The organism is Plantactinospora solaniradicis (genome assembly GCF_042658085.1).
Lineage (GTDB): Bacteria > Actinomycetota > Actinomycetes > Mycobacteriales > Micromonosporaceae > Plantactinospora > Plantactinospora solaniradicis.
This window is the reverse complement of record NZ_JBHSPR010000017.1, coordinates 107,855-162,889: the sequence shown is the minus strand read 5'-3', so window position 1 is coordinate 162,889 and position 55,035 is coordinate 107,855. Positions and strand designations below refer to the sequence as shown.

Here is a 55,035-nt window from a genome sequence, read left to right as displayed (position 1 = left end):
CCCGAGCGCAGCCATTCCCGGGAGACGGTGTCCAGGGCGGCCGAAGCGGCGTTGGTGAGCAGGTCGGCGGTGAAGCTGTCGAGCGTGGCGCCGGCCCGGTCCCGGAGGGCGGCGCTGACCCGGGAACGCCACTGTTCCCGTTTCTCGTGTCGGCGGGCCCGCAACGACGGAGTCGACTCGACCAGGCGGTGTGCCGCCAGTTCGCGCTCGGAGCCGTGGATCCGTTCCTCCCAGCGGCGTAGCACCTGGTGCAGGCACTCCCACGGGTCCTCCCCGGCGGGCCGGGCGCGGATCTCCTCGACGACCTGCTCGCCCAGCACGTCGACCCCGCCGAACACCACGTCCTCCTTCGCCGGAAAGTAGCGGAAGAAGCTGCGTTTGGTGAGGCCACCGGCCCTGGCGATCTCGTCGACCGTCGTCTGGTCGAATCCGCGCTCCGCGAACATCGCCAAGGCCAGACCGGAGAGTTCGGCGCGTACCGCTCGGCGGGTCCGCTCCCGCAGCCCGTCCCTGGCGCTGTCCTTGTCCGTGGCGCTGTCCTTGTCCGTGGCGCTGTCCCCGTCCGTGGCGCTGTCGTCGTTCACGCACCCGAGTTTACCTTTCGACACCTGATGTCAAAGATGACACCTAGTGTCATAGACTTGCCGGGACGGTCTCGGCGACCCCCGGCGAGACCTCGTAGCCGAGGAGGTTGTCGTGACGACGCTGCACGGCAGGACGGTGCTGGTGACGGGTGGGACGGGCGGAATCGGCAAGGAGACCGCCCGCCGGCTGGCACGGCTGGCCGCCCGCGTGGTGCTGGTAGGCCGGGACCTCGGTCGAGCCCGGTCGGCCGTCGAGGAAATCCGGCGGGACACCGGCAACGGTGACATCGCCGCGCTCACCGCCGACCTCACCCGGCAACGGGACGTCCGTCGGCTGGCCGGCGAGCTGACCGACCGGTACGGTGCCCTGCACGTACTGGTCAACAACGCCGGAGTCGTCGCGAACCGACGCGAACTCACCGAGGACGGTGTCGAGACCGCGTTCGCGGCCAACGTCCTCGCGCCCTTCGCGCTCACCCACCTGCTGCTGCCGGTGCTCCGGGCGTCCGCACCGGCGCGGGTGGTCAACGTCACCGGCGGAATCCCACGGGGGCGGATCGACCTGGACAACCTCCAGGGTGAGAAGTCCTACGTCGGACTGTCCTCCTACAACCAGACCAAGCTGGCGCTGATGGCGATGAGCTACGCCTTCGCCGAGCGGCTGGCCGGGACCGGGGTGACCGTCAACGTGGCCTACCCGGGCCACGCTTGCACCTCGATGAACAAGGGCCTGGCCAGTACGACGTACCCGGTGCTGGCCCGCCCGGTCGTGCCGCTGCTGAAGCTGCTCATGCCGGTGCTCTACGGCGGTCGGGCCGTGGTGGACGCGTCGAGGTCGAGTGCCCATCTCGCGTCGAGCCCCGAGCTGGCCGGGATGCACGGCACGTACGTCGACAGCCGGGGTCGGCCCACCCGGTGGCCGGCGTCGGTGCGGGACGAGCGGAACCGCGTGGCCATCTGGGAGATGTGCCGGCGCTTGAGTCCGGTGGACGACGCGCGGTGGCCGGGTCGAGAGTGGGGATCGACAGGGTAGCAACCGAACCGGCTGTAGTTGCTGGTCAAGTCGGCTATCGGACCGATATTCCTGACTCGTCACTCAGATTGGGGATGATGTTCGACATTGACGTGAATCATCATCTCAGGGGGCGAATATGGGAAGAATGGCCCGAATACGTGCGCTACTGGCCGCTGTGCTGGGCGTGATCGGGGCATTGGCCCTCGCGCCACCGGCCCTCGCCCGACCGACCTCGGACGGGGTCGCGACCTCTGCCGTCATCCCCGACACCTGCCCACAAGGCGGAAACGAGTGCGTTGACGGCACCATCGCGCAACTGCGGGAGCGGTTCGCGTCGCTGGGGCGGTCCTGCGACCACCACAGCACGTTCGCGCTGGCGTACCTGCGGACCACCCAGGGCTTCAAGTGGGGGCGTGACCAGGAAGGATTCTTCGCGGACAACCGCTGGGTGAACCGCGAGGGGGCGCTGTTCGCCGAGTACTACTACCGAGCGTACGACGACTGGGCCGCTGGTCGCCGTTCCTCCGTGCCGCTCGCCTGGCTGGCCGCCCTGGACGCGGCCCGGTCCCGTCGACTGACCGGCGCCGGTGACCTGATGCTGGGGATGAACGCGCACATCAACCGGGACCTGCCGTACGTCCTCGAACGGGTCGGGCTGACCGCACCCGACGGCAGCAGCCGGAAGCCCGACCACGACAAGGTGAACAAGATCCTGGCCGAGGTGATGGACCCGCTGCTGGCCGAGCTGTTGACCCGGTTCGACCCGTACGGCTTCGACACCGGGATCCCGAACAGCACCGTGCTCGACGTGATCATCGGCTGGCGCGAGCAGGCGTGGCGCAACGCCGTACGGCTGGCCAACGCCCGGAACCCGTTCACCCGGGCCCTGGTGGAGTTCGACATCGAGTCCGGCGCCGCCACGGTCGCGGCTGGACTGGCCACACTGACCGGCTACGTCCCGCCGTTCACCGGCCCAGGCCCCCGGAGCACGCACTGCGCCGCCCAGCACGCCACCCCGCCCCCGCTGCCCTACCCGTTCGGCCTGCCCCCCGCGTACTAGACACAGTGGTTAGGAAGGGGCCCTTCTTATGCAGAAAGCGATAACAAGGGGCCCTTCCTTACACCCGGGGCTCAGGCGGACTTGCGGGCGGCCTTCTTCGCGGCGGTCTTCTTGGCCTCGGTGGTCTTCTTGGCGGCGGTCGTTTTCTTCGCGGTGCCGGTCTTTTTGGCCTCGGTGGCCTTCTTCGTGCCGGTGGACTTCTCCGCCGTCTTCTTGGCGGCCTTCTTCGCGGCGGGCGCAGCCTTCTTCGAGGCCGCGGCCTTCTGGGCGGACTTCGCGGACGAGATCGGAGTGGGCTTTCCGGCGCCGGCTCCGGCCGGCTCCTCGCCACGGGCGGCGCGGGCCCGGTCCACCGAGGCCCGCAGCGCGGCCATCAGGTCGACCGCCGCGGCCGGCGCCTCCTCGACCTCCTCCGGCTGCACCACCTCCCGGCCCTCGACCTTGGCGTCGATGACCTCCTGGAGCGCGGCCCGGTAGTCGTCGGTGAAGACGTCCGGCTCGAACTCCCCGGCCATCGAGTCGATCAGGGAACTCGCCATGGCCAGCTCCGGTGGCCGTACCGAGATGTCCTCGTCCAGGAACCCGAAGTCGGGCCGGCGGATCTCGTCGGGCCAGAGCATCGTGTTGAGCAGCAGCACCCCCTCGCGTACCCGCAGGGTGGCGAGCTGTTCCCGCTGGCGCAGCGCCACCTTCACGATGGCCACCCGCTCCGAGTCGGTCAGCGCGTCCCGCAGCAGCACGTACGGCTTCGCCGCCGCGCCGTCCGGCTCCAGGAAGTACGCCTTGTTGTAGAGGATCGGATCGACCTGCTCGGCCGGTACGAACTCCAGCACGTCGATCGCGTGCGAGGTGCTCAGCGGCAGCTCGGCGAAGTCCTCGTCGGTGAGGATGACCATCTCGCCACCGCCGATGTCGTAACCCTTGGCGATGTCGTCGTAGCTGACCTCCTCGCCGTCGATCGAACAGGTGCGCTTGTACTTGATCCGGCCACCGTCGGTGCGGTGCACCTGATGGAAGCGGATGTCCTTCTCCTCGGTGGCCGAGTAGACCCGTACCCCGATGGAGACCAGCCCGAACGAGACGGCGCCCCGCCAGATAGCCCGCATGATCCGTACCTTCCCCCATCCGGGCGGAAATTCACCCAGCCGAGTGAATGAGCCCCCCTGAGCAGCCGGTACCTCCGCCGTCGCCGGTGTGGACGACCGGTCTGATCCAGGATCGCATCGGATCGAACCGGACGCGAGGGTTTCGGGGCGGACCTAGAGTGGGGACCGTGCCCGGCACGCCGGTCAAGCCGATGCTCGCGACCACCGGGGAGCTGCCCACAGGCCCCGGCTGGGTGTATGAGTTCAAATGGGACGGGGTACGGGCGGTCGGTGACGCCACCGCCGACTCCCTGCGGCTGTACGCGCGCTCCGGAGTGGAGATCACCGCCGCCTATCCCGAACTCGCCGCGCTCGGCCGGCAGCTCGCGGAGCGGGCCGACGACGCGGTGCTGGACGGGGAGGTGGTGGTGTTGACCGAGCAGGGGCAGCCGTCGTTCACCGCCCTCGCCGAACGGATGCACGTCCGGGAGCCGGGCCGGGCCGCGCGGTTGGCGGCCAGCCTGCCGGTGACGTACATGATCTTCGACCTGTTGCGGCGGAACGGCGAGGACCTGACCGGGTGGCCCTACCGACGTCGCCGGGAGGCGCTGGAGGCCCTCGGCCTCGGCGGGCCGCGTTGGGCGGTGCCGCCGGTCTTCCCGGACGGCCTCGCCACCTACCAGGCGGCCGGCGAGCACGGCCTGGAGGGTGTGGTCGCCAAGCGCGTCGACTCCGTCTACCGGCCGGGGCTGAGGTCGCCGGACTGGTTGAAGGTGAAGCTGGAGGTGACCGACGACTTCGTGGTCGGCGGCTGGCGCCCCGGCGTACGCCGGATCGGCGGGCTGCTGGTCGGGGTTCCGGCGCCGGACGGCGCGGGGCTGGTGTACCGGGGTCGGGTGGGCGGTGGGATCGGCGCGGCGATCGAGCGCGAACTGCTCGCCGTCCTCGAGCCGCTGCGCAGCGCCGGATCACCGTTCGTCGGCACGGTGCCCAGGGAGGATGCCCGGGGCGCGATCTGGGTAAGACCCGAAATCGTGGTGGAGGTGAAGTACGGCCAGCGCACGCCGGACGGCCGGCTGCGGTTCCCCCGGATTCGCCGGCTGCGTACCGACAAGAGTGCGGCGGACGTCGATGCCGGCTGACCAGGGAGCGCGCCTGTCGGCCGACCGGGGAGCGAGCCTGTCGGCTGACCGGGGAGCGAGCCTGTCGGCTGACCAGGAGGGCGAGCATGCCGGCTGAGCGGCGGGTGCGGGTCGAGGTCGAGGGCCGCGGACTGGAGCTGTCCAACCTGGACAAGGTGCTCTACCCGGCGTCGGGGTTCACCAAGGGCGAGGTGATCGACTACTACACCCGGGTGTCGACCGCGCTGCTGCCGCACCTGCGGAACCGGCCGTTGACCCGGATCCGCTACCCGAACGGCGTCGACGCGTCGTTCTTCTTCGAGAAGAACGCACCGGCCAGCACCCCGGACTGGGTACGGCTGGAACGGTTGCCGTCACCGGGCTCGTCGAAGGACCGGGAGGTGCTGGACTACGTCGTCTGCGACGACCTGCCGACGCTGGTCTGGCTGGCCAACCTGGCCGCCCTGGAACTGCACGTCCCGCAGTGGCGGGTCGGGGCCGACCCGGACCTGATGGTGATGGACCTGGACCCGGGCGCACCGGCCGGACTGGCCGAGTGCTGCGGCGTCGCACTGCTGATCCGGGACCGGCTCGACGCCGACGGCATCGCCAGCTACCCGAAGACGTCGGGCCGCAAGGGCATGCAGTTGAGCTGCCCGATCTCGGGCCGGCAGTCCGCCGAGGTGGTCTCCGGGTACGCCCGGCGGGTGGCCGAGGAACTGGCCCGGGAGGTACCGAAGTCGATCACCGCGCAGATGGCCAAGCGACTCCGGCCGGGCAAGGTGTTCATCGACTGGAGCCAGAACAACGCGGCGAAGACGACGGTGGCGCCGTACTCGTTGCGGGCCCAACCCGTCCCGTCCGCGTCGACGCCGCTGACCTGGGCCGAGGTCGAGGCCGCGGCCGAGGGCGAGCCGGGTGCCGTCCGCCAGTTCCCCGCCGCCGAGGTGCTGTCCCGGATCGAGGAGTACGGCGACCTGATGGTCGAACTGCTCGACGGTGGCCCGAAACTTCCGCTCCGCTGACCTTCCAGCGCCGACATCGCGGATAGATTCCTGGAACCCGCCGGACGGGTCGCTCCGTGTCTATCTCGACGGAGGGAGCCGGATTCATGGGGTTACACCTGTTCCGCTCGGCTGACGACCGGGACAAGGAGTTCGCCGACTACTACGCGGCACGCGGCGCCCGGATGCGGACGACGGCGTTCCTGCTGTGCGGCGACTGGTATCTGGCCGAGGACCTGACCCAGATCGCCTTCACCAAGCTCTACCGCGCCTGGCGGGGCATCACCCGGCACGAGGTGCTCGACCAGTACGTCCGCCGGATCCTGCTCCGGGTGTTCCTGGACGAGAAGCGGCGACCCTGGCGCCGGGAGCACAGCTCGGGACACGAGGGCACCCATCTGGACCGGCCGGTGGCCGCGCCGGACATCGAGAGCCGGCTGGTGCTGCGAGCGGCGTTGGCCTCCCTGCCGCCCCGCCAGCGCGCGGTCCTGGTGCTGCGGTTCTGGGAGGACCTGTCGATCGAACAGGCGGCGGAGGTGCTCGGCGTACCGGTCGGCACCGTGAAGAGCCAGACCGCGCGCGGTCTGGAACGACTGCGCGCGGTCGTCGGCCGGGACATCACCGGGGAGAGCACGGACAACACCGGCGGAGGCCGGGGCGTCAGCGGCGGAGCCCGGGGCGTCAGCGGCGGAGGCCGGTCGAGGAGCGGGAACCAGTCACTGGGAGAGGTGCGATGAACGACGTCCGGCAGGTCTTCGACGAGCTGCTGACCGGGCCGGTGCCCCCGATGGCGTCGTCCGAGGTGATGCTCGCGGTCGCCCGACGGACCGAGCAGCGGCGTCGTCGGGTCGGTCTGACCATCGGGGCCGGCGGATTGGCCGTACTGACGGTCGCGGTCGCGGTCGCGGTCGGGATCTCCTCGGTCGGCCGGTCGACGCCCGGCCCGGATGCGGTGGCCGACGGGCCGGCGACGTCAGCCAGCGGCGCCGCTACGCCGACGCGGTCGGTTCCGTCCGGTGGCAGGGTCCGGAACAGCGCCGACATCCTCGACGGGATCGCCGCCGCGCTACCGGCCGACCACACCATCCGGCGGGCCCCGGCGGGCGACGACGTCAGCGCCCGCGACATACCGGACCTCGAGGTGCTACGTCCGGGACAGGGGCTGCGGGGCGTCCGGCTCCTCGACGCCGTAGCGGTGGTGTACGCCGGGGACCGGGCGGGTGAGATCGCGGTGACCCTGCGGGACGCCCGGGCGGCGGCGGATCCTCCGCGCCGTACGGAGAAGCCCGGCAACGCGGAACTGTGTACGGCGCGGACGCCACCGCCGGGGCCCTGGCCGCCCCGCGCCCCGGAAGGCGGAGACTGCCGGACGGTGCTGGTGGGTGACGTCGCGGTACGGGTCAGGACGGCACGGTTTCCGGATCCCACCGCCCTCGACGGGGACGTCCCGGCGGCCGGTGGCGGCGGATCCGGGCCCGGGAGGACCGCGACGGACCCGCCCGATGTCACCTGCACCTCGGCGACCCGGTTCGCCGAGGGTGTGGAGGTCACGGTGCGGTGGTGCCCCGCCGTCGCGTCGTTCGCGCTGGCGGAGTCCCGGGCCCCGCTCACCGGGTCGGTCTTCACCGACCAGCGACTCGCCGAACTCGCCGCCGGCCCGACCTTCCTGCCGGCCCAGGAGACCGGCCGATGAACCTCGCCGCCGCCCTGGTGGCCTCCCTGCTGGTCATCCCGTTCCCGGTCGCCGGAACCCGGTCGTCGGCCGGGTCCGGGCCAATGGCCGCCGTGACGGTACGCCCGGCACCGCCGACGCCGGCCGGGGCGTCCCGCCGGATCATTCCGGGCACCCCTGACCAGCCGTCGCTGCGGTACGTCGTCGACGGCGCGTCGAAGCCGAGCGGGCACCGCTCCGCCGCGTACCCGGTGCGGGTCACGCTGCTCGACCGGCGGGGCGTTCCGGCCGCGCCGCCGGAGGACGAGGGCGACGGCTACAACCGGGCGTTCTTCCTCGACCTCGACACCGGTGCGCTGGCCGGAACGGCCACCGACGGGCAGACCATCACCCTGCCGACCGGCAGCTTCCTGCTCGTCTCGGCGGTACGCACGCCGGAACCGCTGTCGGTCGGCAGCCGTACGGTCCTGGTCCATCCGGAACTCGTCGTGACCGACAGGGCCTCGGTCACCCTGGACGCCAGGACGGCGCGGCGGGTCTCGGTGACCGTGGACCGGCCGACGGCCGAGCGGATGGGCGGTTCGCTCGGGGTCGTGGTGCGGGACTTTCCGGATCCCCGGGAGAGGATCGACTTCGCGCTGCCGCTGGACCGGTACGGCGAGGTCTACGCGACCTCGGTGCCGGACGTCTCGAATCCCCGGCTCACGTACTACCACCGGGAGATGCTGGAGGAGCCGGAACTCCGGCTGGACGTGACCGCCCCGGAACGCTTCTCCGTGCGGGTCCAGCCGTACGCCGACGGTAGCCGGCAGGTGCCCCGCCTGCTCGGCAGCCATCCACTGTCCACCGTGTACGGCGGTGCCGGTACCCCCGCCGAACTGGCCACGCTGCCGGTACGGGGTCGGCTGGTGCTGCTCCGGCTGACCGGGGACGAGGCCCGGAACGCGGACCTGGTCGCCGAGCGGATCCGGAACGTCGCCTCGGCCGGGGGCCGGGCGGTGCTTCTCGGCGGAACCGTTCCGGACGTGTCCGAGGCGTCGATTCCCGTCGCGTACACCGTCGACCCCGCCCTCGACCGGCTGGTCGCGCTCGCCGGGACGGCGCAGGCGCGGGTGAGCTGGACCGAACTGGCCGCCAGTCCGTACCGCTACGATGCCGCGTTCACCAACCGGGGGCAGGTGCCGGCCCGGACGGGTCACCGGCTGCGCGACGGCGATCTCGCGGCGGTCCGGACCACCTACCACGCGCAGGGCGGGGACGGCATCGGTGCGGAGTTGAAACTCGCGCTCCTCGACGGACTGGAACTGGAGAGCGTGTCGGTGGTGCCCTGGCCGTTCACCCGGACCGACTACGTCACGCCGGGGCGCTGGCGATCCGTGCAGTGGAACTACGAGTGGGGCCTTGACGAACTGTACCGGGAAACGACCAGCTACACCGCCGGGCAGACCGCCGTGGTCGACTGGAACAGGGCGGTGCTCGGCCCGTTGCCCCCGCGCGACCCGTTCGACGGTGCCGGCTGGGCGTACCGGGAGCAGGACCTGATCCGGGTACGCGTGCCACTCTTCGCCGACTCGACCGGCAACATCCGTCCGGCGGTGACCGCCGAGCCACCGGAACCACTGCTCCGGGGAATCACCGAGCTGTACCGCGACGACGTCCTGGTGGACCGCTGGGACGCCGTCGGGTACGGGGACTTCGCCGTACCGGCCGAACCGGGGCGGTACACCCTGCGGGCGGCGGCGGAACGGATCTCGCCGCTCTTCACCACCTCCACCTCGGTCGCCGCGACCTGGTCGTTCTCCTCCGGGCGCGCGGCGGAGCGGACGGCGCTGCCGCTGCTCGGGGTGCGGGCCCGGGCGGAGGTGGACGACCGCAACCGGGGACCGGCCGGTCGGGCGGTACGGCTGCGGCTGGATCTGAGCAGGGCCGGTACCGAGGGTCCGGTCGGGACCCGGGTGCTGACGGCGCAGATCTCCACCGACGAGGGCCGCACCTGGCGGGTGGCTCCGGTCCGCCCGGACGGGACCGGTTGGGTGGCCAGCTACGTCAACCCGACTACCGGGGACGTCTCACTCCGGCTGAGCGCCACCGACGTCGACGGCAACACGGTGAGCACGACGATCCTCCGGGCGTACCCGGTCGGATAGCCCGCGCGGCGTCGTCGGACGGCGGCGCCGCGCGGTGCTCAGCCGGGGTGCTGGGGGAGCCGGTCGACAGTGGCCCGGACCTGGGCGGCGAACTCGGGGTGTGCGTCGCGGACCAGCACCGCGCCGCCGTCGTCCGAGGTCCGGGCCTTGGTGATCCGGGGCAGGCTGGCCAGGACGAACGGTGCCGGCGAGGCGATGGCGAGCACGATCCCGCCGATCATCGGGATGCCGAGTACGGCCGACTGCCCGGCCACGATCCGGGCCACGATCGCGCCGGCCAGGAGCGCGAGGCCGCCCCAGAAGCAGACGGAGGCGACCAGCAGCCACCAGCGGCGGGTACGGACGCACCTGGCGCACAGCGGCCAGCCGGCGATCCGGGTCACCCGGACCTTGCCCGCGTGCTCGCCGACCCGTCCGGCGGTGGCCAGGACGTTGCCGCCCAGCGCCGGGTTGCTTTCGGTCAGTTTCGGTCGGGACTGCAACGCGAAGTCGACCCGTCTGGCGGAGGGCAGCCCGTGCCGGGCGCAGCGATCCACCTGGGGCATGACGGCGTCCAGCGCGCTGACCGGAAGGGCGAAAGACGTGTCCATTTAGCAATCCTGTCGGCATGCGTAAATGTGTATGGTATCCGGGCAGTGGCGCCCGGGCGGCCGGCTCCGGGGGCGACGGAAGACCTGGGGGTAGGACAATTGTCCTTCAAGGCAGACCATACCGGCATCCGCGAGTTCGGCACCGCGGTCGGTGACCTGACCGACGACGCCGACGCGGCCGCGAGATACGTGCAGCAGCACCTCGGCATCGGCTACGCCGAGGGCCGGATGTTCGTCACCGTCGTCGAGGGCGTCAGCAACGCCCGAGAGCAGTTGCAACAGCTCTACAGTCGACTGAACACCCTGACCTCCGCCTCCGCGCAGGAGGTCAACAAGGCTGCGAAGTACTACCAGACCACGGACGCGGCCGCCGCCGAGCGGCTCGACCGTACCTACTGATCCGCTCCGGGCCACCGGTTGGATGACGGCTGCGCGACCATGACGTCCCGGAGCCGCCGGCCACAGGTCGGACAAGGAAGGGCAGAACAAGCATGGGTTCCCCCTCGGCCGAGTTGACCGCGCCGACCAGCAGCGATCCGATCCCGGACCTCGTCGAGAACATCGTCGGCTTCCCGCAGTACATCAGCCCGTCGTACTGGCTGGGCTGGGCCGCCGAGCAGGTCTGCGGCACCAACCCCTGGCAGTGGGTCGCCGACCAGTACGCCGGGGACTGGGGGGCGGTGCAGAAGGCCGGAGCGGCGGTGAAGAACCTCGCCGAGTTCAACACCGCGTACGCCGGGACGATCAACTCCGCCGTCACCACCGTCAAGTACGACTGGCAGGGCAACGCCGCGGACAGCGCCGCCGAGTACTTCAACGGGCTGGTGAAGGTCCTCCAGGACCAGGTCTCCTCGCTCAACTCGCTCGGCGGACAGTTCAACACGATGGCCGTCGGCATGTACGAGTCGGCCAACGCCATCAAGGGCCTGCTGGAGACCCTGACCGACCTGCTGATCGCGATCGGCATCGAAGCGGCGGCCGCCGCGGCTTCCAGTTGGACGGTCATCGGCCCGATCCTCGCCGGTGCCGCCGCCGCGGTCACCGTCACCAAGGCGATCGGCGTCTGGGGACAGGCGATCGAGGTGCACAACCACGTCTGGACGGCGGTGCAGGGCTTCACCGGCGTCGTCGCCGGTCTGCTCGGCGGCCTACAGGGCCTGGACGCGCATCCGCTTCCGGCCGGCGCCTACGACCACGCGGGGGTCTGAGATGACCCGGCCGAACGACGAGGAGCCGATGCTCGACGTGGCCCGGGGCGACCCGGCCCTGTCCCAGCATCTGCGCAACTCGCTCAAGCTGCTCAGCGAGCGCAGCGACGACCCGGAGTTCCGGCGACTCGCCGACGACATCCTCGCCGGTCGGCGTGGGCTGCGCGACGCGGCCACCTCGCCGGTCTTCAACCGCGCGATCAACCCGCAGGTGGAGCGCTTCGCGCAGCGCTGGGAGGAACTCTCCGACGAGGAGAAGGCGGAGTTGGCACAGCGCGGCGAGGCGGACTTCGCCGCGTCCCGGGAGCGGATCGAGCGGGAGCGCCGCGAGCGCGAGCGGTGGCGCCGGGACCACCCGGACGAGTTGTAGCCGGGTGTCCCCGGACCAGGCGCGGAACCGGGCCCGTCGGAAGGGCTCAGTCCACGCTGGGCAGCGACGGGCCGAGCACGTCGTCCGCGTCCACGATGGTGTACGCGTAGCCCTGTTCGGCGAGGAAGCGCTGCCGGTGTGCGGCGTACTCGGTGTCGATGGTGTCCCGGGAGACCACGGTGTAGAAGTGCGCCTGCCGCCGGTCGGCCTTCGGCCGCAGCACCCGGCCGAGGCGCTGTGCCTCCTCCTGGCGGGAGCCGAACGTGCCGGAGACCTGGATCGCCACCGCCGCCTCGGGCAGGTCGATGGAGAAGTTGCCCACCTTGGAGATGACCAGGGTCGAGACCTCGCCGGCCCGGAACGCGTCGAAGAGCCGCTCGCGCTCCTTGTTGGTGGTCGAGCCCTGCACGATCGGCGCGTCGAGCACCTCGCCCAACTCGTGCAACTGGTCGATGTAGCCACCGATCACCAGCACCTGGTCGTTGGCGTGCCGCTCCACCAGCGCCTTGACCACCGGCAACTTCGTCCGGGCCGTCGCCGCCACCCGGTAGCGCTCCTCCGGCTCCGCGACCGCGTACGTCATGCGCTCGGCCTCGGTCAGCGTCACCCGTACCTCGGTGCAGTCGGCGGGAGCGATCCAGCCCTGCGCCTCGATGTCCTTCCACGGCGCGTCGTAGCGCTTCGGGCCGATCAGCGAGAAGACGTCGCCTTCCCGGCCGTCCTCCCGGACCAGGGTGGCGGTCAGCCCGAGCCGCCGCCGGGCCTGGAGGTCGGCGGTGAACCGGAAGATCGGCGCCGGCAGCAGGTGCACCTCGTCGTAGATCACCAGCCCCCAGTCCCGGGCCCCGAACAGGTCCAGGTGGGTGAAGGCGCCGCCCCGGCGCGCGGTGAGCACCTGGTACGTGGCGATGGTGACCGCCCGGATCTCCTTGCGCTCGCCGGAGTACTCCCCGATCTCCTCCTCGGTCAGCGAGGTGCGGGCGATCAGTTCCCGCTTCCACTGCCGGCCGGCGACGGTGTTGGTGACCAGGATCAGGGTGGTCGCCTTCGCCTCCGCCATCGCGGCCGCCCCGACCAGCGTCTTGCCGGCCCCGCAGGGCAGCACCACGACGCCCGACCCGCCGGCCCAGAAGCTCTGCACCGCTTCCCGCTGGTACGACCGCAGGTCCCAGGCCGGCTTGCCGTCGGAGCCGGTGGTGGCCAGTTCGATCGGGTGCGCCTCGCCGTTGACGTAACCGGCCAGGTCCTCGGCGGGCCAGCCCAGCTTCAACAGCGTCTGCTTGAGTCGGCCACGCTCGGACGGATGGACGATTATGGTGTCGTCGTCCAGTTTCGTCCCCAGCATCCCGGCGAGCTTCTTGCTCTTGGCCACCTCGATCAGGACCATCCGGTCCAGTGCCCGCAGCACCAGGCCGTGGGTGGGGTGGGCGACCAGTTGGAGCCGGCCGTACCGGTCCATGGTCTCGGCGACGTCGACCAGCAGCGCGTGCGGCACCGGATAGCGGGAGAAGCGCAGCAGCGCGTCGACCACACCCTCGGCGTCGTGGCCGGCCGCCCGGGCGTTCCACAGGCCCAGCGGGGTCAGCCGGTAGGTGTGCACGTGCTCGGGGGAGCGCTCCAGCTCGGCGAACGGCGCGATCGCCATCCGACAGGCCAGCGCGTCGGGATGATCGACTTCCAGCAGCAGGGTCTTGTCCGACTGCACGATAAGTGGTCCGCCGCTCACGCCCACGCCCTCCCGTCCCGGGTCGGGCGTCCCACGCACCGACACTTCAGTCTTGCACGTTGGATAACGAAGCGAAAAAATCTTTCAGCCGGTGCAACCGAACCGGTATTCCCGTGCGTCTAGCAGTCGACGGCTCCTGGGGAGGACCAGATGGTACCTGCGCGTTTCGGCACCCGTCTTGTTGCTCTGGTGGCAGTCACCCTGTTCGGCGCCGGTGCGTGCGCGTTTGATCCGCAGACAGACCAGTCGGGAGCCGGGGGGCTCGCGCCGGTCGGGGCGGAGAACGCAACGGGGGCGAGCGCGCCGCCCGCGCCGGATCAGGGGAAAACACCCGCACCTGCCACCACGAAGCCACGACCACCGGCCACCACCGCGCCGACCAGGAAGCCGGCCCGGACCAACTCGCCGAAACCGCCGAGCGGCTGTCCGCAGGGCGACCGGCAGCGTGACGTCGAGAGGTACCTGGCCCGGCTGGGCGGGTTCGGCACGGTCACCGTCGACGGCCGGCAGTCGGCCGCCGACTGCGCGGCCATCAAGCGGTTCCAGCGCCGGTACGACATCCGTCCGGCGGAGGGCCGCGCCGGACCGACCACCGCCGACGTCGCCCGGCGGCTGGCCAGCACCGACACCGACAAGTGCAAGGCCGGCAGCGGAACGACCTTCTGCGTCAACCTGACGTTGCAGACCGTCTGGGCGATGCGCGGCGGAAAGGTGGTGATGGCGCCCACCGTCACCCGGACCGGCATGTCGGGCTTCGCCACGCCGGCCGGCACATACAAGGTGAACTTCCGCAACACCAAGGAGTGGTCCAACCCGTACGAGGTGTGGCTGCCGTACTGGCAACGCTTCATCGGCGGCATCGGGTTCCACCAGACCACCACCTACCTGCACAACAAGTCGATCGGCTCGCACGGGTGCGTCAACCTGCTCCCGGTCGACGCCCGGCGGATGTGGGCACTGGGCAAGGTGGGCACCCGGGTGCACCTCATCGGCCGACGCCCCGGCACCTGACCCCGCTCCGCGATGACCCGGGGGTGGCACCCCAGGGGCGACTCGGGGGCACGGAGCCTGTCATATCGGCCGATCGGATGCGAGTCTGGACTTCCGGGCAGCCGCACGGTGGGAGGTTCGCAGATGACGGTCGACGGCGAGGTGAGGTCCGAGACAGGCCCTCCGCCCGTATCTCCACCCCCGACCCCGCCACCGCCACCGTCTACCCCGGCCCCGGTCTCCCGAACCACCGTGCTCGCATACGCGACGGTCGCGGTGCTGATCGCCAGCTGGGTGCTCTTCGGCTGGCTGGTCCAGCAGCAGGGCTTCGTGACCTCGCTCGGTGAAGGACTCGGCGCCGCCTTCACGCTGCTGCTCATCGTCTCCATCGTTGGTACCGTGCGGCAGCATCGCCGGGAGTGAAAGGAAGGGCCCCTTCTTATCGTTTTCTGTAGAAGAAGGGCCCCTTCTTAACACCTCACTCGTCGAGCACCGCCGCGGTGATCCGGTGCAGGGCGAAGGTGTGCAGCATCTCGGTGCGCTCGTCCTCGGCCCGTAGATAGCCGGCGCCGATCGACACCGGGCGGACCAGCCGGGACGCGGTCGCGCCGTGCGCGTCGACGTACCCGACCCAGACCAGGGCCTTGTCCCGGACCGCCTGTTGGAGTACGGCCAGCGCCTGGGTGTGCGCGTGCCCCGCCGGCATCGCCGGACCGGCCACACCGGACCGGCCGCCGTCCCGGACCGTGCTCGGCGCCCGACGGGCGACCCGGGCCGCGGCGTCGCCCCGGCGGATCTGCTCCACGATGCCGAGCAGGCGGGGTGTGCTCAGCCTCGGCGTGGCGAGCGGGTCGGTCACCCGGTTGGCGACCGAGCCCCGGGCCGGTGCCCGCCGGACCTTGGGCCTGGCGAGCACGGTCGCTCCGGTGGCGTCCTCGGAGACCGGGGCGTACCCGGCGTCGCGCAGGGCGCCGAGCAGCCGCCCCGCCAGATGCGGGGTGGTCAGTACGGTCGGCGCCAGCCGGCGCAGCGACATCGGGGCGAGCCGGCGGTCGGCGAGCACCTCGGACAGGAGTGCCTCGTCGTCGCTGCGCAGGTACGCCCCGGCGGAACCGGCCCGGAGCCCGCCGTGTTTGCGGGCCACGTCGTCGACCAGGTAGGTCAACCCCTGGGGCACCGGCGTACGGGACCGGCGCTTGAAGAGCGTGTGCAGGTCCTCGGCGGCGTACCCGGCGTCCAGGGCCCGGCGCACGCTCGCCCCGGTGACCCGGTGCACGCTGGCCCCGCCGGCCGACTCGTGCTCGGCCACCACCGCCAGTTCGGCGGCCAGCGTCGGCTCGGGTGGCCCGGGTACCACCACGGTCAGGTCGGCCTGGAGCAGGAAGTGGTCGACCGGGGCCGGCAGCAGCGCGTCCAGCGCCCGGACCGCGGCGGTACCCCCGCCGGCCGCCCCGTCCGCGTCGGGCCGGACGCCGAGCGGATCGTCGCCGCTCTCGCCGAGCCGGGTGTCTCCGGCGGTCCACTGCGCCAGCAGCAGCCGGCCGTACGAGGTGAGCGCGCCGAGTCCGGTGACGCCGAGCAGCGCCGCCTCGGTCAGCACCTCGCGCTGGCCGTTCTCCCGGCCCAGGCTCCGCCGGGGTGCCCGCCAGCCGAGCAGTTCCGTCACCTCGTCCGGGGTCGGCGCGGCGCCGGGATCGAGGCCGTCGAGCACGTCGAGCACCGCCCGTCGGATGGCCGGTACCCCGGCGCGCTCCGCCTCGGGGGAGAGCGGTGCGATCGGGCGGTCCCGGTCGTCGCGCTGGCCGACCAGCCCGACCTGCCGGGGCATCGTCAGCCAGGCCCGGGCCAGGTGTTCCCATCGATGGGCCAACGAACCGTTCCGCCAGCCCTCGTAGCCGGCCGCCGGCAGGATCTGCTGGTCCGCCCCGTTCCGGGTGGTGGCCGCGCCGGGCAGGTCGACCTCGCCGGTCAGCCCGGCGGCGTACGCCACCTCCAGCAGTAGCGCCGTGGTCGGCTCGTCGAGACCGGTGGCGCGGGCGAGCCGGCGCAGGTCGCGGACGCCCAGCCCGCCGGAGCGCAGCACCGGGGCGGGCTCGGCGGCGAGCTGTTCGAGCAGCGCCTCGGTGTGTCGTACCGCCTCCATGGCCTGGCCGGCTCCGGCGGAGTCGGCGGCCTTCGGCTCCCGGGCCGTGCCGGTGACCGCCGGCGGTCGGGGGCGCAGCGGGCCCAGCGGCCCCGATTCGCGGCGCAGCAGCAGCCCGATCTCCCGGGGCAGTTCCACGGCGGTCGGCGTGCCGGGCCCGCCGGAGGCCTCGGAGATCGGCACCAGCAGGCCGTTGTCGACCAGCCAGGAGACCGGCGCGGCGGCGCCTTCGCCGGGTGGCGCGGCGGCCGGCAGCGTACCCACCGGAGGGCCGGCGGCGAGCCGGTCCAGGATCGCCCGGGCCGGGGGCGGCGCGGCCAGCAGCGTCCGACGCAGCCGGGCCGGGTCGGCGACCAGCACGGCGGTCTCCGCGTCGAGTTCCGCCGCCGGTCGGCCCAACCCCGCCGGGTACGGCGAACAGACCTCGTCCACCCCCGCCACGACCCGCAGGGCGCTCTCCGGCCCGTACAACAGGAAGAGGGCCCGGAGCCGGTCGACCGCGGTACGCACCCCGGCCCGGTCCGCGTTCCTGGCCGTGCCGACGGCGAGGGTGATGATCGTCTCGGTGGACGTCTCTCCGTGATCCGGATCACGGCTCAGTCGGGCCGCGTCCAGGATCCGCAGGGTGAACTCGTCGAGTCCGTCGAGGGCACGGGCCACCGACACCCGGGACTGTGCGCGGACCGCCAGGGCGGACAGATCGGTCGGTACCGGCACGACGAGGTCGGGACGCAGCCGGAACAGTGCGGCCAGCGCCTCGTCGGGCAGGGCCCGCAGATGGTCGGCGAGTGTGGTCATCGTCTTTCCACGCTATCCGGCCGGGCGCCGATCGTGCGCCTCGGTCGTCCGGCTCGACTCCGTTGGGCCGTTAAGTCCGTGCGACGATGGCCGGCGTGACTGCCGCTGCGGTCGGGTTCGACCTCGACATGACCCTGATCGACTCCCGGCCCGGAATCGCCGCCGCGATGCGGGCGCTGACGGAGAAAACCGGCGTGTACGTGGACGCGGACGCCGTGGTCAGCCGGCTCGGCCCGCCGCTGCGGACCGAGATCCGCCGCTGGTTCCCGGAGGACCGGGTCGAGGAGGCCGTCCGGACGTACCGCGCGCTCTATCCCGAGTACGCGATCACCACGTCCCTGCCGCTGCCCGGCGCGATGGAGGCGGTGGCGGCGGTCCGGGCCCGGGGGCTGCGGGTCATGGTGGTCACCTCCAAGCACGGCCGGCTGGCCCGGCTGCACCTGGAGCATGTCGGGCTGAAGGTCGACGAGCTGGCCGGCGACCTGTTCGCGGCGGAGAAGGCGACCGCGTTGACCGCGCACGGCGCCGGGCTGTACGTGGGTGACCACGTCGCCGACATGGTGGCCGCGCGGACCGCCGGAGTGCCCGGACTCGGCGTCACCACCGGGCCCTGCGACGCCGATGAGCTGCGATCGGCCGGTGCCGACCTGGTGCTGGCGGACCTTACCGGATTCCCGGAGGCGCTCGGGCGGCTGATGCCGCTAGCCTTGTGAGGACAGCAATCTCATCAGGGGAGTCGAGGTCTTCAGGTGCCGACGGGTCGAGTGAAGTGGTATGACGCGGCCAAGGGATACGGGTTCGTCACCAGTGACGAGGGTGGCGACGTGTTCCTGCCGAAGGGCGCGCTGCCGACTGGTGTCACCGACCTGAAGGGCGGCCAGCGGGTCGAGTTCGGCGTCGTGGACAGCCGCCGGGGCGCGCAGGCGCTCGGGGTCAAGCTCCTGGACGCCCCACCGTCCATGGCGGAGCTTCGCCGCCGACCGGCCGAGGAACTGCACGGCCTGGTCGAGGACATGATCAAGGTGCTCGAGGCCAAGATCCAGCCGGACCTGCGCCGGGGACGTTTCCCGGACCGGAAGACCGCTCAGACCGTCGCTCAGTTGGTCCACGCGGTCGCTCGCGAACTGGAGATCTGAGGGGTCAGCCCGGCTGCCGCGGCCCGGCCGAGCAGCGCGTCGACCGCCGCCTGGCCGTCGGCGCCCAACTCGGCAGTGAACTCGTTGACGTAGAGCGCGATGTGCTGGTCAACCACGTCGCGCTCCATCTCCTGCGCGTGCCGGAGCACGTACTCCCGGCTGGCGGCCGGGTCGGCCCAGGCCCGGCGTACCGAGTCGCGGATCCAGCCGGTCGCCGCCACCGGATCCACCGCGTCCCGCCGGGCCAGGATGGCGCCCAGCGGGATCGGTAGCCCGGTGTCCGCCTCCCACCACTGCCCGAGGTCGACCAGGGCGGTCAGGCCGTGCCGGGGATAGGTGAACCGGGCCTCGTGGATGACGAGGCCGGCGTCGTACCGGCCGGCGGCCACGCCCGGCATGATCTCGTGGAACGGCACCACCTCGATCCGCGCCGGGGGCCGGTCCGCGGACCAGAGCCGGAACAGCAGGTACGCCGTGGTCCGGTCACCGGGCACCGCCACGGTCGCCCCGGTCAGATCGGTGTTGCCGGCCCGGTCCGGCCGGGTCAGCACCAGCGGACCGCAGCCGCGTCCCAGCGCGCCGCCGCAGGGCAGCAGGTGGTAGTCGTCGAGCAGCCAGGGCAGCGCCGCGTAACTCACCTTCACCAGGTCGTACGCCCCGCGCTCGGCAGCGGTGTTGGTGACGTCCACGTCGGCGTAGGTCACGTCCATCGCCGGTGCGCCCGGCACCAGGCCGTGCACCAGGGCGTGGAAGACGAAGGTGTCGTTGGGGCAGGGCGAGATCGCCAGGGAGAGCGCCACGCCCCCACCGTAACCACGCGGCCCGGCCAGGGGTGGCCGTGGCCCCGGCCGGGCCGGATACGTCACAGTGCTCCGGCCGGCGATCCGTCCGGGGTACCGGGCGGGATCAGTCGTCGGATGTCGGCGAAGATCCGCTGCTGTGCCGCCGCCGCGTCCGAACTCGTCAGGTCCATGCCCTGGATGAATCCGTGCGGGAGACCGGGTTCGCGGCGATGGGTGACGAGGACTCCGGACTCCGCCAGGCGGCGGGCGTAGGCGTCGCCCTCGTCACGGAGCGCGTCGTGTTCGGCCGTGACCACCAGCGCGGTCGGCAGGCCGGACAGGTCGGGGTGGTGCAGCGGACTCGCCGCGCCACGCGACGCGGGATCGGGCGTCCACAGGGCGACGAACCAGGCCAGCGTGCTGGCGTCGAGCCCGTGGCCCGTGCCCTTCTCGGCGATGCTGGGTTGGGAGAGCGTCAGGTCGGTATTCGGGCAGATCAGGATCTGTACGGCGGGCAGCGCCCCGCCCTCGTCCCGCAGTCGCAGGCAGGCCATGGTGGCGAGGTACCCGCCCGCGCTGTCTCCCGCGACGGCGACCGGCCCGGACCAGCGGAGCACCTCGACGGCGTCGTCGATCGCGGCCGGGTACGGATGCTCCGGCGCCAGCCGGTAGTCCACGGCGAGCACGTCGACGTCGCACTCGTGGGCGAGACGGCGGCAGGTCCTGTCGTGGGTCTCCAGGTCGCCGATCACCCATCCACCACCGTGCAGGAAGACCATCAGCGGGCGCGGCCCGGTGGCGGCCCGGTAACGGCGCAGCGGCAGCCCCGAGGGACCGGTCAGGTCCTCGACGTACGGCAGATCCGGGCCCTTCGGTCGGCTGCCGTTCCGCTCCCGCGCACGAGCGCGCAGCTCACCGACGAGATCTTGCGACATGTAACGGATGGTAGTCGGCGGCTAGTCGGCGAGTTCCTTGCCGAGCACGGTCGCGGCGGCGGTCAGGGCGGCGAAGGCGTCGCCGATCCGCCACGCCGACCGGTCGCGCGGTCCGATCGGGTTGGAGACGGTCCGCAGTTCGGCGAAGGGCAGCCCGGCGCCGGCGGCGGCGACCGCCACGCCGTACCCCTCCATGGCCTCGGCCACCGCGTCCGGGTGCCGGGCGAGCAGGGCCAGGGTGGTCGCCGCGGTTCCGGTCACGGTGCCGAGGGTGAGGACCGCGCCGGTGACCGCGTGCGGCAGGCCGGCGCGCAGGACCTCCAGCAGGGCGGGATCGGCCGGGGCGGAGGTGGCGCCGAAGCCCAGCTCGTCCAGGGTCAGGAAGCCGTCCGGCGACTCGGCACCGAGGTCCGCGGCGACGCTGCGGGTCGCTACGACGATCGACCCGACCGGCGCGCGGCCGGGGAATCCACCACCGATCCCGGCGCTGAGCACCGCCCGGTACGGCTGTCCGGCCGCCTCGGCCAGCGCGATCAGCCGGGCCGTGCCGGCGGCGGCCGCCGCCGGACCCACCCCGACCGGCTCCACGGTCACCGCGTCGCCGACCAGGCCGGCCCGGACCGCATCGGCCTCGGCGGTGACGGCGGTGACGAGAAGTACTCCGCCGCCCACTACTGGCCCCGGGATTCCCGGCGGGAGCCCTCGTCGCCCGGCCCCGGGCCGGGGACCGCCGAGGACGGCCGGTAGATGTGGTAGCCGGGTGGCGCGAGTTCCGGATCGTCGTCGCCGTCGTCCGGTCCACCGGTCGAATGGCCGGCGGTCGGCGGGTTGATCGGGGGAGCCGGTGAGACCGGGGCGGGGTCGCCGTCGACGGGCCGCCGCGCGCCGGGTTGCTCGGCTCCGGCCCGGTCCGGGGCCGGCCGCCGCTCCCGGGCGGGTCGGTCCGGGTCGGGGTGTCCGGTGTCGGGTTCGCCGCTGTCGGGGCCCGCGTCGTCCGGCTGGTCGGTGTCGGCCATCGCCCGGCCGGACAGCCGCTCGCTCCGGAGCCGCCCGGCGACGATCACGGCCCGGACCGTGGCCAGCGCGGCGATCCCGGTCAGTACGCCGATCCCGATCCGGCCGTCGACCGGGATCAGGCCCAGGGCCCCACCCGCCACGAAGGCGAGCATCAGCACCGTCTCGGAGTGCGCGAACGCGGTCGCCCGGAGCCGTTCCCGGACCCGTTCCTGGATGGAGGCGTCGACGGCCAGTTTGGCGATGCCGCTGATCACGGCGGTGACCAGGCAGAGCAGCGCGACCAGCAGCAGGGAGAACCGGAGCGTGGCCAGTACTCCGACGGCGGTGACCACGATCAGACCGCCGGCCTGCAACGCCACGGGCCGGTGGATGCGCAGCCTGGTGCCGAGCGCGGTGGCCAGGAACGTGCCGACCGCGAGCCCGCCGCCGACCACGCCGAGCGCCGCCTCGTCGCCGAGCCGTCGGCCGAACAGTTCGGTGTCCACGTCGCCGGCCTTGATGGCGAAGGCCAGGAAGAGCAGCAGGAAGCCGTAGAGACCGCGCAGGGTGGCGCTGCCGACCAGGGCGGCGATCACCAGCCGCCCGGCCGGGCCGCCCCGGCCGAGCGCCCGTTCACGTCCGTTCCGCCCCTTCCGGAACGCCTGGAACGCCCGGGGCACGGCCTCCGGCGGGTCGGAGTCGGCCCGGGGTGGCAGGCGTAGCGCGATCACCATGCCGACCAGGAAGATCACCGAGGCGACCCGTAGCGGCCACTGTGGACCGAACCAGAAGGCGGCCAGCCCGATCGGGGCGACCACGCCACCGGCGATCGAGCCGTACACGCTGGCCCGTGCGCCGGCCTGGGACAGGCCCATTCGCTCCGGCAGCAGTCGGGGTACGGCCGCCGAGCGGGCCACGCCGTACGCCCGGGACAGCGCCAGTACGCCGAACGCGGCCGGGTAGAGCCCGAAGCCGTGGATGTAGTCCGAGATCAGCCAGGCGAGGAAGGCCCGCCCGAGCATGGTGGCGGCCAGCGCGTACCGGCGCCCGTGCCGGAAATGGTCGAGCAGCGGCCCCACCACCGGGGCGAGGAGCGCGAACGGGATCATGGTGATCAACAGGTAGAGCGCGACCTTGCTGCGTGCCTCGCCCAGCGGGGCGTTGAAGAAGATCGTTCCGGCCAGGCCGATCGTGATCAACGTGTCGCCGGCACAGGAGGCGGCGTGCAGATCGAACAGCCGGACCATCCCCGCCTCGCCGCCGGCACCCTTCTCGCGTACCCGGGCGACCCGGCGGGTCGTCCAGCGCGCGCTGCCGAGCGTGCCCCGGAACAGCAGCCCGACGGCCCGGATCACCGTGCCGACGAGGCGCCCGAGGAGCGACCGCCCAGAGCGGGTGAACAGCGGCATGAGCACCATCCTCGCCCATCCGGTCGACGACCGTCGGATCTGTGCCGAGATATCTCTGGCTGATCGGTGCCGGGGAGTGCCGCCGACCCGTCCTCAAGGATAGGCAACAATGGGTGGGTGACCAGGAGCACCGCCGCTCGCGCGGCCCGCCTCGACCAGGTCTGCGCCAGCGCCGTTGACGTGGCGCGGGATGGCATCACCGAGGTCGAGCCGACGGACATCGGCGATCATCTGGGTGCGATCGCCGAAGGCGACCGCCTGGTGACGCATCTCTTCGAGTGCCGGCTGGCCGGCTACGGGGGCTGGCGTTGGGCGGTGACGGTCACCCGGGTGCCGCGCAGCCGGCACGTCACGGTCTGCGAGACCTTCCTGCTACCCGGCCCGGACGCGTTGCTGGCGCCGAGCTGGCTGCCCTGGCAGGAGCGGCTCCAGCCGGGTGATCTCGGCGTCGGCGATCTGCTGCCCACCCAGCCCGACGACGATCGGCTCGTCCCCGGTTACCTGCTCTCCGACGACCCCGCCGTCGAGGAGACCGCCTGGGAACTCGGTCTCGGCCGTCCCCGGGTGATGTCCCGGGAGGGGCGGATGGAGACCGCCCAGCGGTGGTACGACGGCGATCACGGCCCGACGGCACCGATCGCGGTCGCCGCGCCCCGGACCGCGCGGTGTGGGACGTGCGGTTTCTACCTGCCGCTGGCCGGCGCCATGCGGCAGGCGTTCGGGGTCTGCGGAAACTTCTTCGCCCCGGACGACGGCCGGGCGGTCAGCGCCGACCACGGTTGCGGGGCGCACTCCGAGACGATGCTGGAGTCCACCGAGACGCCGGTCGACGAGCTGCCGACGATCTACGACGACAGCGAGGTGGAGGCGATCGCGGTCAGCCGGGCGCCCGGCTCGGTCGACGCCGCCGAGCCGGCGGAGCCGTACGGGCACGGCTGACCGGTAGGGGCGGGTCCGGGTTCGGGCCTCGCTCCGTCGGCGTCGGGTTCAGGCCTCGCCGGGCCGGCGTCGGGCTCAGGCCTCGCCGCGTCGGCGTCGGCGGTTGGCGTCGTGCCGGAGCATCACGGCCAGCCCGGGGAAGCCGACCAGGAAGCCGGCGAGGCACGTCCAGAGCCAGTTCTCGTGGCCCCGGTCGGTCAGCCAGTCCCGGAAGAAGAGCAGGAGGACCAGTCCGGCCACCGCCCAGACCACGATCCCGGCGACGGCGAACGGCACCATCGGTGGGTCGAGCGGCTCGATCTGCGGCTCCTCGGGCACCGCTCCAGGGTACGGCGCACGGATCGTGGTTGGTAACCGGGCAGGTCTTGGTTGGTAACCGGTGATCTGGGACGATGCGCGGATCAACTCGTTCCGCCCCCAGCGAGGACCCGATGAAAAAAGCCCCGGCCGAGCCCGCCGCCCAGGCCGACAGGCCCCACGCCCGTAACGCCTTCGACCGGTACTTCGCGATCACGGCACGCGGCTCGACGCTGAGCCGGGAGGTGCGGGGCGGCCTGGCCACCTTCTTCACGATGGCCTACATCGTGGTGCTCAACCCGCTGATCCTGGGCAACGCGGTCGACGGCGACGGTGCGCGGCTGGCCATTCCCGCGCTGGCCGCCGGGACCGCCCTGGTCGCCGGGATCATGACGATCCTGATGGGTGTGGTCGGCCGGTTCCCGTTGGCGCTGGCCGCCGGACTCGGGGTGAACGCGCTGGTGGCGTACGAGATCGCGCCGCAGATGACCTGGGCCGACGCGATGGGCCTGGTGGTGATCGAGGGTGTGATCATCGCCATCCTGGTGCTGACCGGGCTGCGTACCGCCGTGTTCCGGGCGGTCCCCACGCAGCTCAAGACCGCGATCGGGGTGGGCATCGGGCTCTTCCTGACCATCATCGGGCTGGTGGACGCCGGGTTCGTCCGGCGGCTGCCCGACGCCGCCAACACCACCGTGCCGGTCGGGTTGGGCATCGGCGGCAAGTTGGTGACCTGGCCCGCCCTGGTCTTCGTACTCGGCCTGCTGGTGACCCTGGTGCTGGTGGTACGCCGGGTCAGGGGCGCGATCCTGATCGGCATCCTCGCCTCGACGGTGCTGGCGATCGTGGTCGAGGCGATCGCCAAGGTCGGCCCGTCGGTGGTGGACGGAAAGCCCAACCCCGCCGGCTGGTCGCTGAACGTGCCGGCGCTGCCGGAGACGGTGGTGGACACCCCGGACCTGTCCCTGTTGGGCCAGTTCGACCTGCTCGGCTCCTGGCAGCGGGCCGGTGCGCTGGTCGCGATCATGTTCGTCTTCACCCTGTTGATCACCGACTTCTTCGACACGATGGGCACGATGGTGGCCGTCGGCCAGGAGGCCGAGCTGCTCGACGAGCGGAAGATGCCGCCGCGTACCCGGGAGATCCTGTTGGTGGACTCGATCGCGGCGGCGGCCGGCGGTGCGGCGAGCACGTCGAGCAACACGTCGTACATCGAGAGTGCGGCCGGGGTCGCCGAGGGTGCCCGGACCGGCGTGGCCAACCTGGTCACCGGCGGGCTCTTCCTCCTGGCGATGTTCCTGGCGCCGTTGGCCCTCGTGGTGCCGTTCGAGGCGGCGTCGGTGGCGCTGGTGATCGTCGGCTTCCTGATGATGACCGCGGTGAAGACCATCGACTGGAACGACTACGAGATCGCGATCCCGGCGTTCCTCACCATCGTGCTGATGCCCTTCACCTACTCCATCTCCAACGGCATCGGGGCCGGCGTGATCAGCTACGTCGTGGTCAAGGTCGCCCGGGGCAAGGCACGCGAGGTGCATCCCCTGCTGTACGGGGTGGCGGCGCTTTTCGTGCTGTACTTCCTGCGCGGCCCGATCGAGACCGTGCTGTTCTAGCCTGCGAAATGCCGCCTCGGGTGCGGTGACGATGGTCATAACGAGTGGTCGTTAGCCTAGCTTATTAGTTAGGCTAACGATCGTGACGGAGTGGACGGTGATGGCGAAGCGCATGCCACCGGCGCAGCTTGCGACGTTGCTGCGCGACGCGATCACCCGACTGAACCGACGGGTACGGCAGACCCGGCCGGTGGGCGACCTCACGGCGACCCAACTCTCCGCGCTGACCAGCCTCGAGCTGGCCGGCGCGTTGACGCCGCGTGAGCTGGCCGACACCGAACGGGTCCAGCCGCCGACGATGACCAAGATCGTCGCGAAGTTGGAGGAGCGCGGTCTCGTACAGCGCACCCCCCATCCGACCGACGGCCGCCAGGTCATCCTCGCGGCGACCGACTCCGGCCGCACCGTGCTGGCCCAGTTCGACCGGGCCCGCAACGAGTGGCTGGCCGGTCGGCTCGCCGAGCTGACCCTGGAGGAACGCGACGCGCTCCAGCGCGCCGCGGAGATCCTGCAGAAGGTGGCGCGCGACTGACCGGCGCACAGCTTCGGGTCCGCTTCGTCCGCTAGGACTCCCGGCCGCAACGCGGAGGCCGGGGAACGACGGATGACGCGTACGACCCGAGGAGGCGCACCCCGAGTGCGGGCAAAGCTGAGCACCACCTTCCAGTCCCTGACGGTTCGCAACTACCGGCTCTTCGCCACCGGCCAGCTGATCAAGCTGATCGGCGTGTGGATGATGTTCGTGGCCCAGGACTGGCTTGTCCTCGACCTGTCGGACGACTCGGCGAGCGCGTTGGGTGTGGTCGTCGCGTTGCAGTTCACCCCGGTGCTCCTGCTCACCCTGCTCTCCGGCCGGCTGGCCGACCGGTACGACAAACGCGTGCTGCTCTTCGTCGCGAATGCCACCTGGACCGTCCTGGCGCTGGCGATGAGCATCCTGGTGATCACCGGCGTGGTGCAGCTGTGGCACGTCTTCGTCTTCGCCGCCCTGCTCGGCACGGCGAACGCGGTCGAGACCCCGGTACGGCAGTCCTTCGTCTCCGAACTTGTCGGCACGCCACTGCTGCCGAACGCGCTGGCGCTCTCCGCCGCGACGTTCAACTCCGCCCGGATCATCGGCCCTGCGGTGGCCGGGGTGGCGATCGCCCTCCTCGACGTCGGACCGGTCTTCCTGATCGCCGCGCTCGGTTCGATCGCCCCACTCGTCTGCATGATCCGGATCCGACCCGCCGAACTGCACCGCGAGGACCTGCCGCCGGTCAAGGACCGCGATTCGGCGCGGGTGATCGACGGCCTGCGGTACGTCGCCCGCCGCTCCGACCTGGTGCTGCCGATGGCACTGATGTCGGTGATGGGGATGACCCTGTTCAACTTCCAGCTCACCCTGGCCGCGCTGGCCAAGACCGTGTTCAACACCGGCGCCGCCTCGTTCGGCCTGTTCAGCACCGCGCTGGCGGTGGGCGCGCTGGCCGGGGCGCTGGCCGGCAGCGGGCGGCGCAGCCGACCGTCGGTGTGGACGGTGCTGGGTGCCGCCGTGGCGACCGGCGTGTTCGGCACCCTGGTCGGGCTCGCCCCGACGTACTGGCTGGTCCTGACGCTGTTGCCGTTCACCGGCTTCTTCATGGTCTTCTTCGCCCAGGCCTCGAACCAGCGGGTCCAACTCGGCGTCGACGCGGCGTTCCGGGGGCGGGTCATGTCGCTGTGGGTGCTGGTCTTCCTCGGCACCAACCCGGTGGGCGCGCCGATCATCGGCTGGGTCGCCGAGCGGTTCGGTGCCGGGGCGAGCATCTGGACCGGTGGTCTGATCTCACTCACCACCGCCGTGGCGGCGCTGGTCTGGCAACTGCACCGCACCGGCACCCGCCTCCGCCTACGCATCCTCCCGCTACCCCGCTTCTACGTGGTGCCCCCCGCCGAGGTGTAAGGAAGGGCCCCTTCTTATCGCTTTCTGTATAGGAAGGGCCCCTTCTTAACCGGGTCTGGCTTGGCAACGGGCTGGCGGCCGGTGGAAGTCGTACCTGTCTGGTTAGGTGGTGGAATGCTGCGAGTCCGACTACTGGAGTGCCTGGCAGCCGACCAGGCCCGGCTACGACAGGTCGCGTCGACAGACCTGACCGCCGCCGTGCCGAGCTGTCCGGACTGGAACGTCGAAGACCTGGTCCGCCACGTTGCCGTCGTCTATCTGCACAAGGTGGAGTGCATGCGGTCCGGGCGTGCACCGGAGGACTGGCCACCGGACCTCTCCGGCGAGGATCCGGTGGTGCTGCTCGACCGCGCCTACCGTGCGTTGCGGGGCGAGTTCGACAGCCGGGACGCGGCTGCGGCGGCGCCCACCTGGCACGACCCGAACCAGACCGTCGGCTTCTGGATCCGCCGGATGGCGCAGGAGACGGTCATCCACCGGCTGGACGCGGAGTTGGCGACGAGCCAGCCGGTCGCCGACATTCCCGAGGACCTCGCCATCGACGGCATCGACGAGGTGCTCCGGCTCTTCCTGGCCTACGGGACCCGCCGCTGGCCGGAGGACTTTTCCGAGGTCCTGCCCGGGTCCGCCATAGTGGTCCGGGCGACAGCCGGGCCGGCGACCTGGCTGATCCGACTCGGGCCGGACGGTGTCGAGGTCGAGTCCGCTCCCGCCGAAGCCGCGCCGGCCGGTCCCGGGTCGCGGGTCGCTTCTGGGCAGCGCGCCGCGCCGGCCGGTCCCGGATCCCGGGTCGCTTCTGGGCAGCGCGCCGCGCCGGTCGATCCCGAGTCGCGGGTCGCGCCCGGGCAGCGAGCCGCGCCAGGTGTGGAGTCGACCGGTGTCGGGTCGTTCGGCGTGGAGTCTGACGATGCCGGGCCGACAGCGTCGATCAGTGCCGCCCCGGACCAGCTGCTGCGCTGGCTCTGGCGGCGCTCGGCCGATGACGCGGTCAGCTGGACCGGCGACCGGGCAGCCGTGGACCGGCTCCGCCTGGCGCTCGGTCCGGCGACTCAGTGAGATGAATATTCGTTGATTGCAAAACGGGTGGCGAGGCGGGTTATCGCCGTTTAGCGTCGGAGGATGTGGCCATCGTGCATGCTTTCGCGCTGCCGCTGGCAATTCTCGCCGTGGTTTGTCTGCCGGCGGTCGTTGCGGCACTGATCTGCGCGGACGAGCTAATCGACCGTTTCGTCTGCTGGATTGGCCAACGGCGGGAAACCGGTCGGCTGCGTCGAGCGATCAACCGCCTGGACCGGACGTTCGAAGTGGATTCGCTGAATCGAGAGATCGACCTCGCCGAATTCGACCGAGTGGATCATCCCTCGTTCGAACGGATCGCCGCGGACCTGCGCCGGCTGGGCGGCCAGCGCCTCGGCATCGCGGGCCGGTCACGGCTCTGGCAGAACGCGGTCCTGGAGGCGTACGACGACCGCTTGCGGCTGGCGAGTCGGTGTCTGGGCGTGGCGGAGCACCTGGGCGACCTCGACGGAGTCGACCTGGAGATCGAACGCGTCCGGGTCGAGGGGGAGTTGCAGGCCGCCGGCCTGATCCTGCCGGCCCCGCACGCCGGCCCCCGCCAGGGCAGTGCGTGAGCGGTCGCCGGCCGACGCGAGCGCCGGTCCCGCCGTACGGCTCGGGATAGCCATGGACGGAGTACCGCCATGCGGCTGTACGTAGCCATCTATCCGCCGCCGGAGGCGTTGGACGACATCGCCGACCAGACGAACAGGCTTCGCATCGGGGCGGCGTCCGATGCCGGGATCAACGTCCGGCTGGCGCCCAGGTCGAACCTGCACGTGACCGTCACGTTCCTCGGCGAGGTCGCCGACGATCGTCTGGACAGAGTGGAGGACGCTCTCACCCGTGCCGTGCAGGACTGGCGCCACCCGCCCGCCGCACCCCGAGGCGGGACCGCGGCTGGACGTCAACGGAGGACCGCCGTTCCCGGCGCTCCGGCGGTCCCCGTCGGAAACGAGGTGCCGGAGCCCGGACCGGCCGCGCCCCGGCTGCGACTCGGCGGAGGCGGACGGTTCGGCCGGGGCCGGTTCACGGTGCTCTGGGTGGGGTTGCTCGGCGAGGTCGAGGCCGTACACCGACTGGCGAGGTCGATCCGACGGGAACTGCGTCGGGCCCGGGTGCCACACGACTCCCGGCCGCTGCGGCCACACCTCACTCTTGCCCGGCCCGGCGAGCGGCTGGACCGGGCAAGCCTCGACGAGGACCTGCGTACCCTCGACGGCTACCTCGGCCCGTCGTGGCCGGCGACCGAGTTGGTGCTGGTCCGCAGCCACCTCGGCCCCCGGCCGACGTACGACCGGCTGGCGACCTGGGCGCTGTGGGGCTGACGCCGACCCCGCCGGCGCCCGAACCGACGGACGGCGGGTCGGCGATTCACCTATCCGTGTCCAGGTCTCCGGCCGGCGATGGACCTACCCGTGCATGGACCTACCCGTGTCCAGCCCTCCGGTCGGCGATGGACGACCTACCAGGCCCAGGCCTCCGGGCCCGGGCCGCCCTTGCCGATCGGCGGGAAGAGCTCGTCCAGCCGGGCCAGGGTGTCGTCGTCGAGCTTGACCGTGAGCGCGCCGAGCGCGGCGTCGAGCTGCTGCACCGTCCGGGGGCCGATGATCGGTGCGGTCACCGCGGGCCGGGTCAGCAGCCAACCGAGCGCGACGTCCGCCGGATCGTGGCCGAGATCGGCGCAGAGCTTCTCGTACCCCTCGATCGCGGGACGGCGTTCCGCCAGCAGCTTGGTGGCGTGCTCACTGCGGGTCCGTGCCGCGCCGCCCTCGGCGAGCTTGCGGATGGCGCCGCCGAGCAGTCCGCCCTGCAGCGGCGACCACGGGATGATGCCCAGGCCGTACTGCTCGGCCGCGGGTAGCACCTCCAACTCGACGTGCCGGGTCATCAGGTTGTAGATGCACTGCTCGGAGACGAGTCCGAGGAAGTTGCGCCGGGTCGCGGACTCCTGTGCCCGGGCCAGGTGCCAACCGGCGAAGTTGGACGAACCGACGTAGAGGACCTTGCCCTGGGCGACCAGGGTCTCCATCGCCTGCCAGATCTCCTCCCACGGCGTGGTCCGGGAGATGTGGTGCATCTGGTAGAGGTCGATCCAGTCGGTCTGCAGCCGGCGTAGCGACTCGTCGCAGGCCCGGACGATGTGCCGGGCGGAGAGCCCCTGCTCGTTCGGCCAGTCACCCATCCGGCCGTACACCTTGGTGGCCAGGACCACCCGCTCGCGCCGGTCGTTTCCCTGGGCGAACCAGCGACCGATGATGTTCTCGGTAATGCCTTCGCCGGTCTTCCGCCCGTAGACGTTCGCGGTGTCGAAGAAGTTGATGCCGTGTTCCAGTGCCCGGTCCATGATGGCGAAGCTGTCCGGCTCGCTGGTCTCTGGCCCGAAGTTCATCGTGCCCAGGCAGAGCCTGCTCACCGACAGGCCGGTCCGACCCAGATTCGTATATTCCATCCCTCCACCCTGCCACGCGGATCCGCCGGATGTCGATCAAGGAGAGGGCCGTGCGGACGGCCCGCCGAGCCTGGCGGTGGTCCGCCGGACCCGTCCGGCCATCGACCGGACGAGGCCGGCCGATGACGCGGACGAGGCCGGCCGATGACGCGGACGAGGCCGGCCGATGACGCGGACGAGCACGTCAGGCAGATCGGAGACGTACGGGATCAGGACCCGTCGCGGGCGGCCGGTCCACTGCCGAAGAGGACGTCGTCCCAGCTCGGCAGGCGCTTGCGCGGCTTGCCCGACGGGTCTGCCGACTCGGCCGCCGGTGCGGTGGTGCGACGCGGCCGGAGTACCGCGAGCGAGGGCACGGCCGGGACCTCCTTGGGCGCGTCGGCGTCGTCGTCGAACGCGGAACCCGGACCACCGCCGAGCAGTGCCGCGGCACCACCGGCCACCGGGCGCTGCCGGGGAGTGTCCGGAGACGCCATCGACGCGGCCGGGTCGAGCCCGCGACCGGCGGTCGAACCGAGTGGCCGGTCGAGGGAGGCGAGCAGCGCGTCGCGACCGGCCCGGATCGGGTCACGGCCGGGTCGGGCGTGCTCGCCGGCCGCCGCCGGCAGGCCGTGCCCGCCACGGCTCGGCTCCACCCGGGACGGGCCGGGCAGCGAGCGACCGCTCCGCTCCGGCGCCGGCTCCTGGCCGAGCAGCGGAGCGGGCCGCTCGGCGCAGAGGTACTGCGCCATGTCGTCGTGCGGCGTCACCGACTGGCGGGCCTTGTCGAGATCCCAGATCGCCTGGGCGGTGGCCTTGCCGGAGGGCCAGGTCGCGACGATTCGCCACGTCCCGTCGTCGCGTCGGTAGGCGTCCCAGGAGATCTTCTCGGTATCGATGCCGTGCTGGGACAGCCGACCGTCGACGATCTCGGCGAGCGGGGTCTTGTTCTCGGCGTTCCGCAGCCGGGTACGCCGGGCGTGCTGGGCGAGCATCGCCCGCTCCTGGAGCACCGGGCCCGCGTACCGCAGCACCCGGTCGACCGGCACTCCGGCGATCCGGGCCACGTCCTCGGCGGACTCGCCCGACCGGATCCGGGCCTGGATGTCCCGGGGCGACAGTGAGGGTGCCGGCTCGGTGCCGGGGCTGGCCGTGGCCAGTGGCGCGCTGCCCGGTTCGGTGTGCAGGACGGTCGCGACCCGCTCATCGATCGGCAGCGCGAGAAGACGGCCCACCTCGTCGGTGAGCACCATAGCTTGGCCGTCCTCGGAGAGGGCGACGAAGCGTACTGGCCGCATCGCGTAGCCTCCGTCCCGCCTCGCTGGCCCCACGCCACAGGTCAGACACCCGGGCGTCCTCGATACACGGTACGCCCGTCCGTCATCCGTTGGGGGGAGCCACGCCCGCATGTCGCGGGTGAGCTGCATTAATTGATCAATCGGGTCGGGTGGCCCGTCCGACCGGCCCGACCCGATTGATCAGGCGGCTCAGAGCCGGTCGACCACGTAGTCGACGCAGGCGGTCAGCGCCTCGACGTCGCTCGGCTCCACGGCCGGGAAGAGGGCGACCCGCAGCTGGTTGCGGCCCAGCTTGCGGTACGGCTCGGTGTCGACGATCCCGTTCGCACGCAGAGCCTTGGCGATCGCGGTGGCGTCGACACCATCGGCGAAGTCGACCGTGGCCACCACATTGGAGCGCAGCGCCGGGTCGGTGACGAACGGGGTCGCCACGGCGGACCGCTCGGCCCAGCCGTACACGATGGAGGCGCTCTCGGCCGTGCGCTTGGCCGCCCAGGTCAGCCCGCCCTGCGCGTTCATCCAGTCGGTCTGCTCGGCGGCCAGGAAGATGGTGGCCAGCGCCGGGGTGTTGTAGGTCTGCTCCAGCCGGGAGTTGTCGATCGCCGTGACCAGGTCGAGGAACGCCGGAATGTACCGACCCGAGGACTTGATCTCGGTGGCCCGGGCCAGCGCGGCCGGCGACATCAGCGCGATGAAGATCCCGCCGTCGGAGCCGAAGCACTTCTGCGGGGCGAAGTAGTAGACGTCGGTCTCCCGGACGTCCACCTCCAGCCCGCCGGCCCCCGAGGTCGCGTCGACCAGCAGCAGCGCGTCGTCGTCCGCACCGGCCACCCGGCGGATCGGCACCGCGACGCCGGTCGAGGTCTCGTTGTGCGGCGTGGCGTAGACGTCGACGCCGGCCTCGGCGACCAGGGACGGTGCCGTGCCCGGGTCGGACTTGCGGACGCTCGGCTGGCCGAGGAACGGGGCGTCGGAGACCGACTTGGCGAACTTGGCGCCGAACTCGCCGAAGCTGGCGAACTGGGCCCGGTCGCGGACCAGCCCGAAGGCGGCCACCTCCCAGAAGGCGGTGGTGCCGCCGTTGCCGAGCACCACTTCGTACCCCTCGGGGAGGGAGAAGAACTCGGCGATGCCCCGGCGCAGCCGGGCGACCTGGTCGCGGACGGTCTTCTGCCGGTGCGAGGTGCCGAGGTACGTCGTGGCGACGTCGGCCAGCGCGGAGACCGCCTCGGGGCGCACCTTGGACGGGCCACAGCCGAACCGGCCGTCAGCGGGTTTGATCTCGTCAGGAATCCGAATGGTCGATACGTCAGCCACGGTTACGAAGATCCTTCCGGTGGGCCGGGGGCCCTGGAGCCGAGCGGTTTATCCGGCGACGCTGCCGCCCAACCATCCTCGCACCTCCGCCGCGCGCCCCGCCCCGCGATCCCATCGTGGCGGGTGAGTCGTCGCCCACATGTCCGAGGCGTTAAGAAGGGCCCCTTCTTCTACCGAAAACGATAAGAAGGGGCCCTTCCTTACGGCTCTCAGACGTCGTGCGGGACGGCGTCCCAGCCCTCGACCTCGGCGGGCTTGCGGGGGGCGGGGCCGGTGTAGCGGGCGGCGGGCCGGACCAGTCGCTTCAGCTTCTTCTGCTCCAGGATGTGCGCGCTCCAGCCACCCATCCGGGCGCAGGTGAACATCGAGGTGAACATGTGCGCCGGTACCTCGGCGAAGTCGAGCACCACCGCGGACCAGAACTCGACGTTGGTGGCGAGTACCCGGTCGGGCTTGCGGGCGTGCAGCTCCTCCAGGGCGGCCTTCTCCAGCGCCTCGGCGATCTCGAAGCGGGGAGCACCGAGTTCCTTGGCCGTACGCCGGAGCACCCGGGCGCGCGGGTCCTCGGCCCGGTAGATCCGGTGCCCGAAGCCCATCAGCCGTTCGCCCCGGTCCAGTACGCCCTTGACGTAGCCCTCGGCGTCGCCACTGCGCTCGACCGCCTCGATCATGTGCAGCACCCGGGACGGTGCGCCGCCGTGCAGCGGGCCGGAGAGGGCGCCGATGCCGGAGGAGATGCAGGCGGCGGCGTCCGCACCGGTCGAGGCGACGATCCGGGCGGTGAAGGTGGAGGCGTTCAGGCCGTGCTCGGCGGCCGAGATGAAGTACGCGTCCACGGCTTTGACGTGCCGGGGGTCGGGTTCCCCCCGCCAGCGCTTCATGAACCGCTCGACGATGGTCTCCGCCTTGTCGATCTCCTTCTGCGGTACGGCCGGCAGGCCGAGGCCACGGGCCGACTGCGCGACGAAGGACAGCGCGGTGACCGAGACCCGGGCGAGGTCCTCGCGGGTCTGCTCGTCGGAGATGTCGAGCAACTGGGAGAGTCCCCAGTACGGGGCGAGCATCGCGACCGCGGACTGCACGTCGACCCGGATGTCGCCGGAGTGCACCGGCACCGGGAACGGTTCGGCCGGCGGTAGGCCGGGACCGAACCGGCCGTCCACGAGCAGCGCCCAGACGTTGCCGAAGGAGACCTGGCCGATCAGATCCTCGATGTCGACCCCCCGATAGCGCAGCGACCCTCCTTCCTTGTCAGGCTCGGCGATTTCGGTCTCGAAGGCGATCACGCCTTCCAGCCCCGGTTTGAAGTCGGACATCTGCGCTCCTGGATCGGTTGTCCGTGCACTCGGTGCTCATCCGGCGTGCCCGGCAAGAGCCCTTGGCGAACTCAGGGATGTATTCGTGCCATCTTGCCTGGTGGGTAACTAACTTTGCGAGAGGTCACGGTTGTGCTACACGCGACACGTCCGGGCCGGGGCCGCAGGCGGCGCTGGTCGGGCGACCGCGGGCGGCGCCAGCACCGGTGGAGCGACCCGCTCCGATGCCGGTCCGCCTGCTTTCTGTGAACGGATGAGGATGTGACGTGATGCGGGACACAGTGCCGCCGGCAGAGCTGCGCCGGGAGTACGAATCGGTGGAAGGACTCTCCCGGACCGACCTCGCGACCGACTGGTGGACCCAGTTCCACCGCTGGTTCCTGGACGCGGTCGGCGCCGGGTTGCCCGAACCGAACGCCATGGTGGTGGCCACCGCCGACGCCGACGGCAGGCCCAGCACCCGGACGGTCCTACTGAAGGGGTACGACGAGCGCGGGCTGGTCTTCTACACCAACTACGAGTCGCGCAAGGGCGCGGAGGCGCGGGCCAACCCGTACGCCAGTTTGTTGCTCCCCTGGTTTCCGATGCAGCGGCAGGTGGTGATCTGCGGCACGATCGGCCCGGTGGACCGGGCGGAGACCGAGGCGTACTTCGCCGCCAGGCCCCGGGGATCGCAGCTCGGCGCGTGGGCCAGTCCGCAGTCGGAGGTGCTTTCCGACCGGGCGGCACTCGATGCCCGGTTCCAGGTCGTCGCCGAGCGGTTCCCCGACGGGGTGCCGGTGCCCGCGCCGCCGCACTGGGGTGGCCTGCGGGTGGTGCCGGAGACGGTCGAGTTCTGGCAGGGACGGGCCAGCAGGCTGCACGATCGGCTGCGCTACCGTCGGTCCGGTGCGGAAGATTGGATCATTGAGCGGCTCGCGCCTTGACCAGTAGCGACAAGGACGCGGACCGGCTGACGGCCGGGCCGCCGGGCAGGCGTGACGCCGCCCCGGGCAAGGGTGACGCCGCGCCGGGCGGGAGGGACTCCGCCGCGTCGGCCGGGGGCTCCGGATCGGCCGCGAGCGCGGCCGCCTCCGGGGGGAGGTTCGCGCGGTGGGCGATGGACGTACGCCCGCTGCGGGTGCCGGCGTACCGGCGGCTGTGGGTCGGCAACGGCGTCTCGATGTTCGGCTTCCAGCTCACCGCCGTCGCCGTACCGGTGGAGATGTTCGCGCTGACCGACGCGTCGCTCTGGGTCGGCCTGCTGGGCATCGCCGGGTTCGTTCCGTTGGTGGTGTTCGGCCTCTGGGGCGGCGCCGTCGCGGACGCGATCGACCGTCGCCGGCTGCTGCTGGCAAGTTCCATCCTGATGTGGATGTCGACCCTCGGGCTGCTGCTCCAGGCGGTGTTCCGGGTCGGCAGCCCGGTGCTGCTGCTGGGGCTGGTCGCGGTGCAGACGACCGCGTTCGCGATCAGCTCACCGGCCCGGCAGGCGATCATCGCCCGGCTGGTACCCACCCCGCTGGTGCCGGCCGCCAACACGTTGGGCTACACCACGTCCACCGCCGGTGGGGTGCTCGGGCCACTCGCCGCGGGTCTGGTCTTCTCGGTCGGATCGGTCGAGGCGATGCTGCCGGTGGCGTACGGGGTGGACGCGGTGCTCTTCACCGTGTCGCTGTGGGCCACCTACCGGCTGCCCGCGATGCCGCCGCTGGACGACGGGACCGGCGCTCCGCGCCGCGCCGGCCTGGCCAGCGTGGTCGACGGGTTCCGTTATCTGGCCACCACGCCGGTGCTGCTGCTCTCCTTCGCCGTCGACATCATCGCGATGGTCCTGGCCATGCCCCGGACGCTCTTTCCGGAGGTGGCCGAGGAACGGTTCGGTGGCGGTGCGGCGGTCGGCTGGCTGTTCAGCGCGATCGCGATCGGATCGGTGCTGGGCGGGCTCACCTCGGGCTGGATGAGCCGGGTCCGCCGGCAGGGCGTGGCCCTGGTGGTCGCGGTGGTCGGCTGGGGGCTGGCGATCGCCGCCGCCGGCCTGGCCCGACAACTGTGGCTGGTGGTCGGGCTGCTCGCCCTGGCCGGGGCGGCCGACCTGGTGAGCGCGGTCTTCCGACAGTCGATGTTGCAGGTCTACGCGCCGGACCGGATGCGGGGTCGGTTGCAGGGCGTGAACATCATGGTGGTCGCGGGTGGGCCCCGCCTGGGTGACCTGCGGGCCGGCATGACCGCCGCCGCGTTCGGGGTCGGGTTCGCCTGGGTTGGCGGCGGCGTGGCCGCGGCGGTCCTCGCCGTGCTGCTCGTGCTCGTCTTCCCGGCTCTGCTGCGCTACCGGGCGCCGAACCCGGACGAGAGCCCGGAGGAGAAGCCGGGCTCCGGCCCGGACGCCGGACCGGCCCCGGCCTCCGCGAAGGACCCGGCCGGACCGGCCCCGGGTTCCGCGACGGAGCCGGCCGGGGCGACCGGAACGGGGTCGGTGGCCAGGGCCGGTTCGGGCGCGGCGCCCGGTCAGCCGGGCGGCGCGTCCGGGTAACGGCTATGGTCCCGGCATGGACAACGTCAAGACGGCGACCCGGCCGCTCTCTGGTGCACAGTGGACGATCTCGGCCGGTGGCCAGGAGGCCGTGGTGGTCGAGGTCGGTGGAGGGCTTCGGGCGTACCGGGCGGATGGCGTCGACTACGTCGACGGGTACGGGGAGGACGAGCTTCCGGCCGGGAGCGCCGGCCAGGTGCTGGCTCCCTGGCCGAACCGGATCCGCGACGGCCAGTACACCTTCGCCGGGCAGGCGCTGCAACTGTCGTTGACGGAGCCCGACCGGCACACCGCGATCCACGGTCTGGTCAACTGGCTGCCGTGGCGACTGGTCTCCCAGCAGCCGGACGCGGTGGTGGTGCGGTGCGAGTTGCCCGCGCAGGTCGGGTATCCGTGGCCGCTGGTGCTGGAGACCGAGTGGCGGATCGGTGCGGACGGGCTACGGGCACACCACCGGGTGACCAACGTCGGCCGCGCGGAGTGTCCGTTCGGTTTCTCGGTGCATCCGTACCTGCAACTGCCCGGGGTGGCCGTGGACGACCTGCTGCTGCGGGTGCCGGGTCGTAGCCGGTTGCTGCTGGACGGCCGGTTGTTGCCGATCGGGGCGGCGAAGGTGACCGGCGGTGAGTACGACTTCACCGAGCCGCGCCGGATCGGGGCGGCCGTCCTCGACCTCGCCTTCGGGGACCTGGACCCCGCCTTCGTCGACGAGCGGGGATCCTCCGTCACGCTGGCCAGCCCGGATTCCACCGCCGCGGTGAGCATCTGGGCCGATCCGTCCTTCGGCTGGTGGCAGGTGTTCACCGGGGACACCCTGACCGGTGACCGGCACCGGCGTTCGGTGGCGGTGGAGCCGATGACGTGCCCGCCGGACGCGTTCCGTTCCGGCCGGGACGTGATCGTGCTCGAACCGGGACAGACCTGGCAGGGCACCTGGGGCATCCGTCCCGGCGCCTGAGCCCGGAGGCACACGATGGAGTTCTCGACGGTCGTCCGGCGACGGCGGATGGTGCGCAACTACGATCCGGACCGGCCGGTCCCGGCGGAGTTGGTGGACCGGCTGCTGGACCATGCGGTTCGGGCCCCGTCCGCCGGTTTCTCGCAGGGCTGGGGCTTTCTGGTGCTGGAGGAGGCCGCGGACCGGGAGCGGTTCTGGGCGGCGGCCAGCCCGGCCGCCGGCCGCACCGACCCGGCGACCGCCGGAGCGAGCCGTTGGCTCACCGGGATGCGTCGGGCGCCGCTGATCGTGATTCCGCACGCCAACCGGTCGGTTTACCTGGACCGGTACGCCGAGCCGGACAAGGGCTGGACCGACCGTGACGAGAACCGCTGGCCGGTGCCGTACTGGTACGTCGACAGCGGGTTCGCCGCTCTGCTGATGCTGCTGACCGCGGTGGACGAGGGGTTGGGCGCCTGCTTCTTCGGGATCCCGCCGGAGCGGACCGGCTCGTTCCGTGACGCGTTCGGGGTGCCGGCCGAGTTCATGCCGATCGGGGCGCTCACCATCGGCTATCCGGCACCCGACCATCGGTCACCGTCACTGCGTCGCGGTCGTCGGCCGGTCGAACAGGTCGTGCACCGGGGCCGATGGAGCTGACATCCTGACCGGAATGGAGTCGGGTTGCCTCCGAAGGTAGTAACGAAACTGACATCCGCGGACAAACCAAGAGGTCGTCGGAGGTCGCTAGGCTGACGGGCGTCATTGGTACGGTGCGGTTGCAGGGGTGGCAGGCCGCCGGGGATAGCGAAGCAAGGGGTCAGGCCAGCACGGCCATGGGGAGGGGAGCGTGCCGTCGTGATCTTCAAAGCGGTTCGGGACGGGCGTCCCTACCCGGACCACGGGCTCACGTTGAAGCAGTGGGCAGAGATCCCGCCACGTCCGCTGCGTCTCGACCAGCTCATCACCACCAAGCGGGAACTGGCGCTGGACAAGCTGCTCGCCGAGGACTCCACCTTCTACGGCGATCTCTTTCCGCACGTCGTGCAGTGGAGCGGCGGCCTCTACCTGGAGGACGGGCTGCATCGCGCGCTCCGCGCCGCCCTGCAACAGCGAAACCAGATCCACGCCCGGGTCCTGGTGCTGCCGCCGTCCTGAGCCGACGGGCGCGCGATGATCAGCCGTTAGGGTGGCGGTCATGAGCGAGCGAAGTGCCGGCAGGAGCGAGCGGATCGCGCGAACCGGTCAGGACCGGACGGCGCCGTTGGACATGCTCGACCTCGACGGCTCGCTCACGGAGGAGGATCGGCAGATCCGCTCCGTCGTGGCCGGGCTGGTGACGACCCGGGTACGGCCGCACATCGCCCGCTGGTACGAGGTCGGCCAGGCCCCGGTCCGGGAGCTGGCGGTCGAGTTCGGCAAGGTCGGCCTGCTCGGCATGCATCTGACCGGGTACGGCTGCGCCGGTGCCTCGGCGGTCGCGTACGGGCTGGCCTGCCTCGAACTGGAGGCGGGCGACTCGGGCGTACGGTCGCTGGTGTCGGTGCAGGGATCGTTGGCCATGTACGCCATCTGGCGGTACGGCTCCGAGGAGCAGAAGCGGCACTGGCTGCCCTCGATGGCGACCGGAGAGACGATCGGCTGCTTCGGGTTGACCGAGCCGGACCACGGCTCCGATCCGGCCTCGATGGCCACCCGGGCCCGGAGGGACGGCACCGACTGGGTGCTCAGCGGCGGCAAGATGTGGATCACGAATGCTCCCGTCGCCGATGTCGCGGTGATCTGGGCCCGAACCGACGAGGGCGTACGCGGCTTCGTCGTACCCATGCGGACGCCCGGGGTGACGGCGCGGGAGATCCGGCACAAGATGTCGCTGCGCGCCTCCTCCACCGGGGAGATCGTGCTCGACGAGGTCCGGTTGCCGGCGGACGCCCTGTTGCCGACGGCGACCGGTCTGAAGGCCCCGCTCTCCTGTCTCACCGAGGCGCGGTACGGCATCGTCTGGGGTGCGCTCGGCGCGGCCCGGGACTGCCTGCACAGCGCGCTCGACTACGCCATCACCCGGGAGCAGTTCGGTCGGCCGATCGCCGGCTTCCAGCTCACCCAGGCGAAACTGGCCGACATGGCGGTCGAGTTGCAGAAGGGCTACCTGCTGGCCCTGCACCTGGGTCGGCTGGCCGACGCGGGCACGTTGCGCCCGGAGCAGGTCAGCGTCGGCAAGCTGAACAACGTCCGGGAGGCGATCGACATCGCCCGGCAGTGCCGGACCATCCTGGGCGCCAACGGCATCAGCGGCGAGTATCCGGTGCTGCGGCACGCCAACAACCTGGAGAGCGTGCTGACGTACGAGGGCACCTCGGAGATCCACCAGTTGGTGATCGGGCAGCGGTTGACCGGCCTGGCCGCGTTCGGCGGCTAGCGGCCAGCGGCGGCTAGCGGCATCGCCGACGGCAGCCGGTCAGACGACCTTCCTGGCGGAACGGACGGCGGTGGCCAGCGTCTCCAGCGCGGCGGCGCTGGCCGCGTACGAGAAGAGCGGTTCGCTGTTCCAGCCGACGATCTGGTTCGCCTTGACCGCTGGCAACTGACCCCAGGTCGGCTTGCCCGTCAGGTCCTTCGGTTGCAGCGTGGAGCTGCGGTTGTCCAGCAGCAGGATGTCGGCCGGGTACTTGCCGGCGTTCTCCCAGCTCAGGCTCTCGAAATAGCCGAGGCCGTCCACCTTGTCCGGCACGATGATGTCGAGGCCGAGCTGCTTGTAGTAGAGGATGTCCGCGTTGACGCCGGGGTTCGAGGCGTAGAAGAGGTCGGCGGCGGCCGAGCAGGCGAGCACCTTCAGGCCCGGGTTGGCCAGGACGGCCTGCCGGATGCCCTCTGCGGCCTTCTCGAACCGGGTCTTCGCCTCGGTCACCAACGCCTTGTCCAGGTCGGCACCGAGCGCGGCGGCGAGCTGGGCGTGCCGGTCGATCACCCTGTCCAGCGGTGCCCGGGAGGCCACCAGGGCGACGGTGGGCGCCAGCGGAGTGATCCTGTCCCTGCTCTCGTCCGGCACGTACCAGAGGGAGTTCTTCTCGTACTCGTGCGTGACCAGCAGCTCGGGCCTGAGCGAGACGTACTTCTCGATGTTGAACTCGCCCCAGGTGTTGCCGATCACCTCGACCTTGCCGACGTCCAGGTTGCCGGCCTGCACGTCGGGGCGGCCGTCGGCCAGCCTGGTCGGGCCGAAGACGCCGACGAGCTGGTCGGTGACGCCGAAGTCGTACAGCGCGGCGGCGGTGCCGACGAACGCGACGACCCGTCGCGGCCGGCTGGCCGTGGACGCCGTCTGGCCGCGGTCGTCGGTGAAGCTCCAGGCGCCGTCGTTGGCCGGGCGGGCGCCGGAGTCGTCCTGTCCGCACGCGCTGAGCAGGGCGCCGAGGCCGAGTACGCCGGCCGCGCCGAGCAGGTTCCGGCGGGTGAGGTGCTGGTGCTGGGGCATGGCGTGGGGCTCCTCGACTGACGCCCGGGCGAGCGTTGGCTGACGCCCGGGCGAGCGTTGGCTGACGCTCGGGCGAGTGTTGACTGATGCTCGGGCGAGTGTTGACTGATGCTCGGGCAGCGAGTGTTGACTGACCGATCGGCGCCGAGCGGCCAGGCCCCTCGACCAGAATTAGGTTAGCCTGGCCTAAGTTCTCGTTGTCAAGCCGGCCGCCGGCCAGCCGGATCCGGTGGGCACGGGCGGCACGCTGGGATTAGATCCACCGGCCAGGGGTAGCCCCTCGTGTGGGAAACGCCGCCATCGCCGACTACGGCCTGCTGGCCGACGGGCGCAGCGCGGCGTTGGTCGACCGGAAGGGCTCGATCGACTGGTGGTGCCCGGAGCGCTTCGACGCGCCCTCCGTGTTCTGCCGGTTGCTGGACTCCAGGGGCGGGCACTGGTGGATCCGGCCGACCGACGATTTCGAGGTCCGGCGCGAATACCTGTCCGACTCGCTCGTGCTGCGTACGGTCTTCACCACCGCGTACGGGGAGGCGTCGGTGACCGACGGACTCGTGCTGGAACCCGGCTCGCGGGGACACGAGATCGGCCGGCGATCCCCGGGAGTGCTGGTCCGCGTGGTGGAGGGCGGATCGGGCACGGTGGCGATGACGATGTCCTACTACCCCCGGCTCGAGTACGGCCGCCGCACCGCCTACCTCGTCCCGCAGGACGGAACAGTCGTCGCGACGGCGGGGCCGTCCAGCCTGACGATGACCGCACCGGTGCCACTGACCTGCTCCGACGGCGAGGCGGCCGCCCGGTTCACGGTCGGCCCGGGAGAGCGGAAGACGTTCGTCCTCGCGCACCGGCCGACGTACCACGACGGGCCGCCGGCCGGGCTCGACGACCGGGACCCGCTCGGCGACACCGTCGAGGGCTGGCGGTCCTGGGCGAACCTGCACACCTACCCGGGACGCTATCCGGAGCTGGTCCGGCACAACGTCCTGGTGTTGCAGGGGCTCACGTACCAGGCGAGCGGCGCGGTCGTCGCCGCGGCGACGACCTCGCTACCGGAACGGATCGGCGGGGACCGCAACTACGACTACCGGTACGCCTGGCTGCGCGACTTCAGCCTGACGCTACGGGCGCTCTGGGTCGCGGCCTGCCCGGACGAGGCGAACCGGCTGTTCGGCTGGGTGGCCTCGGCGGTCGGACAGGTCGACGGTGAGCCGGTGCCCGTCATGTTCGGGGTCGAGGGCGAGCGGGACCTGACCGAGCGACGGATCGAGACGCTGGGCGGCTACGCGGACAGCTCGCCGGTCCGGGTCGGGAACGAGGCGTGGCGGCAGCGCCAGCTCGACGTACTCGGTGAGGTGATGGACGCGGCCTGGCAGCTGCGGGACTACCTCGACCCGATGTCGCCGGAGATACGCGACCTGCTGCGTGCACTCGCCGACCAGGCGGCAACGAGTTGGCGGGATCCGGACGCCGGGATGTGGGAGTCGCGGGATGCCGACCGGCACTACCTGTCGTCCAAGGTCCTCTGCTGGACCGCCCTGGACCGGGCGATACGGTTCGGTGACCGGCTAGGGGACGCCGCGGACCTGGCCCGCTGGGCGGCGGCCCGCGACGAGGCCCGGGAGACGATCCTGCGGGACGGCTGGAACGCCGGGGTCGGCGCCTACACCGGCGCCTTCGGCTCCGACAAACTCGACGCCAGCGTCCTGCTGATGCCGATCGTCGGGTTCCTACCGGCCACCGACGAGCGGATGCGGGCCACCATCGCGCTCATCGAGGAACAGCTGTCCCACGATGGCCTGCTCCGGCGTTGGGACACCGATCCGGCGGCCTTCACGCTCTGCTCGTTCTGGCTGGTCCACTGTCTCGTCCTGACCGGCGAACGGGACCGGGCCGCCGCGCTGTTCGAACGGATCGCCGCTACCGCGAACGACCTGGGGCTGTTCGCCGAGCAGATCGATCCTGACACCGGTGAGCACCTCGGCAACTTTCCGCAGGCGTTCTCCCACATCGGACTCGTCGTCGCCGCGTGGGAACTCACCGACGCGCCCGAGGCGGCACTGACCGAAGGAGAACCCTGATGACCGGACGCCTCTCCGGCAGGACGGCGCTGATCACCGGTTCGGATTCCGGGATCGGGCAGGTCACCGCGATCGAGTCCGGCAAGGCGCCTGATCGCGACAGGAGAACTCCGTGACCGACTATCCACGCACGATCGTTCCGATCGACCACGTCGAGCCGGCGGCCCGCCGGATCCGCGCCATCCTCAACGGCCAGTGGGTGCTGGACACCACGGACGCCCGGTACGTCTGGGAGTGGCCGCACTATCCGCACTACTACATCCCGTTCACGGACGTGAACCAGGAGATGCTGGTCGACGAGCACGACGTCCAGGAGTACAGCCGGGGAACGGCCCGCCAGTACGGTCTCCGGGTCGGCGACACCTACCGGCCGGGCGTCGTCCGGGTGCACACCGAGAAGTCCGTCGAGGGACTGCCGGACATGGTGCGCTTCGAGTGGGACGCCCTCGACGCCTGGTTCGAGGAGGACGAGGAGGTCTTCGTCCATCCCCGGGATCCGTACACCCGGGTGGAGGCGTTGCGCTCGACCCGGCACGTACGGGTCGAACTCGACGGTATGGTCCTGGCCGAGACCTCGTCACCCGTGCTGGTGTTCGAGACCGGCGTGCCGGTCCGCTACTACCTCAACCGTACCGAGGTGGACCTCGGCCGGCTGATCTCCACCGACACCATCACGGCCTGCCCGTACAAGGGGAGGACCAGCAACTACTGGTCGGTCCGGACCGACGGCGCCACGCACGAGGACGTCGCCTGGGCGTACGACTTCCCCAGCCACGTGTTGCAGCCCATCGCCGGGATGGTGTGCTTCTTCAACGAGCGGACCGACCTGATCGTCGACGGCGAGCGGTTGACTCGGCCGCAGACCCGCTGGTCGAGGTAGGCCGGGCCCCGTTGCCCGAGGAGTGGCTGGGCCGCGTCGTCCAGATACTGGTCACCATCGTCGAGGCGGTGGGTGCGGCGGTGATCTTCATCGGTGCGGTCTGGACGGCCGCCCGGTTCGTGCTGACCGGGATCCGGCGCCGCTCCGCCGCCGTGTTCACCCCGATCCGGCTGTCGCTGGGTCGGTTCCTCACGCTGGGGCTGGAGTTCCAGCTCGCCGCGGACATTCTGCGTACCGCCGTGTCGCCGAGCTTCGGGCAACTCGGCCGGCTGGCCGCGATCGCCGCGATCCGGACCGCGCTCAACTACTTCCTCGGTCGGGAACTCCGTTCGGAACAGCGCCAACTCGACTCCCCGGCGGCCGATCGACAGCCCGACTCCCCGGCGGCCGATCGACAGCCCGGAGACCCGGCGGCTCGTCAATGAAACCCCTGGGCACCCTGCTCACCGCACTGGCACTGGGATCCGCGGCCGTGACACTGCTCACGACCGGCTCATGGCGGACGGCGATCCGGCTGCTGCTCGACCTGCTGACCGCCGCCGGCCTGATCCGGCTCGCCGCCGCGCAGAGCTGGATCGATCTTGCCAGCGCCGCCGTGATCGTCGCCCTCCGCCAGCTCATCTCGGCGGTCCTGCTCGGCCGGGGCGGCGATGCCGACGCCGCCAAGCCCGAGTGAGAAGGAAGGGCCCCTTCTTATCGTTTTCTGTAGAAGAAGGGCCCCTTTTTAACGCTTGTGACACGGGTGCGGCCCGCCATCGAGCAGGTGGGGCTCGACGGCGGGCCGCTGGTGGTCGGGGACGGGCATCGCCGGGTGCCCGCTCCCGACCCTTTCTCAGAAGCCGCGCCTGCTGTTCGGATCCGAGGCGACGGCGAGCACCTGCTGCAGGCCCCGGTACGCCGGCTTGGGCTGGAAGTTCTCGTCCATCGGGGTGGCCGAGCCCTGGCCCTCGAAGAAGCCGGGAACCCAGGAGTACTTGTCGCTGAAGCCCCACACGGTGAACATCACGCAGCGCGGGGTGAGCAGGCACGCCTGCAGGAGGGTGTTGAAGCTACCCACCTGTCCGGCCGTCTTCCAGTTGTCGACCGGCAGGTCGAACCGGACGTCCACCTCGGTGAACGCCGTCTGCAGGCCGAGCTTGTCGAACCGGCGCAGGTTCTCCGGCGCGTCGATCGGCAGCGGGTACTGGAGGTCCAGGTGGCCCTGGAAGCCCATGCCGTGCAGCGGGGCCCGCTGCTTGAGCAGCTGCTTGGCCAACTCGTAGTAGGCGGTGCTCTTCGGGTTGATGTTGTCGATCGCGTAGTCGTTGAGGAAGAGCTTGGCGTTCGGGTCGGCCGCGTGCGCCCAGCGCAGGGCGTCGGCGATGTAGTTCGGGCCGAGGTGCTGCCGGAAGATCGTGTCGCGCAGCACCGGGTTGTCGCCGTCGGTGAACGCCTCGTTGACCACGTCCCAGGCCCGGATCTTGCCCCGGAAGTGCTTCACCACCGTGGTGATGTGGTCTCGGACGATGGTGCGCAGCTCGGCCGGGCTGATCGAGCCGTCGGCGACACCCTCGTTGAGCCAGGCGGGCGCCTGGCTGTGCCAGAGCAGGGTGTGACCGTGCACCTTCTGGCCGTTGCGCCGGGCGAAGTCGACCAGCTCGTCGGCCGGGCCCCAGTTGTATTCACCTCGGGTCGGCTCCAGCGACTCCCACTTCATCACGTTCTCGGCGGTCACCGCGGAGAACTCCCGGGCAACGAGGGAGCGGTACTGGGGGTCGGCCTCCAGGGCGGCCATGTCGACCGCGGTGCCGATGCCCAGGCCATGCTTCCTGGCCAGGGTCCGCAGCGGCAGGTCCGTGGACTGGGCCGGGGGTACGTGGGCGACGCTGCCGCCGGTCGCCACCTTTGTGGCGGTCCCGCCGGTCACCTTCGTCGGCGCGGCGGTGGCGGTCGATGGTCCGATCGAGTAAAGGGAGCCGGCGGCCAGTACGCCGACGAGAACGATCCGAAGCTTTCTCATCCGTTCGAAACCTCCACGGGTGTGGTTCGTAGTCAGTCGCCGGAGGGACCGGCCTTGTCACGCACGGGGGGACGGGTGCGCGTGGATCTCCCCCGGAACGCGAGCCGGGCACCGTTTTGCTGCACGGCGCGCTGTCGGAGATCCGACATCTCTCGGAGGGGGTCGTAACCTTCTCGAACGGCGTCGATGGTGCTATATGGTCCATCGACAGCCTGTTAGTCGCCGGTCATCGCCGCCGCGAACTGTTCCGGGGTGAGTTCCGATCTGAACAGCCGTTGCAGGTTGGCGTTCAACCTCGTCGCGGTGGCCGGATCCAGCGCCTGATCCCAGGCCAGGCTGTACGAGGGGGCCTTCGCCACCAACTCGTGTACCGAGGTGGCGAATCCGGCGTGGTCCGTACCCCGCAGCCGGTCGGCGGCGTCGGTGACCGGGGGCACCTCGCCCTCGGCGACCAGATCGTCGAGATAGGCGTCGCCCGCGACGTCCTGGACGAACTCGATCGCGGTCTGCCGGTGTCGGCTGCCGGCGGTGACCGAGAAGTACTTGGCCGGAATCCCGACCAGGTCCGCCGGGTTCCCGGCCCCGCCGGCAACGGCCGGGAACGGCACCCAGCCCAGCCCGTCGCCGAGGACGAAGTCCGGGTTCCGGGCGAGTTGGGTGGGGTACTCCCAGGTCCCCATCAGTTGCATCGCGGCCCGACCGGTGGCGAGCAGGCGAGGTGCGCTGCCGTCGTCGTAGCCGAGCGAGGAGAAGTCGTCGCCGAACGCGCCCCGCTTCGCGAGGTCCTGCGCATCCCGCAACGCCTGTGACACCGCGGGCTTCGACCAGGCGCCCGGTCTGCCGAGCACGATGTCGGCCGTGGTGCCGGGGCCGCCGATCCGTTCGGCCAGGTACATCACGTACATCAGCTCGGCCCATCCCTGGGCACCGCCCAGCGCCAACGGGGTGATCCCGTCGGCCTTGAACGCGTCCACCAGGGATAGCAGTTCGGCGTAGCTGCGCGGCGGAGTCAGCCCGGACCGGGCGAAGACGTCCTTGTTGTAGAAGAGCACGGTCGGATGCGTTCCGCTCATCGGCAGTCCGTACTGCCGGCCGTCGACCATGCCGCCGGCCAGGGCACTGGGCAGGAACCTGCCGGCGGAGGTCGGCGGCCCGGTCAGGTCGGCCAGCCGACCGTCGCGGGCGAGTCGGGCGAGGGCGGCGCCGCCCCAGGTGACGAAGACGTCCGGGGCGTCCGGCGAGTCGACCGAGGTACGCAGCTTCTCCTTGTAGTCGTCGTTGGCGAAGGTGAGAAGTTCGACGTGGACCTCGGCCGACCTGTTGTACCGGTCGACCAGTTGCCGCAGGGCCGAGTCCTGGCTCGGTGGCGTGATGGCCCACACCCGGATCGTCGCCGTGCCGCTGTCCGCCGGTGGCGCCGGCGACAGTCCCCGGCCACGGGTCAGTTGCGCCCCGGTCAGGGTCACCGTCAGGACCAGGATCGCGACCGCCGCGCTGGCGAGCCGGCCGCGCTGCCGTCTCCGCCGGTAGCGCTCGCGGATGGTCGTGATGGCACCGGGGGCGGCCGGTGGCAGCGCGGCCTGCGCCTCCGCGAGGGTGGCGCCGACCTCCTCGGCGAGCATCCGATCGTCCACAGACCTGATCTTGTCAGCCACGTACGCTCCGAATCGCTGGCTGGGCGGTCGCCAGATGTGCCCGAAGGGCCCGTCTGGCTCTCGCGTACCGGCTGGAAACCGTGCCCGGTGGATCGCCACAGATCGCCGCGATCTCGCTGAACGTGTACCGGTAGAGCACGTGCAGCACCACGACCGTGCGTTCGGGCTTGCCGAGTTCCTGCAACGCCTGCCACAGCGCGCCGTTGGTCACCACGGCCCCGGCCGGATCGTCGGGCCGGTGGTCCACGTCGTCGCTCGGCACCTCCCGGCGCGACCGCCGCCACCGGCTCACGTTGCGGGTCACGATGACCTGCCGGGCGTACGCCTCGGGGTTGTCCCGGGCCTTGCGCCACCGCTGCCAGACCTCGACCACCGCGATCTGGGCCAGATCGTCCGCCTCGGCGGCACTACCACTGATCAGGTACGCGAACCGCCGCAGCGCGTCCAGCCGCGCCCGAGCGAACTCCTCGGCGTCGCCGAACGCAGCACGGGCCATCAAGGTCCTCCTCCGGGACGCCGGACGCCGGGCGTCGTCGACTCCAGACGCCGAGCGTCGTCAATCCGCTGCATCGAACCTATCGGCTGTGGCCCGCCACATCACCGGTGTGCACCGTCGGCCTTCCGGTCAGACCTGCACCGGCGCCCGGTCAGTAGGCTGACCGGGCGGTCAGCCGTTCGGCGAGTTCGACGGCGTTCCGGAACAGCATCGCCACCGTGGTCGGACCGACGCCGCCGACCCGGGGCGTGATCGCCCCGGCCACCTCGGCGCAGGTCTCGTCGAGGTCGGGCAGCAGCCGGCGGCCCGCGTACCGGACCCCACCGCCGATCGCGACCGTGCCGGGCCGCAGGTGTTCCGGCCGGACGATTCCGGGTACGCCCACGGCGGCGACCACGATGTCGGCACGCCGGGTGTGCCGCTCCCAGCCGGGTACGCCGCTGTGCACGAGGGTCACCGCCGCGTCGGCGGTGGGCCGCTTCTGGCTCAGCAGCAGCGAGAGTGGACGGCCGAGCGTCGTACCCCGGCCGAGCACCACCACGTCGCGGCCGGCGACCGGGATCTCGTGGAAGGCGAGCAGCGCCTCGATGCCGGCGGGGGTGCACGGCACCGGGCCGGGCTGCCCGGTGGCGAGCCGGCCCAGGTTCTCCGGGTGCAGCCCGTCGACGTCCTTGTCCGGGTCGATCGCCGAGATGGCCGCCGGGTAGTCGATCTGCGGTGGCGTCGGGTGCTGGACCAGGATGGCGTGCACCCGGGGGTCGGCGTTGTAGTCGGTGATCGCCCGGACCAGGTCCACCTGGCTGGCGGTGCCGGCCAGGTGGGTGTGCGGCGAGGCGAAGCCGAGTTCGGTGGCGCGCTGCTGCTTCATCCGGATGTATCCGGCGCTGGCGGAGTCGTCGCCGACCAGGATCGTCGCCAGGCTCGGCACGACGCCGGCCCGGCGGAGCGCGGCGGTCCGGCTGGTCACGTCCGCGAAGACCGCGTCGGCGACGGGGCCGCCGGGCAGCAGCCGGGCGGTGTGTGCGGGGTCGGGGTTGGTCACGGGGCCTCCACCGGTACGTGGGAAGAGCCCCGGCACCCAGGCGTACGGCGACGGAGTCGAGCCTGCGGCGCGCTTCCCGGTGGTGCTCCACCTTCCGCCAGTCGCGTACCGCCGTGGGCAAGCCTAACCGGCGCCGGGAGCGGGTCGTCCGGGCTGGTCTCCCGAGCCCGGCCGGTACCCGGGACCACCTCGCTGACCTGCGCGGACACGAGTCCATTTCGGGCCGGTACGCCTCGACTCGCGCCTGTCGTACCCGGGCCGTACCGTTCTATTCAGGTACTTCTGGAGACAAGGACGGTGAGGGCGGATGTCCCGAGAAGGCGATGTCAACCAGCCCACTCGTGAGTACCCCGGCTACGCGAAGGGGCGGGCAACACCCGACCCCGCCGACCCCTGGGCGGGTGGCACGACGGAGCGCACGGAGCCGTTCGACGCCGACCGGCACGACGACCGGGAAGCCTCGGCGCCGGAGCCGACCGGCGGCGGCAACCGGGGTCGGGGCCGGGGCCTGGTCCTGCTGGCCGGGATCATCGGCCTGGCGGTCGTGCTGGTGCTCGGCGTGCAGGTCAGCGGGCTCCTGCCCGACCTGCGCAACCCCTTCGCCAAGGAGGAGACCGACCGCAGCCAGCCGCCGCTGTTGAAGTCGATCCAGGACCTCAGCCGGTACGTCGCCGCGGAGGGCAACTTCGAGGTCGTCGTCGACCTGGAGAAGAACCGGAAGTACGTTCCGGAGTTCCTGCTCGGTGAGCGCACCCTGTTCGTCGGCGCGGGCACCGTCGACTCCTACGTCGACTTCGGAAAGATCGCCGAAGGGGCCGTGGTCGAGTCGGCGGACCGGAAGTCGGTGGAGATCAAGCTCCCGGCGCCACAGCTCGGGGAGATCAATCTGGACCTGGAGCGGAGTTACGTCTTCGCCGAGAAGCGCGGTGTGCTCAACCATCTCGGCGAGGTCTTCGGCAGCGACCCCAACCGGCAGCGCGAGGTCTACCTGAAGGCCGAGCAGAAGATCGCGGACTCGGCCAAGAGCAGCGGGCTGACCGAGCGGGCCCAGGAGAACACCCGCAAGATGCTGGAGGGGCTGCTCCGCTCGCTCGGCTACGAGAAGGTGACCGTCACCTACACCCAGCCGTAACAACCGACGAGGTCCTGCGGCGCCGTCCAGGCCGGCCCCGGCCTGGACGGCACTCCGTTCGGTCAGTGCCGGTACTCGGCGATGTTCGGTCAGTGCCGGTACTCGGCGACCGGCGAGGACTCCGACGGCATGATGATCCAGAGCGCCAGGTAGATGACCACCTGCGGGCCGGGCAGCAGAACGGACAGCACGAAGAGCAACCGCATCATCCCGGCGGACATGCCGAAGCGGCGGGCCAGACCGGCGCAGACACCGGCGATCATTCGGTTGTCCCGGGGGCGGGTCAGCTTGCGACTCATCGTCGTCTCCTCACTCGGCGCCGGAACTCCACCACATCGGGTTCCACGGCGGCTGTTTTCAACGGTAGGAGCGCCACGCCTGCGCGCCCTCGGTCCGGAGGTGGATCCGGACATGCGGTACCCGTAGGTAGGTACCCGGGCGGGCCACCCCGGATTCCTGCCCGTCGACTCCGGGTAGGCTCGCCGATCGGCAGCTCAGAGGCGATGCTGGGGGGAACCGGCGGAGTCGCCGGGCCGACAGCCGGCAACGACGCCGGCTCGGAAGGGATATCGATGATCAGCGCTTTCGACCTGTTCACGGTGGGAATCGGTCCGTCAAGTTCACACACCGTCGGTCCGATGCGCGCCGCCCGGACGTTCGCCGCCGGGCTCAAGGCCGATGGCCTGCTCGCCGGCACCGCCCGGGTGCACGCCGAACTCTTCGGCTCGCTCGGCGCGACCGGGCACGGACACGGAAGTGGACCGGCCGTACTGCTCGGGTTGCTGGGCGAGGCGCCGGAGACGGTCGACCCGGACCGGGTCGCCGAGACGGTGGCCGGGATCCGGGCGGCGGGCCGGCTGGCCGTACTGGGGGCGCACGCCGTCGACTTCGACCTCGACCGCGATCTCGTGCTGCACCGCCGCCGGTCGCTGCCGTTCCATCCCAACGGGATGACCTTCACCGCGTACGACCCGGCGGGTGAACCCGTGCGGAGCCGGACCTACTACTCCGTGGGCGGCGGGTTCGTGGTGGACGAGACCGCGACCGGCGCGGACCGGATCAAGCCGGACACCACCCGGGTGCGGTATCCGTTCTCGACCGGCGCCGAGCTGCTGGCTCTCACCGCGGAGACCGGGCTGTCGATCAGCGGGATCATGCTTGCGAACGAGCGGTCCTGGCGGAGCGAGGCGGAGATCCGTACCGGCCTGCTGGAGATCTGGCGGGTGATGCGGGAGTGCGTCGACCGGGGCAGCCTGCGGGACGGGACGCTGCCGGGCGGGCTGCGGGTCCGGCGCCGGGCGGCCGAGCTGCGACGCGGCCTGGAGGCGGATCCGGGAGCCACCGACCCGCTCCGGGTGATGGACTGGGTGACGCTGTTCGCGCTCGCGGTCAACGAGGAGAACGCGGCCGGCGGCCGGGTGGTCACCGCGCCGACCAACGGCGCGGCCGGGATCATTCCGGCGGTGCTGCACTACTACACCCGGTTCGTGCCGTCGGCGTCGGACGACGGCGTGGTCCGGTTCCTGCTCGCCGCGGCGGCGATCGGCGTGCTGTTCAAGGAGAACGCCTCGATCTCCGGTGCCGAGGTGGGCTGCCAGGGCGAGGTCGGTTCCGCCTGCTCGATGGCGGCGGCCGGGCTGGCCGAGGCGCTGGGCGGTACGCCGGCCCAGGTGGAGAACGCGGCGGAGATCGGCATGGAGCACAACCTGGGCCTGACCTGCGATCCGGTCGGCGGGCTGGTGCAGATCCCGTGCATCGAGCGGAACGCGGTCGCCAGCATCAAGGCGATCACGGCGACCCGGCTGGCGCTGCGGGGCGACGGTGAGCACGCGGTTTCGCTGGACAAGGTGATCAAGACGATGCGGGAGACCGGCGCCGACATGAAGGTCAAGTACAAGGAGACCGCCCGGGGCGGTCTCGCCGTCAACGTCATCGAATGCTGACCCGCACCACCCGGCTTCCTCCCGTGATCACGTAACGCCCGGCCCGCCCTGGACGCGCTCTGGCCGTGCCTGGCCAGGGCGGACTCTTCGTGATCATCGGACTCTTCATGATCGATGACGGACGGGTGTCTGGCGGATGGCGGGTCGGCGGCCGTCCGGTAGCGTTGGGCCGTCGTCGGGTTGTGGGTCGCGGCCGGAAGCCGGAGCCGGCGCTGGGTCCGGTTAGTCGCTTTTTTGGAGATTTTCCCGACTGGTACCCTATTGCGCGTCGGCGGCTGCGCCGGAGCGGCTCGACCGGAACGAGCGGGAGGCGGCTGTGACGTCTGGCGTGGTGGCGGTGTGGTCGCACCGCAACACGCTCCGGCTGCTCGTCCGGCGGGACCTGGCCGTGAAGTACCAGCAGTCGGTGCTGGGCTACCTCTGGTCGCTGATCGAGCCGCTCGGCATGGGCGCGATCTACTTCTTCGTCTTCGGACTGCTCTACAAGTCGGCCACCAACCGGCACCTCGGCGACGCCGCCGACTCGTACCCGCTGTTCCTGATCACCGGCATCTTCGCCTGGATGTGGACCAGTTCGGCGATCGGCGAGGCCACCAACGCGCTCACCGGGCAGGCCCGCCTGATCACCACGATGAACCTGCCGCGCGAGGTGTTCCCGATCGGCAGGGTCGCCGGCCGGTTCGCCGAGTACGTCGCCGGGCTGCCGATCCTGGCCGCCGTCGCGATCGTGTACGCCTCGCTCGGCAAGATCGATCTTGGTGTTTCGCTGCTCGCCCTCCCGCTCGCGGTGCTGATCCAGGCGACCCTGCTGATCGGCATCGCGCTGCTGCTCTCCTCGCTCAACGTGCTGATGCGGGACATCGAACGGCTGATGCGGCTGGTCACCCGGGTCCTCTTCTACGCCACCCCGATCATCTATCCGCTGACCCTGGTACGGGAATCCTCGATGCCCGACTGGGTCAAGATCGTGTACGAGCTCAATCCGCTGGTCGGGATCTTCCAGCTCCACCACGCGGTCTGGTACCCGGACGAGTTTCCCGACGCGCGGCTGCTCGGGGTGGCCGCCGGTGGCAGCCTGCTCGTCCTGCTTGCCGGCTGGTGGGTGTTCCGCCGGCTCGAACCCGCCGTACTCAAGGAGCTCTAGTGGGCGGGGCGATGATCGAGGCGGACAACCTGGGTATCCGATTCGTCCGGAACCGGCGGCGCAACCTGCGGCTGCGGGAGATGTTCATCCACCGGGGTGGGCGGCAGCCCGCCGCCGGGGTGTTCTGGCCGCTGCGAGGCGTCTCGTTCGCCGTCTCCTCGGGCGACACCGTCGGCATCATCGGCCGCAACGGCACCGGTAAGAGCACGCTGCTGCGCCTGATCGCCGGGGTGCTGATCCCCGACGAGGGCGAGATCCGGGTACGCGGTGCGGTGGCACCGCTGCTGGAACTCTCGGCCGGCTTCTCCAACGACCTCACCGGGCGGGAGAACGTCCACCTGGTCGGCTCGCTGCACGGACTGAGCCCGAGCTTCCTCCGGCGGCACTTCGACGAGATCATCGCCTTCGCCGGGGAGCAGATCGAGAAGGCCATCGACACTCCGGTCCGGCACTACTCGTCAGGGATGAAGGTCCGGCTGGGCTTCTCGGTGATTGCCCAACTCCAGCATCCGATCCTGCTGATGGACGAGGTGACGGCGGTCGGCGACGCCGACTTCCGGAAGAAGTGTTACGAGACCATCGACGGACTGATCGCCGAGGGGCGGACCGTGATGCTGGTCTCGCACAATGAAAACGATCTCACCCGGTTCTGTACCCGGGGACTCTACTTCGACGGAGGACGATTACGGGTGGACGGCACCATACGCGAGGCACTTGACGCATACCACGACGTGGTCAGGCCGTGATGCTGGCGATTCTGCTCACCCCGACCCGGCC

The 55,035-nt window shown here is 71.3% G+C and carries 54 protein-coding genes, 2 pseudogenes and 1 riboswitch (1 of these 57 running past the window's edge); of the genes and pseudogenes, 36 read left to right on the top strand and 20 right to left on the bottom strand.

Going from position 1 to position 55,035, the window contains the following annotated elements; translation table 11 throughout:
- On the bottom strand, positions 1-584 hold the 5' portion of the coding sequence (locus tag ACFP2T_RS20435; RefSeq protein ID WP_377424196.1) for a TetR family transcriptional regulator. Its footprint begins 85 nt before the window's first position; only the first 584 of its 669 coding nucleotides appear in the window; it begins with the start codon at positions 582-584; its stop codon lies beyond the left edge, outside the window.
- Positions 585-696: 112 nt separating this feature from the next.
- Between ACFP2T_RS20435 and ACFP2T_RS20430 the strand changes: the two genes are divergently transcribed.
- Together ACFP2T_RS20430 and ACFP2T_RS20425 are read left to right on the top strand one after the other, a co-directional pair.
- Positions 697-1,617 carry an SDR family NAD(P)-dependent oxidoreductase gene (locus tag ACFP2T_RS20430; RefSeq protein WP_377424195.1) on the top strand — a complete coding sequence of 307 codons (921 nt, stop codon included), beginning with the start codon at positions 697-699 and terminating at the stop codon, positions 1,615-1,617.
- 127 nt (positions 1,618-1,744) lie between these two features.
- Positions 1,745-2,659 carry a DUF5995 family protein gene (locus tag ACFP2T_RS20425; RefSeq protein WP_377424192.1) on the top strand — a complete coding sequence of 305 codons (915 nt, stop codon included), beginning with the start codon at positions 1,745-1,747 and terminating at the stop codon, positions 2,657-2,659.
- A 71-nt stretch (positions 2,660-2,730) separates the two neighbouring features.
- Here ACFP2T_RS20425 and ku read toward each other — a convergent pair whose 3' ends face one another.
- Positions 2,731-3,765 carry a non-homologous end joining protein Ku gene (gene ku, locus ACFP2T_RS20420; protein WP_377424189.1) on the bottom strand — a complete coding sequence of 345 codons (1,035 nt, stop codon included), beginning with the start codon at positions 3,763-3,765 and terminating at the stop codon, positions 2,731-2,733.
- A 167-nt stretch (positions 3,766-3,932) separates the two neighbouring features.
- Between ku and ligD (ACFP2T_RS20415) the strand changes: the two genes are divergently transcribed.
- The 5 genes from ligD (ACFP2T_RS20415) (at position 3,933) to ACFP2T_RS20395 (ending at position 9,688) form a co-directional block, all read left to right on the top strand.
- A complete protein-coding gene (ligD, locus tag ACFP2T_RS20415) occupies positions 3,933-4,886 on the top strand; it encodes a non-homologous end-joining DNA ligase (RefSeq protein ID WP_377424187.1) in 954 nt (317 codons plus the stop codon).
- Between the two features lie 86 nt (positions 4,887-4,972).
- Positions 4,973-5,890, top strand: a complete 918-nt coding sequence (ligD, locus tag ACFP2T_RS20410) for a non-homologous end-joining DNA ligase (protein WP_377424185.1) — start codon at positions 4,973-4,975, stop codon at positions 5,888-5,890.
- An 86-nt stretch (positions 5,891-5,976) separates the two neighbouring features.
- A complete protein-coding gene (locus tag ACFP2T_RS20405; RefSeq protein ID WP_377424183.1) occupies positions 5,977-6,606 on the top strand; it encodes a SigE family RNA polymerase sigma factor in 630 nt (209 codons plus the stop codon).
- A complete protein-coding gene (locus ACFP2T_RS20400; protein WP_377424181.1) occupies positions 6,603-7,562 on the top strand; it encodes a hypothetical protein in 960 nt (319 codons plus the stop codon). Before ACFP2T_RS20405 ends, ACFP2T_RS20400 begins: the two co-directional genes overlap by 4 nt.
- A complete protein-coding gene (locus tag ACFP2T_RS20395; RefSeq protein ID WP_377424180.1) occupies positions 7,559-9,688 on the top strand; it encodes a hypothetical protein in 2,130 nt (709 codons plus the stop codon). Before ACFP2T_RS20400 ends, ACFP2T_RS20395 begins: the two co-directional genes overlap by 4 nt.
- Before the next feature lie 38 nt (positions 9,689-9,726).
- Here ACFP2T_RS20395 and ACFP2T_RS20390 read toward each other — a convergent pair whose 3' ends face one another.
- Positions 9,727-10,278 (bottom strand): hypothetical protein, encoded by a 552-nt coding sequence (locus tag ACFP2T_RS20390; protein WP_377424178.1) that lies wholly within the window; start codon positions 10,276-10,278, stop codon positions 9,727-9,729.
- Between the two features lie 99 nt (positions 10,279-10,377).
- Here ACFP2T_RS20390 and ACFP2T_RS20385 point away from each other — a divergent pair, with 99 nt between their 5' ends.
- The 3 genes from ACFP2T_RS20385 (at position 10,378) to ACFP2T_RS20375 (ending at position 11,856) form a co-directional block, all read left to right on the top strand.
- Positions 10,378-10,677, top strand: a complete 300-nt coding sequence (locus ACFP2T_RS20385; protein WP_377424176.1) for a type VII secretion target — start codon at positions 10,378-10,380, stop codon at positions 10,675-10,677.
- A gap of 92 nt (positions 10,678-10,769) precedes the next feature.
- On the top strand, positions 10,770-11,486 hold the full coding sequence (locus tag ACFP2T_RS20380) for a hypothetical protein (protein WP_377424175.1): 717 nt from the start codon (positions 10,770-10,772) through the stop codon (positions 11,484-11,486).
- A gap of 1 nt (position 11,487) precedes the next feature.
- Complete coding sequence (locus ACFP2T_RS20375; protein ID WP_377424173.1) at positions 11,488-11,856, top strand: hypothetical protein; 369 nt, start codon at positions 11,488-11,490, stop codon at positions 11,854-11,856.
- 46 nt (positions 11,857-11,902) lie between these two features.
- Here the strand turns inward: ACFP2T_RS20375 and ACFP2T_RS20370 are convergent, their stop codons facing one another.
- Entirely contained in the window at positions 11,903-13,582 is a 1,680-nt protein-coding gene (locus ACFP2T_RS20370) for a DNA repair helicase XPB (protein ID WP_377424170.1), read from the bottom strand.
- 150 nt (positions 13,583-13,732) lie between these two features.
- On the opposite strand from ACFP2T_RS20370, the gene ACFP2T_RS20365 reads away from it, so the two are divergent.
- Together ACFP2T_RS20365 and ACFP2T_RS20360 are read left to right on the top strand one after the other, a co-directional pair.
- Positions 13,733-14,593, top strand: a complete 861-nt coding sequence (locus tag ACFP2T_RS20365) for a L,D-transpeptidase family protein (protein WP_377424168.1) — start codon at positions 13,733-13,735, stop codon at positions 14,591-14,593.
- Positions 14,594-14,824: 231 nt separating this feature from the next.
- The gene (locus ACFP2T_RS20360; RefSeq protein WP_377424166.1) at positions 14,825-14,995 is read left to right on the top strand and encodes a hypothetical protein; all 171 of its coding nucleotides are present in this window, start codon (positions 14,825-14,827) and stop codon (positions 14,993-14,995) included.
- 55 nt (positions 14,996-15,050) lie between these two features.
- Here ACFP2T_RS20360 and ACFP2T_RS20355 read toward each other — a convergent pair whose 3' ends face one another.
- Complete coding sequence (locus tag ACFP2T_RS20355; RefSeq protein ID WP_377424163.1) at positions 15,051-17,513, bottom strand: helicase-associated domain-containing protein; 2,463 nt, start codon at positions 17,511-17,513, stop codon at positions 15,051-15,053.
- 86 nt (positions 17,514-17,599) lie between these two features.
- Here ACFP2T_RS20355 and ACFP2T_RS20350 point away from each other — a divergent pair, with 86 nt between their 5' ends.
- Positions 17,600-18,226, top strand: a complete 627-nt coding sequence (locus ACFP2T_RS20350; RefSeq protein WP_377424161.1) for an HAD family hydrolase — start codon at positions 17,600-17,602, stop codon at positions 18,224-18,226.
- 36 nt (positions 18,227-18,262) lie between these two features.
- Positions 18,263-18,649, top strand: a complete 387-nt coding sequence (locus tag ACFP2T_RS20345) for a cold-shock protein (RefSeq protein WP_377424158.1) — start codon at positions 18,263-18,265, stop codon at positions 18,647-18,649.
- Here ACFP2T_RS20345 and ACFP2T_RS20340 read toward each other — a convergent pair.
- The 4 genes from ACFP2T_RS20340 to ACFP2T_RS20325 all read right to left on the bottom strand — a co-directional run bounded on the left by ACFP2T_RS20340 (position 18,610) and on the right by ACFP2T_RS20325 (position 22,771).
- Positions 18,610-19,449: a 1,4-dihydroxy-6-naphthoate synthase gene (locus tag ACFP2T_RS20340; RefSeq protein WP_377424155.1), complete on the bottom strand. Its 840-nt coding sequence runs from the start codon at positions 19,447-19,449 to the stop codon at positions 18,610-18,612. The genes ACFP2T_RS20345 and ACFP2T_RS20340 overlap by 40 nt on opposite strands.
- A gap of 62 nt (positions 19,450-19,511) precedes the next feature.
- Complete coding sequence (locus ACFP2T_RS20335) at positions 19,512-20,366, bottom strand: alpha/beta hydrolase (protein ID WP_377424153.1); 855 nt, start codon at positions 20,364-20,366, stop codon at positions 19,512-19,514.
- A 21-nt stretch (positions 20,367-20,387) separates the two neighbouring features.
- The gene (locus ACFP2T_RS20330; RefSeq protein ID WP_377424151.1) at positions 20,388-21,038 is read right to left on the bottom strand and encodes a futalosine hydrolase; all 651 of its coding nucleotides are present in this window, start codon (positions 21,036-21,038) and stop codon (positions 20,388-20,390) included.
- Positions 21,038-22,771: an MFS transporter gene (locus tag ACFP2T_RS20325; RefSeq protein ID WP_377424148.1), complete on the bottom strand. Its 1,734-nt coding sequence runs from the start codon at positions 22,769-22,771 to the stop codon at positions 21,038-21,040. The genes ACFP2T_RS20330 and ACFP2T_RS20325 overlap by 1 nt, the downstream gene beginning before the upstream one ends.
- Positions 22,772-22,870: 99 nt before the next feature.
- Here ACFP2T_RS20325 and ACFP2T_RS20320 point away from each other — a divergent pair, with 99 nt between their 5' ends.
- A complete protein-coding gene (locus ACFP2T_RS20320) occupies positions 22,871-23,710 on the top strand; it encodes a DUF3027 domain-containing protein (RefSeq protein ID WP_377424507.1) in 840 nt (279 codons plus the stop codon).
- A gap of 75 nt (positions 23,711-23,785) precedes the next feature.
- Here ACFP2T_RS20320 and ACFP2T_RS20315 read toward each other — a convergent pair whose 3' ends face one another.
- A complete protein-coding gene (locus ACFP2T_RS20315) occupies positions 23,786-23,989 on the bottom strand; it encodes a DUF2530 domain-containing protein (protein ID WP_377424506.1) in 204 nt (67 codons plus the stop codon).
- Between the two features lie 152 nt (positions 23,990-24,141).
- Between ACFP2T_RS20315 and ACFP2T_RS20310 the strand changes: the two genes are divergently transcribed.
- The 6 genes from ACFP2T_RS20310 to ACFP2T_RS20285 all read left to right on the top strand — a co-directional run bounded on the left by ACFP2T_RS20310 (position 24,142) and on the right by ACFP2T_RS20285 (position 29,928).
- Entirely contained in the window at positions 24,142-25,620 is a 1,479-nt protein-coding gene (locus tag ACFP2T_RS20310) for an NCS2 family permease (protein WP_377424145.1), read from the top strand.
- A gap of 82 nt (positions 25,621-25,702) precedes the next feature.
- Positions 25,703-26,152: a MarR family winged helix-turn-helix transcriptional regulator gene (locus tag ACFP2T_RS20305; protein WP_377424143.1), complete on the top strand. Its 450-nt coding sequence runs from the start codon at positions 25,703-25,705 to the stop codon at positions 26,150-26,152.
- Between the two features lie 105 nt (positions 26,153-26,257).
- On the top strand, positions 26,258-27,544 hold the full coding sequence (locus ACFP2T_RS20300; RefSeq protein ID WP_377424140.1) for an MFS transporter: 1,287 nt from the start codon (positions 26,258-26,260) through the stop codon (positions 27,542-27,544).
- 114 nt (positions 27,545-27,658) lie between these two features.
- On the top strand, positions 27,659-28,600 hold the full coding sequence (locus ACFP2T_RS20295; RefSeq protein WP_377424138.1) for a maleylpyruvate isomerase N-terminal domain-containing protein: 942 nt from the start codon (positions 27,659-27,661) through the stop codon (positions 28,598-28,600).
- A gap of 65 nt (positions 28,601-28,665) precedes the next feature.
- Positions 28,666-29,175, top strand: a complete 510-nt coding sequence (locus ACFP2T_RS20290) for a hypothetical protein (protein ID WP_377424136.1) — start codon at positions 28,666-28,668, stop codon at positions 29,173-29,175.
- A 69-nt stretch (positions 29,176-29,244) separates the two neighbouring features.
- Positions 29,245-29,928, top strand: coding sequence for a 2'-5' RNA ligase family protein (locus tag ACFP2T_RS20285; protein WP_377424134.1), 684 nt, complete (start codon positions 29,245-29,247; stop codon positions 29,926-29,928).
- Positions 29,929-30,065: 137 nt separating this feature from the next.
- On the opposite strand, the gene ACFP2T_RS20280 is transcribed toward ACFP2T_RS20285, so the two are convergent.
- The 4 genes from ACFP2T_RS20280 to ACFP2T_RS20265 all read right to left on the bottom strand — a co-directional run bounded on the left by ACFP2T_RS20280 (position 30,066) and on the right by ACFP2T_RS20265 (position 34,962).
- The gene (locus ACFP2T_RS20280) at positions 30,066-31,052 is read right to left on the bottom strand and encodes an aldo/keto reductase (protein WP_377424131.1); all 987 of its coding nucleotides are present in this window, start codon (positions 31,050-31,052) and stop codon (positions 30,066-30,068) included.
- A 209-nt stretch (positions 31,053-31,261) separates the two neighbouring features.
- The gene (gene sepH / locus ACFP2T_RS20275; RefSeq protein WP_377424129.1) at positions 31,262-32,329 is read right to left on the bottom strand and encodes a septation protein SepH; all 1,068 of its coding nucleotides are present in this window, start codon (positions 32,327-32,329) and stop codon (positions 31,262-31,264) included.
- A gap of 189 nt (positions 32,330-32,518) precedes the next feature.
- Complete coding sequence (gene serC, locus ACFP2T_RS20270) at positions 32,519-33,646, bottom strand: phosphoserine transaminase (protein WP_377424126.1); 1,128 nt, start codon at positions 33,644-33,646, stop codon at positions 32,519-32,521.
- A 209-nt stretch (positions 33,647-33,855) separates the two neighbouring features.
- Positions 33,856-34,962, bottom strand: coding sequence for a citrate synthase 2 (locus tag ACFP2T_RS20265; RefSeq protein ID WP_377424125.1), 1,107 nt, complete (start codon positions 34,960-34,962; stop codon positions 33,856-33,858).
- A gap of 269 nt (positions 34,963-35,231) precedes the next feature.
- On the opposite strand from ACFP2T_RS20265, the gene pdxH reads away from it, so the two are divergent.
- From pdxH to ACFP2T_RS20235, 6 genes and pseudogenes are all read left to right on the top strand, one after another.
- Positions 35,232-35,888, top strand: a complete 657-nt coding sequence (gene pdxH, locus ACFP2T_RS20260; protein ID WP_377424122.1) for a pyridoxamine 5'-phosphate oxidase — start codon at positions 35,232-35,234, stop codon at positions 35,886-35,888.
- Between the two features lie 173 nt (positions 35,889-36,061).
- A pseudogene (locus ACFP2T_RS20255) lies at positions 36,062-37,297 on the top strand (MFS transporter); the annotation flags it as partial.
- 193 nt (positions 37,298-37,490) lie between these two features.
- Positions 37,491-38,432 carry an aldose 1-epimerase family protein gene (locus tag ACFP2T_RS20250; protein WP_377424120.1) on the top strand — a complete coding sequence of 314 codons (942 nt, stop codon included), beginning with the start codon at positions 37,491-37,493 and terminating at the stop codon, positions 38,430-38,432.
- Positions 38,433-38,447: 15 nt separating this feature from the next.
- Positions 38,448-39,071 (top strand): nitroreductase family protein, encoded by a 624-nt coding sequence (locus tag ACFP2T_RS20245; RefSeq protein WP_377424118.1) that lies wholly within the window; start codon positions 38,448-38,450, stop codon positions 39,069-39,071.
- Between the two features lie 198 nt (positions 39,072-39,269).
- Positions 39,270-39,569 (top strand): type II toxin-antitoxin system VapB family antitoxin, encoded by a 300-nt coding sequence (locus tag ACFP2T_RS20240; RefSeq protein ID WP_192765641.1) that lies wholly within the window; start codon positions 39,270-39,272, stop codon positions 39,567-39,569.
- A 112-nt stretch (positions 39,570-39,681) separates the two neighbouring features.
- Positions 39,682-40,830 carry an acyl-CoA dehydrogenase family protein gene (locus tag ACFP2T_RS20235; protein WP_377424505.1) on the top strand — a complete coding sequence of 383 codons (1,149 nt, stop codon included), beginning with the start codon at positions 39,682-39,684 and terminating at the stop codon, positions 40,828-40,830.
- A gap of 39 nt (positions 40,831-40,869) precedes the next feature.
- On the opposite strand, the gene ACFP2T_RS20230 is transcribed toward ACFP2T_RS20235, so the two are convergent.
- On the bottom strand, positions 40,870-41,886 hold the full coding sequence (locus ACFP2T_RS20230) for an ABC transporter substrate-binding protein (protein WP_377424114.1): 1,017 nt from the start codon (positions 41,884-41,886) through the stop codon (positions 40,870-40,872).
- A gap of 284 nt (positions 41,887-42,170) precedes the next feature.
- Between ACFP2T_RS20230 and ACFP2T_RS20225 the strand changes: the two genes are divergently transcribed.
- The 5 genes and pseudogenes from ACFP2T_RS20225 to ACFP2T_RS20205 all read left to right on the top strand — a co-directional run bounded on the left by ACFP2T_RS20225 (position 42,171) and on the right by ACFP2T_RS20205 (position 45,523).
- Positions 42,171-43,967, top strand: coding sequence for a glycoside hydrolase family 15 protein (locus tag ACFP2T_RS20225; RefSeq protein WP_377424111.1), 1,797 nt, complete (start codon positions 42,171-42,173; stop codon positions 43,965-43,967).
- Positions 43,967-44,044: pseudogene (locus tag ACFP2T_RS20220) on the top strand (short-chain dehydrogenase); the annotation flags it as partial. The gene ACFP2T_RS20225 and the pseudogene ACFP2T_RS20220, both read left to right, overlap by 1 nt.
- 35 nt (positions 44,045-44,079) lie before the next feature.
- Entirely contained in the window at positions 44,080-44,847 is a 768-nt protein-coding gene (locus ACFP2T_RS20215; RefSeq protein ID WP_377424109.1) for a DUF427 domain-containing protein, read from the top strand.
- Between the two features lie 11 nt (positions 44,848-44,858).
- Positions 44,859-45,272: a DUF1622 domain-containing protein gene (locus tag ACFP2T_RS20210; RefSeq protein ID WP_377424108.1), complete on the top strand. Its 414-nt coding sequence runs from the start codon at positions 44,859-44,861 to the stop codon at positions 45,270-45,272.
- Positions 45,269-45,523, top strand: coding sequence for a hypothetical protein (locus ACFP2T_RS20205; protein ID WP_377424106.1), 255 nt, complete (start codon positions 45,269-45,271; stop codon positions 45,521-45,523). The genes ACFP2T_RS20210 and ACFP2T_RS20205 overlap by 4 nt, the downstream gene beginning before the upstream one ends.
- A 156-nt stretch (positions 45,524-45,679) precedes the next feature.
- Here the strand turns inward: ACFP2T_RS20205 and ACFP2T_RS20200 are convergent, their stop codons facing one another.
- From ACFP2T_RS20200 to ACFP2T_RS20185, 4 genes are all read right to left on the bottom strand, one after another.
- Positions 45,680-46,846 carry an endo-1,4-beta-xylanase gene (locus tag ACFP2T_RS20200; protein ID WP_377424103.1) on the bottom strand — a complete coding sequence of 389 codons (1,167 nt, stop codon included), beginning with the start codon at positions 46,844-46,846 and terminating at the stop codon, positions 45,680-45,682.
- A gap of 215 nt (positions 46,847-47,061) precedes the next feature.
- Complete coding sequence (locus tag ACFP2T_RS20195) at positions 47,062-48,501, bottom strand: ABC transporter substrate-binding protein (protein ID WP_377424102.1); 1,440 nt, start codon at positions 48,499-48,501, stop codon at positions 47,062-47,064.
- Positions 48,494-48,997 (bottom strand): sigma-70 family RNA polymerase sigma factor, encoded by a 504-nt coding sequence (locus ACFP2T_RS20190; protein ID WP_377424100.1) that lies wholly within the window; start codon positions 48,995-48,997, stop codon positions 48,494-48,496. The genes ACFP2T_RS20195 and ACFP2T_RS20190 overlap by 8 nt, the downstream gene beginning before the upstream one ends.
- Before the next feature lie 151 nt (positions 48,998-49,148).
- Positions 49,149-50,039 (bottom strand): bifunctional 5,10-methylenetetrahydrofolate dehydrogenase/5,10-methenyltetrahydrofolate cyclohydrolase, encoded by an 891-nt coding sequence (locus ACFP2T_RS20185; RefSeq protein WP_377424098.1) that lies wholly within the window; start codon positions 50,037-50,039, stop codon positions 49,149-49,151.
- A 27-nt stretch (positions 50,040-50,066) separates the two neighbouring features.
- Positions 50,067-50,154: riboswitch (ZMP/ZTP riboswitch) on the bottom strand.
- Positions 50,155-50,346: 192 nt separating this feature from the next.
- Between ACFP2T_RS20185 and ACFP2T_RS20180 the strand changes: the two genes are divergently transcribed.
- Entirely contained in the window at positions 50,347-51,171 is an 825-nt protein-coding gene (locus ACFP2T_RS20180) for a DUF4230 domain-containing protein (RefSeq protein WP_377424095.1), read from the top strand.
- Between the two features lie 89 nt (positions 51,172-51,260).
- Here the strand turns inward: ACFP2T_RS20180 and ACFP2T_RS20175 are convergent, their stop codons facing one another.
- Complete coding sequence (locus ACFP2T_RS20175; protein WP_377424092.1) at positions 51,261-51,470, bottom strand: PspC domain-containing protein; 210 nt, start codon at positions 51,468-51,470, stop codon at positions 51,261-51,263.
- Between the two features lie 273 nt (positions 51,471-51,743).
- On the opposite strand from ACFP2T_RS20175, the gene ACFP2T_RS20170 reads away from it, so the two are divergent.
- The 3 genes from ACFP2T_RS20170 (at position 51,744) to ACFP2T_RS20160 (ending at position 55,004) form a co-directional block, all read left to right on the top strand.
- Positions 51,744-53,114 carry an L-serine ammonia-lyase gene (locus tag ACFP2T_RS20170; protein ID WP_377424090.1) on the top strand — a complete coding sequence of 457 codons (1,371 nt, stop codon included), beginning with the start codon at positions 51,744-51,746 and terminating at the stop codon, positions 53,112-53,114.
- Between the two features lie 316 nt (positions 53,115-53,430).
- The gene (locus ACFP2T_RS20165) at positions 53,431-54,258 is read left to right on the top strand and encodes an ABC transporter permease (protein WP_377424089.1); all 828 of its coding nucleotides are present in this window, start codon (positions 53,431-53,433) and stop codon (positions 54,256-54,258) included.
- 11 nt (positions 54,259-54,269) lie between these two features.
- Positions 54,270-55,004 (top strand): ABC transporter ATP-binding protein, encoded by a 735-nt coding sequence (locus tag ACFP2T_RS20160; protein WP_377424503.1) that lies wholly within the window; start codon positions 54,270-54,272, stop codon positions 55,002-55,004.
- Positions 55,005-55,035: the final 31 nt, after the last annotated feature.

What these genes read in the sequence shown, in the direction of transcription:
- ACFP2T_RS20425 (WP_377424192.1), top strand. Translation starts at nt 1,745, where the DNA reads ATGGCCCGAATACGTGCGCTACTGGCCGCTGTGCTGGGCGTGATCGGG.
- ku (WP_377424189.1), bottom strand. Translation starts at nt 3,765, where the DNA reads ATGCGGGCTATCTGGCGGGGCGCCGTCTCGTTCGGGCTGGTCTCCATC.
- ligD (WP_377424185.1), top strand. Translation starts at nt 4,973, where the DNA reads ATGCCGGCTGAGCGGCGGGTGCGGGTCGAGGTCGAGGGCCGCGGACTG.
- ACFP2T_RS20405 (WP_377424183.1), top strand. Translation starts at nt 5,977, where the DNA reads ATGGGGTTACACCTGTTCCGCTCGGCTGACGACCGGGACAAGGAGTTC.
- ACFP2T_RS20400 (WP_377424181.1), top strand. Translation starts at nt 6,603, where the DNA reads ATGAACGACGTCCGGCAGGTCTTCGACGAGCTGCTGACCGGGCCGGTG.
- ACFP2T_RS20395 (WP_377424180.1), top strand. Translation starts at nt 7,559, where the DNA reads ATGAACCTCGCCGCCGCCCTGGTGGCCTCCCTGCTGGTCATCCCGTTC.
- ACFP2T_RS20390 (WP_377424178.1), bottom strand. Translation starts at nt 10,278, where the DNA reads ATGGACACGTCTTTCGCCCTTCCGGTCAGCGCGCTGGACGCCGTCATG.
- ACFP2T_RS20380 (WP_377424175.1), top strand. Translation starts at nt 10,770, where the DNA reads ATGGGTTCCCCCTCGGCCGAGTTGACCGCGCCGACCAGCAGCGATCCG.
- ACFP2T_RS20375 (WP_377424173.1), top strand. Translation starts at nt 11,488, where the DNA reads ATGACCCGGCCGAACGACGAGGAGCCGATGCTCGACGTGGCCCGGGGC.
- ACFP2T_RS20365 (WP_377424168.1), top strand. Translation starts at nt 13,733, where the DNA reads ATGGTACCTGCGCGTTTCGGCACCCGTCTTGTTGCTCTGGTGGCAGTC.
- ACFP2T_RS20355 (WP_377424163.1), bottom strand. Translation starts at nt 17,513, where the DNA reads ATGACCACACTCGCCGACCATCTGCGGGCCCTGCCCGACGAGGCGCTG.
- ACFP2T_RS20350 (WP_377424161.1), top strand. Translation starts at nt 17,600, where the DNA reads ATGGCCGGCGTGACTGCCGCTGCGGTCGGGTTCGACCTCGACATGACC.
- ACFP2T_RS20335 (WP_377424153.1), bottom strand. Translation starts at nt 20,366, where the DNA reads ATGTCGCAAGATCTCGTCGGTGAGCTGCGCGCTCGTGCGCGGGAGCGG.
- ACFP2T_RS20325 (WP_377424148.1), bottom strand. Translation starts at nt 22,771, where the DNA reads ATGCCGCTGTTCACCCGCTCTGGGCGGTCGCTCCTCGGGCGCCTCGTC.
- ACFP2T_RS20315 (WP_377424506.1), bottom strand. Translation starts at nt 23,989, where the DNA reads ATGGTGCCGTTCGCCGTCGCCGGGATCGTGGTCTGGGCGGTGGCCGGA.
- ACFP2T_RS20310 (WP_377424145.1), top strand. Translation starts at nt 24,142, where the DNA reads ATGAAAAAAGCCCCGGCCGAGCCCGCCGCCCAGGCCGACAGGCCCCAC.
- ACFP2T_RS20295 (WP_377424138.1), top strand. Translation starts at nt 27,659, where the DNA reads ATGCTGCGAGTCCGACTACTGGAGTGCCTGGCAGCCGACCAGGCCCGG.
- ACFP2T_RS20285 (WP_377424134.1), top strand. Translation starts at nt 29,245, where the DNA reads ATGCGGCTGTACGTAGCCATCTATCCGCCGCCGGAGGCGTTGGACGAC.
- ACFP2T_RS20280 (WP_377424131.1), bottom strand. Translation starts at nt 31,052, where the DNA reads ATGGAATATACGAATCTGGGTCGGACCGGCCTGTCGGTGAGCAGGCTC.
- sepH (WP_377424129.1), bottom strand. Translation starts at nt 32,329, where the DNA reads ATGCGGCCAGTACGCTTCGTCGCCCTCTCCGAGGACGGCCAAGCTATG.
- ACFP2T_RS20265 (WP_377424125.1), bottom strand. Translation starts at nt 34,962, where the DNA reads ATGTCCGACTTCAAACCGGGGCTGGAAGGCGTGATCGCCTTCGAGACC.
- pdxH (WP_377424122.1), top strand. Translation starts at nt 35,232, where the DNA reads ATGCGGGACACAGTGCCGCCGGCAGAGCTGCGCCGGGAGTACGAATCG.
- ACFP2T_RS20250 (WP_377424120.1), top strand. Translation starts at nt 37,491, where the DNA reads ATGGACAACGTCAAGACGGCGACCCGGCCGCTCTCTGGTGCACAGTGG.
- ACFP2T_RS20245 (WP_377424118.1), top strand. Translation starts at nt 38,448, where the DNA reads ATGGAGTTCTCGACGGTCGTCCGGCGACGGCGGATGGTGCGCAACTAC.
- ACFP2T_RS20235 (WP_377424505.1), top strand. Translation starts at nt 39,682, where the DNA reads ATGCTCGACCTCGACGGCTCGCTCACGGAGGAGGATCGGCAGATCCGC.
- ACFP2T_RS20230 (WP_377424114.1), bottom strand. Translation starts at nt 41,886, where the DNA reads ATGCCCCAGCACCAGCACCTCACCCGCCGGAACCTGCTCGGCGCGGCC.
- ACFP2T_RS20205 (WP_377424106.1), top strand. Translation starts at nt 45,269, where the DNA reads ATGAAACCCCTGGGCACCCTGCTCACCGCACTGGCACTGGGATCCGCG.
- ACFP2T_RS20200 (WP_377424103.1), bottom strand. Translation starts at nt 46,846, where the DNA reads ATGAGAAAGCTTCGGATCGTTCTCGTCGGCGTACTGGCCGCCGGCTCC.
- ACFP2T_RS20190 (WP_377424100.1), bottom strand. Translation starts at nt 48,997, where the DNA reads ATGGCCCGTGCTGCGTTCGGCGACGCCGAGGAGTTCGCTCGGGCGCGG.
- ACFP2T_RS20180 (WP_377424095.1), top strand. Translation starts at nt 50,347, where the DNA reads ATGTCCCGAGAAGGCGATGTCAACCAGCCCACTCGTGAGTACCCCGGC.
- ACFP2T_RS20175 (WP_377424092.1), bottom strand. Translation starts at nt 51,470, where the DNA reads ATGAGTCGCAAGCTGACCCGCCCCCGGGACAACCGAATGATCGCCGGT.
- ACFP2T_RS20170 (WP_377424090.1), top strand. Translation starts at nt 51,744, where the DNA reads ATGATCAGCGCTTTCGACCTGTTCACGGTGGGAATCGGTCCGTCAAGT.
- ACFP2T_RS20160 (WP_377424503.1), top strand. Translation starts at nt 54,270, where the DNA reads ATGATCGAGGCGGACAACCTGGGTATCCGATTCGTCCGGAACCGGCGG.